Raw genomic sequence first — 57,671 nt, 5'->3', positions numbered from 1 at the left:
AGAGACCCTTAGAGGAGGCATACAAAAAAAGCGTGTATATGTTGAAGTATGAGACCCGGCCGGGATGTGAAGCATTTTTGCAGGGGATTCATAAAGAATCCAACACTGACAATATTGACTTCTTTCATATGGTCCAAGCGTATAATGCTATTAGAAATTGGTTCTCCGACAAAGATTATAATGATAATAATAAACTCTTGGCGACGTTACTAGCTAAGTCTACTGAAGAACGCTCTGTAAAGCTTATTTGGTATGATTTAAGTGACGAATGCCTTAACAACGATTATGCCATTGATGTTTTTTCCCGTATCAATATTGGTAAAATACCTCTGACCAATGCTGAGTTGGTTAAGGCTTTGTTTTTACAGCGAAGTCATTTTCACAATGATCAAGCAAGATTGAAGCAGTTACAGATTGCGACGGAATGGGATATTATTGAAAAGCGGTTGCAGGAACCAGCATTCTGGTATTTCATAAGTAATTCAAGTAAACACTACCAAACACGAATTGAATACATCTTCGATTTAATGAAAGGGAAAAAGTCTAATGACGAGACATTTTTCACTTTCCATAAGTTCCATGAAGATTTCAAGTCTGGCACGGCTAATATTGAGCATCTGTGGCAAGGGGTAAAGCGTTATTTCCTGAGCTTTGATGAATGGTTCCAGGACAGAGAGCTATACCATTTGATAGGCTTTTTGGTTGATTGCGGTGAGAAAGTTGCGGAGTTAAAATCTGAGTCGGAGCGAGAGAATTCAACGAAAACAGAGTTCAAAAAATATTTGAAAGATCGTATTCGTCTCCAGGTCAGGTGCCAGTTAGATGAGCTTTACTATGATGAGCCTGTCATTAAAAAATTGCTTCTGCTGTTCAATATTCAAACTTTATTGTCAACGAGGGAAGCAGATATACGTTTTCCTTTTGACCGCTATAAGCAAGAAAAATGGGATATTGAGCACATTCGGTCCCAGACAGATTCTGCCCCTGTTGGGGTTGCTCGCAGGGTGTGGTTAAAGGACATTGAGGTTTACTTCAGTGGTAGTCGGTTTAAAGGGGATTCTTTAGAAAGAGAACAAGAATTTGCTGCCATAGCCACTGAACTCTTGACCTTGGAACATATCGATAATGAATTTGACAGGCTTTATAATGAGGTAGTTAGTTACTTTGGCCAAGATGAAGTGTCCTGGGGAGATGAGCTAGGCAACTTGGCACTGCTGGACTCTTCAACCAACCGCAGTTACAAAAATGCCTTGTTTCCAATTAAACGCGCCCGCATCATAGATAATGATAAGCGCGGAGTTTTTGTCCCCATTTGTACCAAGAACGTCTTTTTAAAATATTATAGCCAGTCTGTAACTGAACTTGTTCATTGGTCAGAATCTGATGCTAAATATTATCAGGAAGCAATAGGTCAAACGTTGAAAGACTATTTGCCTGACCAAGGAGAGAAGAGTGAGTAATATAAAAATCGATTCGCGTTCGGGTGAACGACTCAGTTTTTTCCAGTTGTTTGAACAAAGATATATGCAGGTAGAAATCCCTATAATCCAACGGGATTATGCCCAAGGCCGGATAGACGTTGCAGAGGTTAGAGATACCTTTTTACAAGCATTACATGGCTATTTGGAAAAAGGTCTACCTTTTCAGGATTTGGACTTCGTTTATGGTAGCGTGATTAGCAATGATACTGGACGGCATCGTTTCATCCCCTTGGATGGTCAGCAACGATTGACCACCTTGTTCTTACTACACTGGTATCTTGCTCAAATTGCAGATCAGCAAGAATCCTTTCGACGGGTATTAAGTACGGACGGGAATTCCCATTTTACCTATGAAACTCGCAGCAGTTCGAGAGAGTTTTGCAATGCATTGGTTGGCAATGATATAGATTTCTGTGCTTTGTTGCTGGAGTCTGGTACTGAGTGTCTGAGTAAGACGATTAAAGACAGGTCATGGTTCTATTTATCGTGGGAGAGTGACCCTACTATTAGTTCAATGCTGACGATGCTGGATGCGATTCACCTCCAATTTTCTGGAAATGTAGATTACTTTGATAAGCTTACCGACAAAGATAAACCGATAATTACATTTAGATTTCTTAACCTTGCTGAATTCAACCTCACGGATGATTTGTATATCAAAATGAATGCCCGAGGCAAGCCGCTGACAGAATTTGAAAATTTTAAGGCAAGGCTGGAAAAAACCATTAAATCATTCACCGGAGATTGGCCGGAATATAGACTAAGTTTCAAAGATACGCCTGTGTCTGGCTATGAATATTTCATTCATAAAATTGATACGGATTGGGCTGATCTGTTCTGGTGCTATCGAAATGTTGTAACCAAAGATAATTCTTTTGATGATGAGTTAATGAACTATATTGCCATATGTACAGCCAACTTTCTGTTACTGCAAGAAGCAGAGGATAGTTATAGCTTACAAAAGCAATTGTTTGGTTCGGGTGGTAAAGTTAACTCATTATCCTTTATGGAGTATGAACAGTATGGATATTTGTCACAGACGCTAATAGCTGAATTGATTATGCAACTGGATCTGTTACGAGGTCATGCTAGTTCATGCCCGGGTTTGTCCATATATCTGAACAATAACAGATATTATGATGAAGAATCTATTTTCAAAAAAATCATTACCAATAACTCAAGTTTTTCGGAAAAGGTGAGGTTTCATGCTTTTTACGCTGGTGTAGCGAATGGCAAGATAGGGGAGGAGTTAGCATCCTGGATGCGAGTTGTATTCAACCTCACGGAAAACACTATTTTCAATACTATAGATGATTATCATAAAGCATTGCTGTCTATCAATGAATTGTCCCAACGTGATGACACTGTGCTGAATTTACTCATCCAGGATGTAATGATAAAAGGTTTTCTCGCCGTTCAAGTATCTGAAGAAAAACTGAAAGCTCATCTTTTGATAAAATCTTATGAGTGGAAGGAGGCTATTCTTGCACTTGAAAACCACGAATATTTCAGGGGGCAAATAGGTTTCGCATTGAAGTTCAGCGGTATTTCTGACTACTTTAACAGTCGCGGAAACGTTGATTGGGATGATGTGAAGGAAAACTATTTTACACGATTCAAACACTATGCAGATACTAGTTCGGCAGTATTTAGTGCAATAGGCGAAAGCTCGGAAGTATTAGATTTTGCATGGGAGCGTGCTGTGCTTTCAAAAGGTGACTATCTTACCTCGACAACAGCGGATAGATTCAACCTTCTTAGTTCACGTACAAATAAGAATAACGTCGACCGCGATCATTCCTGGCGTCGTCTATTACGGCAAGACTCAAATATTCTTTGGAATGCACGGCAACAACATGTTAAAGCCGTGTTGGATGATCCGGATTTTGATATGGGTGATTTAAGGGGTGGATTAGAGAGGATTTGTGCTAAGGCATTAAGTGAGCAGCCATTTAACTGGCGTACTATCTTGATTGAGAAGTCAGAGTTATTTAGCCTTTCTAATCAGGGGTTTATTGTATTGAATACTCACGAGAGCGTATTGTTACATGAGTCTCAGCGAAATCACTATCAAAGTGAACTTTATTCCAAGTACTTAGAGTTGGAATTAAAAGAGAGAAAACTGAATACAGCTCCTTTCAAGCACAAGTTCTACAATAGCGTACGTAGTGGGGAAGATATATCATTTCTACATTTAAGTGGTTTTTCTCTTCATGGGCAACGGGTTGAGTTGGAAATATTCTTCAGAGACAACCAATATAACATATTGTGCTACCGAAATGATGAGACAGTACCATTCTCAGATGAACTGCAGAGTGCTATGGAATCTTGTGGATTTATTGTTCTAGCTGATTCGAAGGATTACAATCCTGAAGACTGGCAATGTAGTGATGATAATTATGTGTACTACTGTGAAGAGCCTGATCGCGCATTAGCAATAATATCCAACCTTTGCACTCGGCTAAGTGATCTAGCCCGCGAGCAATTGTCATAGCATTAAGTGAGGTTGCTGTATGTGAATACATGCAGTAACCTGAAACCACCGTGTGGTCAGATACAACGTGACACACGGTGAGTTTCAGCTATGTGCTGATTCTGTGCTCAGCGTTATCCAAGTCTATCTATTTACTGCCAATTACAGTAAAGTAGAAGGACAACTACAGCAAAGTTTCGCAATACACTGCTATGTAACTCATTGATCCTGCGTAGAATTTAAAATCCCTCGGCGTTCGCGCTGTGTGGGTTCAAGTCCCACTCCGGGTACCATGGGAAAGAACAGAATAATCAAAGCAATAAGCAGTGTCGTGAAACCACCTACGGGTGGTTTTTTTGTGCCTGTTTTTTACGAACCACCGTTACCTTGCGTCAAGTCACCCGCCAGATACGTAAATTGTCCTCTACACACTCACTATTGCCAGTCATTCTATCGACGAATCGGTGCGTTAAACATAAAGCTCCCTCGGGCAGGGTTGTTAATAAACCCATCGCGGGCGGGATTATAGTTGTGGTCCTGGAAACTATTCATCAGGATGGGATCGCCAAAGCTATCCTGTATCGCCAAATGTCTGTGGATTCGGTTTCGTGCCCTGAGCGTGAAAGCGAAATCATCCGTTCCGCCAATGATGATGACGCCATTACCGGCTCGGAGTGCCGCGCTTAACTCTTGCTCTCTGACGGCCTGGTTTTGTAACGCGCTGGCTGTGGCAGACGATGACGCCAGCAGCAGTAATATGAGCACGGTGCATGAAAATACCGATGGCAGTTTCATGATTAATACCTGTTAAATGTATGGCTATTAAAGTATAGCTTTATGGTGTCATCTCAACTGAAAAGAAAACCAAACCAACTTTAAACCTGCTGCCCATACTGATTCAGAGGGGCCGGGAGAGTAGTGCCGCGCAGTTAAGAACTATAATAAAAACAGTCGACAGGTGATGGCTTCTGTTTACAGACAGTACAGATACAGGGGGCGGTCATGCGCGTCTCATTTTCTCCGCTAGTTGCGTTCACCGCTTTGCTCGTTTTTAGCTGCACAGTATGCCCGGCGGAAAAGAGAGGGGCATTTTTGCCGGATGTTGGGACCGCGGATCCTATTGCGTTTGCACAGCAGTCATTTAATAACATGGCCTCTTATCAGGTGATGATGCGATCCTCATCTGCACAGGGTGAGAATAAAATCATTCGCTACAGCTATCAGAAACCCGGCTATGTACGAATGGATTTTACCCAGCCGCATTCAGGCGCGGTGCTTATCTTTAATACTGTCAGCGGTAAAGTGACGTTATGGCCATTGGGTGTGGGTACGTTGCCCATTTTGCACCTGTCGCCAACCAATTCATTGATCCAGGATGAGCGCGGTCATCGGGTGGATCGCTCTGATATCGGCGTGTTGTTGGGCAATATTCGCTATCTGCAACGTGGGGGAACAACGACGGTTGTCGCTAAGGAGCGCCTTGCGGGGCGGGAGGCGACGCTCGTGTCCGTGGTTGGACAGGGAAGACTGGCCGTTGATGGCGTTCACCGTTACGACGTCTGGCTGGATAATTACCACGGACTCCCTGCCAAAGTGATCAGCTATGCCCCAGATGGGCAGCGATTAGAAACCGTTCTTCTGGAAGCGATGGTTATCAACATCCATTTTCCCACTCATTTCTTTACGCCTTGAGGGAGCCTGTATTGTGGCTGAGTATCAGTTTTCCACCGTCTGGCGGGTTGAGGCCTCAATCCAGGAGGTATGGGATATTTTTTCCCATCCGGACCAGTGGCCGGAATGGTGGGGAAGTCTGGAACGCATCGTTGAGCTAAAGAAAGGCGATCTACAGGGGATTGGGGCGCTGCATCGTTATACCTGGAAAGGGGCGCTTCCTTATCGCTTAACCTTTGACATCAACGTATTGAACATTCTGCCTTGCTCTCTGCTTGAAGGACAAGCCAGTGGCGCGGTGGAAGGGCGAGGCGTGTGGTCTTTTTCTGCAAGTGGTGCAGAAACTATTGTCAGGTATGACTGGAATGTGCGTACCACGATCCGCTGGATGAATTATCTTGCCCCGCTGGCAGCGCCTGTATTTCGCTGGAATCACAATACGGTCATGCGCGAGGGGGCAAGAGGGTTAGCCCGCAAACTGGCTACGCATGTGTATATATACTGAACTCGTTCCCACTGCTGTACTTTTTTGCCTGTAAATGGCTTAATAGCGACCTTGTAGTCTCTCATTTCATTCACAGTTAACAGGTCTGTTATTGATGAATAGCCTCCATCGGCTCGCCTTATTATGCCAGCCTCTGTCTGCTGTGATGATCGCATGCGGCTTCCCATTTAGCCGTAGCTCAACTCTTACAACATGGACAGACAGCAATGCAACGTCGACAGTTTCTCAAAAATAGCGTTCTCCTTTCCGCCGCCGGTTTAGTCGGTCCTGCCGTCATTAGTCAGACGGTCCGTGCCGCTGAGCCATCCGTTGCGCCAGTCGCTCGTCGACGTTTTGTCTTATCTCAAACGTATAAACTCAATCCTCCTAAGGGATCGAGCGGCGTGGTGAAACTGTGGATCCCGCTGCCGGTAGATACCGCATTTCAACAAATGACGGCGCTTGCCTTTAGCGGAAACTTTAAGCAAGCATACGTCACTACCAATAATACCTATGGTGCGAAAACGCTGTTTGCTACCTGGCCTGACTCGCAGGGCGAATTGTTGATTAACGTTGATATCGACATTGAAACCGCCGACTGGGAACCTCTGAAGCAGGATGCGCTGAAAACCTGGCAGGCACCCGAGCAGATTATTTACCCGCTGGATGTAAAACCGTATCTGTTGCCAACAGCACATACCCCAGTTGATGGGCTTGTTCTGGAAACTGCGCGTAAAATCACCGGTAATGAGCAGGATCCGCTGAAAAAAGCGCGCCTGATTTACGAATGGGTCAGCAGCCATATGGAGCGCGATAACGACGTCATTGGCTGCGGCACGGGGGATGTGGCGGAGATCTTAAAAAGCGGTAAGCTCAAAGGAAAATGCACCGACATGAGCTCCGTTTTTGTGGCTCTGGCGCGGGCCAGCGGTATTCCGGCGCGCGAACTGTTTGGCATCCGTCTGGGCAAAGCCAATAAACTCGAACGTTACTCGAAAAGCGCTTTTGGCAAAGCAGACGGTGCAGGCGTCGCCGATGTGAGCGGTGGACAACATTGCCGAGCCGAATTCTATCTTGCTGGTTACGGTTGGTTACCGTGCGATCCCGCTGACGTGACCAAAATGCGTCTGGCAGAGAAAAAATCGCATCAGGACGCCGATGTCCAGGCGGTAAACACTTACCTGTTTGGTAACTGGGAAATGAACTGGGTTGGATTCAACTACGGGCGTGATTTCGAGTTGTATCCGGCAACGGAGCAGGGAGCCATGAACAACTTTGGCTATCCTTACGCTGAAGTCGATGGCGACCCGATCAATTTCTATGATCCTAAAGCGTTCTCCTACAGCTATGTCGCCACAGAACAACGCTAAAGGGGCGGGACTCACCCTGTTGACGGCCGCTGCGGCTGCCGTCACCGCGGGCTTGTGCTGTATTGGACCGCTGCTCTACCTGCTGTTTGGTATTTCTGCGGCAAGCTTTGCTGTTTTCACCCGGTTTGAGTTTTTGCGAATGCCTTTGATGCTGCTGTCCCTGGGCTTATTGCTGCGGGTCTTCTGGCGGCTCTATTTTTCCAAACGGTTGTGGTGCTCCGGATGGCTAACGCTTAAGCAGGCGCGCATTCTCTACTGGTGTGCACTGGCGTTGATTTTGCCAGTGTTATTTTACCCAACGCTCGTCGCCTGGTTTTATGAGGTATTTGAATGAAGATCTTCACGTTAGTTGTATGTTTGCTGCTGCCGGTGTGGGCTCAGGCGACCAATCAAAAAGTGGTGCTGGATATACAAAATATGACCTGCTCGCTATGCGTTATTTCAGTCAATCAGGCGCTGCGTGAAACCGACGGCGTGATAAAAGCAAAATCCTCCCTAAAAACCCGGCAGGCGGAAGCGATCGTGCCAGAAGGTTTCCCAACCGATACTTTACTAAATGCTGTAGCGAAAACGGGCTATACCGCAACGCTCAACCGCATTGAGCAACAGTAAACCACCTGCGGGTGGTTTTATTGTGTTTTCCCGGTATGATGCCCGGCGGCTTAGTGTTCTCTTTTGTGCGTTAACTACCGGAATTCCCCTCGTTTCCTGTTAACCTGAACAGGCGGCAACTGATGCCGCATATGCCCATTTGTATCTGTTATCCCTCCAGCCATGTAGGATGATCACAGGCAAGATTTTTTGACTAAGGAAAAGCGTTATGAAAACGGGACCATTAAACGAGAGCGAACTGGAATGGCTGGATGATGTATTGACTAAGTACAATACGGACAAGGCTATTCTGGATGTATCAGAACTGGATGGTTTACTGACGGCGGTGCTGAGTTCTCCGTATGAAATTGAACCGGAGCAGTGGCTGGTCGCTATTTGGGGCGGCGCGCAGTATGTTCCTCGCTGGTCCTCCGAAAAAGAAATGACGCGTTTCATGAACCTGGCGTTTCAACATATGGCGGATACGGTCGACCGTCTGGATGAATATCCTGAGCAGTTTGAGCCGCTGTTTGGTTTACGTGAAATTGACGAACATGAACTGACTATCGTTGAAGAGTGGTGCTTCGGCTATATGCGAGGCGTTGCTTTGTCAGACTGGTCCGCGTTACCAGACACGTTAAAACCTGCGCTTGAGGCTATTGCGCTGCACGGTACGGAAGAGAACTTTGCGGTGGTTGAGAAGCTGACGCCAGAAGCGTTTGAAGAGAGCGTGGATGCCATTCGCCTGGCGGCGCTGGATCTGCATGCTTACTGGATGGCGCATCCCCAGGAAACGCCGGTCAAGGTACCGGTAAAAGTGGATGCCAAAGTAGGGCGTAATGACCCTTGTCCGTGTGGTAGCGGCAAGAAATATAAGCAGTGCTGTTTGCATTAACAGAAAGGGGCGAAAGCCCCTTTTGTTTTAACCCACTTCCGGTAGTAGTCCTGCAGCAATAGAAAACTGTACTGCTATCACCACAATGCCGCACAAAAATACCAGCGCCAGCGCCGGAGCTCCGCCCGCCACACGGTAGGTAGCCTGCGGATTTTGTTTTCTGCTCTGCCAGACCAGCATCGAGGGAATGAGCAGCGCCAGCACCGCCAGGGCAACGCCTGCATACCCCAGCGCCATGACGAAACCACGCGGATAGAACAGTGCAAATGCCAGCGGTGGCAGGAAGGTCACCACGCCAGTTTGTACTCTTCCCGCAGCGGTATTACGGCGTTGGAAGAGGTCGGCCAGGTAGTCAAATAATCCCAGCGCCACGCCGAGGAAAGAGGTCGCCAAAGCGAGGTCGGCAAACAGATGCACCGCCAGCTCGACGTGCGGCGAAGCCACGACTTCACGCAATGCCTGCAATAAACCGTTTAAGCCAGCGTGGTTGGCTAACAGCCCCATGAACGTGGACGAGTTAATACTGCCAAGCGTGGCCAGTTGCCAGAAGATATAAGCGACCAGCGGAATGGCGCTACCGGTGATAAACACCCAACGCAATTTACGGATGTTGCCATTCATATAGCTGACGATACTGGGGACGCTACCGTGAAAACCGAACGAAGTGAAGATAACCGGGATTGCGGACAATGCCAGTCCCTGCTGAAGCGGTAGCGTAAGCAGGTTTACTTTATGGATATGCGGCATCAACAGAGCCAGCATCGCCACCAGGAAGATTATCTTGGCGCTGAATAACAAACGGTTGAACAGATCGACCAGCGAGGTTCCTACGCAAACCACACCACCGGCAACAAAGGTGAACAGCAGCACGCCTGTTGTCGGTGATAGAGTTGTTCCGGTCCAGTCGCTGATGCTGGAAGCCAGCAATTCACCCGCGCCACTGATATACGCCGCCGTCAGCGCGTACATTAAAAACATCATGCTAAAACCCGTTACCCATTGTCCGTAACGACCAAGATAACGTTTTGCCAGCGTACCCAGCCCGGTATCAGCCGGTACGTGTTGATACACTTCAAGCAGCAACAGCGCGGTGTAGCACATCAACGCCCAAAGACTCACTAACAACACCAGCGTGACGCTAAACCCCACGCCTGCCGCAGCCAGCGGCATTGCCAACATACCGGCACCAATCGTGGTTCCCGCCACGATAAAAATACTACCCAGGGTTCTGTTTTTCACGCTTTCCTCTGTCCCAGAGATAATCAACGGTTATATCTGCGGCGCAGGTTAAGGCAAAACGCTATTTTCGTCAAATCACCGTTACAATGTATGTACATTAATCTTTACGATATTTCTCGCCTTAAGATGTATGACAAATGACATTTATCTGCGACTAAACCTGCGTTAGCGCAAAGCAGCGCCGTGCGGTTCACATTAGGCTACGGACTTTATTGAGGAGGTAGTATGGAATCTATTCACGGTCACGAAGTGCTCAACATGATGATTGAATCTGGCGAGCAGTATTCGAATGCCAGCCTTGAGGCGGCGATTACGGCACGGTTTGGCGAGCAGGCGCGTTTTCACACCTGTTCTGCTGCGGATATGACGGCAGCCGAGCTGGTGGCGTTTTTAGCGGCGAAGGGAAAGTTTATTGCACAAGAAGACGGCTTCTCTACGCACGAAAGCAAGATCTGCCGTCACTAATTGTCACGGGTAATGATGGCGGGTTGCCTTCATTACCCAGAGACATTAATTCTGTGTATCAAGCGTAGCCAGTTCTTTATCGATGAAATAAAGACCTTCGCCACTTTTCCCTGCCAGTGATAACTTATCAATAACAGATTTAAATAATTTCTCTTCTTCATGCTGCTCGGCAACATACCATTGCAGGAAATTAAACGTCGGGTAATCCTGGTGAGTCATTGCCGCGTGTGCCAGCTCATTAATTTTCTGGGTGATCAGTTGCTCGTGTTCGTAAGTGACACGGAACAATTCGTCCAGAGACGCATATTCAGCAAAAGGGGAAGAGACGGTATTAATACACGGCAAGCTGCCGGTATCGGTCAGGTAGTCAAACAGACGCTGCATATGCGTCATCTCTTCCTGGGCGTGACGGCGCAAAAACGCAGCGGCACCTTCGAAGCTGTGATAGCTGCACCACGCGCTCATCTGTTGGTAGAGCAGAGAAGAATATAATTCAAGGTTCATCTGCTCATTCAGTTGGTCGATCATTTCTGTTTTCAGCATGGTTCTGCTCCACAAACGTTATTATATATTGACGTGGCGCCACTATAATTTGTTATTTAATTATTTGCAAAAGGTAAAATAATAAATTTATTTATTAAAAATGCGAATGGGAATAAAACGCATTAACGCTACTGGTCGGAGAATAAATAACGAGAAGGCAGAAGACCAGCAATAATGTGCTGGTCGAAAATATTAATAATTAAAGGAAGTGGATGGTGATACCGCTGCGCCGTGACACTGCCAGGCGAGGGTTATTTTGGTATTTAAACACAAAGAACCGGCGTACAGGCTACAGGTTGACACCGGCTGACCAAACGCCATTGCGCTGGCATAACCCAGGCGCTGACACTCTTTGGTGGCTGTCCCCTGGGTAACGTAGTCATCGGTACGCGCCGACTGTAACATGGCCTGGTTGTAGGTCAGGCGAACCACGCCGGTGATGGCGCTGGCTTCGCTGACCTGCGCCTGTTTAGTTATAGTGCATCCTGTCAGCACGAGCGGCAAAAGGGCAAGGATAAAGGTCTTCATGTGATCGCTCTGAAAGTTCGGAGATAGGCTATCATGGCATACGTGTTGACGTATCAATGGCTTGAATAACCTGAAAATCACCTGCGATTAATCGCAACGACGTCAATTTCTTGAGGCCATTCTCAGCTTTCGAAGGAAAAATGTGAGCACTTCATTATTTTATAAAACAAAATTTCATTAAATTTGAAAGTGAGTTTGCAAAATAGTAATGTGGCCTGAATGTTATGACTTTCTGCGGGTCCCCGCAGCGCATTCAGGAGATTACAGAATGAAAATTGCATTGATGATGGAAAACAGCCAGGCAAGCAAAAACGCCATCATTCATAACGAGCTTAAAGCCGTCGCGGATGAGAAAGGTTTTCCAGTGTACAACGTCGGGATGAGCGACGAAAATGACCATCATCTGACCTACATCCATTTAGGGATTATGGCCAGCATCCTGCTCAATTCCAAAGCCGTGGATTTTGTTGTCACGGGTTGCGGTACGGGTCAGGGGGCAATGATGTCGCTGAATATTCATCCGGGCGTGGTGTGTGGTTACTGTCTTGATCCGGCTGACGCGTTCTTATTCTCTCAGATCAACAACGGTAACGCGCTTTCTCTGGCATTCGCCAAAGGTTTTGGTTGGGGCGCTGAGTTAAATGTGCGCTATATGTTTGAAAAAGCGTTCACTGGTCGTAACGGCGAAGGTTATCCGCCTGAGCGTAAAGAGCCACAGGTGCGTAACGCCGGTATTCTGAACCAGGTGAAAGCGGCGGTGGTAAAAGAAAACTATCTGGATACGCTACGCGCTATCGATCCTGAGCTGGTGAAAACCGCCGTATCGGGTCCGCGCTTCCAGCAGTGTTTCTTTGACAACTGCCAGGACAAAGCGATCGAAGCGTTTGTTCGCGAGATAATTGGCTAAACCTGTTGGCCCGGCGGTGTTCACCTGTCGGGCTATCTGTTCTTATCAGACACCGCGCTTCCAGCATCACGGGCAAGTCGCAGCGTATCCACCATGCCGACCAGGCAAATAATGGCAATAGCGACAAAGGCCAGCCGGAAACTGATTCCTGGAATATTCCCCAATGTCAGCCACTTACTCACCTCATCGCCGATACGGATCCCGATAGCGGCCAATGAAATGCCTAAGCCTACCGCTAATTGTGTTGCCGTACTGAACAACGTATTGGCGTAGCTCATTTGTGACGCGGGGACATCCGCAAAAGCAAGCGTGCTGACGCCGGTAAACTGAATTGAGCGGAATACGCCGCCCAGATACAACACCAGCAAAATAACCCACACGGGAGTCTGTGGCGTAATTAATGCGCAGGCCAGCAGCGCCAGGACGTTAAGCGCACCATTGATTAACAGCAGTCTCTTAAAGCCGAGCCAGCGTATTAACGGCGTAGTGGCAGGTTTTATCGTCAGATTGCCTACAAACACCGCCAGTACCAGCGAGCCTGCATGAAAAGCATTCATGCCAAAACCGACCTGGAACATTAACGGCAGCAGAAATGGCACCGCGCTGATAGAAGCGCGAAACAGCGACCCGCCGTACATGGTGACGCGAAAAGTTGGGACGCTCATGGCATCAAGACGAATCATCGGCCAGGTAGCACGACGAAAATGATGCAGGGCAAACAGGAAGGTCACTGTCCCTAGCGCCAGAAGCCCGGCGGTTAGCCAGCCCTGCGGCTGCCGGGTTCCCAGTAACTCCATGGCATACACCAGACTTACCATCGCAACAGAGGTCGCGATAAAACCCGCTATATCAAACGGACGACGCTCGTCGTCATGAATATCCGGGATAAACCTTAGCGCCAGCGCGATCGCCAGTATTCCCAGCGGTACGTTAATAAAGAAGATCCAACGCCAGTTGGCATAGCTGGTAATGAATCCCCCAAGGGGAGGTCCAATGATAGGTGCGACCAATGCGGGCCAGGTCAGGGTGGCAATAGCGGTGATCAACTGATGTTTAGGCGTGGTGCGCAGTACCGCAAGACGGCCAACAGGAACCATTAATGCGCCACCGACGCCCTGCAAGATTCGCATGGCGACAAAACCCTCAAGGCTTTCGGACAAACCGCATAAAACCGACGCGAGGGTGAAAATCGCCAGCGCCAGGGTAAACACCTTTCTTGCACCGAAGCGATCCGCAATCCAGCCGCTGGCGGGGATAAGCACCGCAAGGGTTATCAGGTAGGCGCTGATGCCAATGTTCAGGTCTACCGCCTGCACACCAAAACTTTTAGCCATATCAGGCAGGGCGGTGGCAATCACCGTGCCGTCAATAAATTCCATAAAGAAAGCCCCGGCAACAAGTAATGCCGCCGGTGAAAGACCGCGTTTGTTCTCGACCGCTAACTGTTCACTCATGTTGTGCTTGCCATCTCAAAAGAAACTGACTGGAACTATTTTTATTTCCAACGCATTCGTTATGCGTGGGCGGCTATCGTTTCGAGCGCTGAATGGGTACTATGACGACCTTTCAATAAGGAGCTCACCATGTCCCAAACACTGAATGCCGATCAGGAACTGCTCTCGGACGTTGTTGCCTGTCAGCTGGTTATCAAGCAAATTCTGGATGTTCTTGATGTTATTGCCCCAGTAGAAGTTCGGGAAAAAATGTCCAGCCAGCTGAAAAGCATCGATTTTTCCAGCCATCCTGCAGGTGCCGATCCGGTCACTATGCGCGCAATACAAAAAGCGGTTGCCTTGATCGAGCTGAAATTCACGCCGCAGAATGAATCCCACTAAAATAAACCGTTGTTTCAGGTTTTAGAAAGGTTTTTTTGCGCCTCGCAGAATGGAGGCGCGTGCATAGGGAAAATCAGAGGTTGGCCGGATAAGGCGCATCACATTACTATCCGGCATTAACGCTTTGAAAACTGAAGATTAGTGATGCTGGTAATTCACGACGTTGAGCAAGTGCTTATCGGTTTGCGCCATGCACAGCCCCGCGCGTTTGGCGCTGCGGACTTCGTCAAGTATCGTCTGTAACAGCACGCCATCCTGCTGCTGCTCTTTTTCCAGGTCGTGAAGAAAATCGATGGTTGGCGCATCGTTTAACGCTTCTGCTTCATTGGTTAAACGTGAGAGCCTACTCGAGCGCTGTTGATATTCATCCAGCGTTTTCTGAAACAATTCTTCAAGGGAAGTCAGTTCATCACCCGGAACATCAATGGCCTTGACGATGGGGTTAGCCCCGGCACTTTTCATAAAATTGAACATCCGCATCATTTGAGTCACGTTACCTTGTGCCTGAGTGCGAAGAAACGTGGCGGTACCCGTCAGGCTATGCTCGTAGCACCATTCGCTCAGATGCAGGTAAAGATTCGATGCGTAGAACTCGAGGTTCATTTGCGTGTTGAGTTTATGAACAATTCCAACTGCAGCCATATCAATATCCTTATTTCCAGAAAGGGGAATGTACGTTACTAACGCCAGTACAGCGGGCTGCCGCTGCACTTCACCTCTACGTACAATTAAAACTGTTAGCAGAATAAATCCGTTCCGCCGGTCCTTTAGTGATCACGAATTATATTCGCTCCCGATCGAGATTCAGCATAACGCTTGCTATGACATAAGAAAATCCTTAAATCCGTGTATTTATGTTTTTTTACATATTGTCATAACAGTACTTGTGCTTCTGCCGTTTTGGCATATAGGTGATATGAATATAACGAATTGATATTTATGCCATTAAACACACTCTTCAATAATGAAATGGTGTTTTAAATCACAAAATTAATTTCCACAATAAGGTATTGTCTGGCACCTGATGATTATCTGCTCATGTTGTGAAGCAATTTCACGATTGGGCTGAATCTGTACTAATTATCTGATGACTAATTTTTTGCGCCAGATCAGTTTTAATCAAATTAAGAAAATTAACGGCCTGAACTATTCGTCATTAATTGTGTTGTGAATTTGGATAACGCGAGGAGTTACATATGAAGAAGGTTGCGGTGCTGCTGGCACCTGGTTTTGAAGAGGCGGAGGCGATTGTTACCATTGATATTCTGCGTCGTCTGAATATCGAAGTCGAAACGCTGGCCTGTGCAGAGTCACGTGCAGTGGTGAGTTATCATGACGTACCGATGGTGACAGACAGTACGCTGGCCGCGCGCCAGGCATATCTCTACGACGCCATCGTGCTGCCCGGCGGGCCGCAGGGCAGCGTTAATCTTGCTGCCAGTGAGACGGTCATCCAGTTTGTCGCCCGACATGATCAGGCGGGGAAACTCATTTGTCCGGTGTGTTCTGCGGCTGCGCGCGTGCTGGGCGGCAACGGCCTGCTGAAAGGACGTCGCTACGTGTGCTCGGGAGATCTGTGGCAAAACGTCACGGATGGGGAATATATTGATGCGCCGGTAGTTGAAGATGGCAATCTGATTAGCGGCAAAGGGCTGGGGCATATTTTTGATTTTGCATTAACACTTTCGGCACGTCTGCTGGGAGATGACATTCCGGTCCGCGATCACGCTGACCATATTTATTATCGATGGTAATCATTTTCCCGAATGCTTCGGTATTCGGGAACAAGGATTCGTTGGCTGACGTTATGGACTAATCTGCTATTTCTCTTTTTTCCCGTCGACAAAATCGCGTTTTTTTATGTCATTTCCCGCTGAATTTATGTACGCAATTACTGTAATTCTGTGGTGTGATGCCGCTCTCTTATGGAGAATCAATTTCCCGCTAAAAATACTCTCAGCACTGGCATTGATCTTATCAATAAAAGGTAATGCCTTGTTTTACGTCCGAATTACAAAAAATCGTCTGATTTTACCCTACATAAAAGAACGTTAAAGCTGGAGTTAACCATGCACAAATTCACTAAAGCGTTGGCTGCCATCGGTCTGGCTGCCATTATGTCACAATCCGCTATCGCTGAATCCATGAAGCTCGGTTTCCTGGTCAAACAGCCGGAAGAACCGTGGTTCCAGACTGAATGGAAATTTGCCGATAAAGCCGGTAAAGACCTTGGTTTTGAGGTGATTAAAATTGCCGTCCCGGATGGTGAGAAAACCCTCAATGCCATCGACAGCCTGGCTGCAAGTGGAGCAAAAGGGTTTGTGATTTGTACGCCGGACCCCAAACTCGGGCCTGCCATTATGGCTAAGGCGCGAGGCTACGATATGAAAGTCATTGCCGTCGATGACCAGTTTGCCAACGCCAAAGGTAAGCCGATGGATACCGTGCCGCTGGTGATGATGGCTGCAACCAAAATTGGTGAGCGCCAGGGCCAGGAGCTGTATAAGGAGATGCAAAAGCGCGGTTGGGATGTGAAATCCAGCGCCGTCATGGCCATTACCGCCAACGAACTTGATACCGCGCGTCGCCGTACGTCAGGTTCAATGGAAGCGCTTAAAGCCGCAGGCTTCCCGGAAAAACAGATCTACCAGGTTCCAACAAAATCAAATGATATCCCCGGTGCATTCGATGCCGCTAACTCCATGCTGGTTCAACATCCTGAAGTCAAACACTGGCTGATTGTCGGCATGAACGACAACACCGTGCTGGGCGGCGTACGTGCGACTGAAGGGCAGGGCTTCAAAGCGCCAAACGTAATTGGTATCGGTATTAATGGCGTTGATGCCGTGAGTGAACTGTCCAAAGGCGAAGCGACCGGGTTCTACGGCTCACTGCTGCCAAGCCCGGACGTTCACGGCTACAAATCAAGTGAAATGCTTTACAACTGGGTAACGAAAGGTGCAGAGCCACCGGCGTTTACTGAAGTGACGGATGTGGTGCTGATTACCCGCGATAACTTCAAAGAAGAGCTGGCGAAGAAAGGCTTAGGCGGTAAGTAACATAAATGCCGGATGCGACGTCAAAGCGTCTTATCCGGCCTACGAATCGCGTCCTCAGAAGGCCGGATGAGGCAAAGCCGCCATCCGGCTTAAAGATCTGACTCACGGAGACGTTATGCAACAGTCTACCCCGTATCTCTCATTCCGCGGCATTGGCAAAACATTCCCGGGCGTTAAAGCGCTTACGGATATCAGTTTCGACTGTTACGCCGGTCAGGTGCATGCGCTGATGGGCGAAAATGGCGCCGGAAAATCAACACTCTTAAAAATTCTCAGCGGTAACTATGCGCCAACGACGGGATCTTTGACGATCCGCGGACAGGAAGTTTCGTTTGCAGACACCACGGCCGCGCTCAACGCCGGTGTCGCCATTATTTACCAGGAGCTGCATCTCGTCCCGGAAATGACCGTTGCCGAGAATATTTATTTAGGCCAGTTGCCGCACAAAGGCGGGATTGTAAATCGCTCGCTGCTGAACTATGAAGCGGGGCTACAGCTTAAGCATCTGGGCATGGATATCGATCCCGACACGCCATTGAAATATCTCTCCATCGGTCAATGGCAGATGGTGGAGATAGCAAAAGCGCTGGCGCGTAATGCCAAAATTATCGCGTTTGATGAACCGACCAGCTCCCTGTCTGCACGCGAAATTGAGAATCTGTTTCGCGTCATCCGTGAGCTGCGCAACGAAGGACGCATCATCCTGTACGTATCGCACCGTATGGAGGAAATTTTTGCTCTCAGCGATGCCATCACCGTGTTTAAAGATGGGCATTACGTCACAACGTTCACGGATATGCAGCAGGTCGATCACGATGCGTTGGTGCAGGCGATGGTTGGACGCGACCTCGGTGATATTTATGGATGGAAATCCAGACCGTATGGCGCAGAGCGGCTGCGTTTGCATGAGGTCAAAGCTCCCGGTGTGCGTACGCCGATCAGTTTATCGGTACGCAGCGGTGAAATTGTCGGATTGTTTGGCCTGGTAGGCGCCGGGCGTAGCGAATTGATGAAAGGACTGTTTGGCGGCACACGCATCACGGCAGGCCAGGTGTTTATTGATGAGCAGCCTATTGATATTCGTAAACCGAGCCATGCCATTGAAGCGGGAATGATGCTGTGCCCGGAGGACCGCAAAGCGGAAGGGATCATTCCGGTCCATTCGGTGCGTAACAACATCAACATTAGCGCCCGTCGTAAACATGTTCTGGGCGGATGCGTGATCAACAACGGCTGGGAAGAGACCAATGCCGATCACCATATTCGCTCACTCAATATTAAAACGCCGGGCGCGGAGCAGCTGATTATGAACCTCTCCGGCGGTAATCAGCAGAAGGCTATCCTTGGCCGTTGGTTATCGGAAGAGATGAAGGTGATTTTGCTGGACGAACCTACACGCGGCATTGATGTAGGTGCCAAGCATGAAATTTATAACGTGATTTATGCCCTCGCAGCGCGCGGCGTGGCCGTGCTGTTTGCTTCCAGTGACCTGCCAGAAGTGCTCGGTGTCGCCGATCGTATCGTGGTGATGAGAGAGGGCGAAATTGCCGGTGAGTTGCTTCATGAACAGGCGGATGAGCGCCAGGCCTTGAGCCTTGCTATGCCTAAAGTCAGCCAGGCTGTAGCCTGAATAAGGAGAGAATGATGTCTTCCGTTTCTACATCGGGTTCTGGCGCAGCAAAATCGGCGCTAAATCTTGGTCGCATTTGGGATCAGTACGGGATGCTGGTGGTGTTCGCCGTGCTGTTCCTGGTTTGTTCCCTCTTTGTGCCAAACTTTGCCACTTTCATCAATATGAAAGGGCTGGGGCTGGCGGTATCGATGTCGGGTATGGTCGCGTGTGGGATGCTGTTTTGCCTGGCATCCGGTGACTTCGACCTGTCCGTCGCGTCCGTGATTGCCTGCGCCGGGGTCACGACTGCCGTGGTCATTAACATGACTGAAAGCCTGTGGATTGGCGTGGCTGCCGGGCTGCTGCTCGGTATTCTCTGTGGTCTGGTTAATGGGTTTGTGATTGCGCGTTTAAAAATTAACGCCCTGATCACCACCCTTGCGACGATGCAGATTGTACGTGGTCTGGCCTATATTATTTCCGACGGTAAGGCGGTGGGGATTGAAGATGAGCGCTTCTTTACCCTCGGCTACGCGAACTGGTTTGGTCTGCCGGCACCTATCTGGATCACGGTTGTCTGTTTTATCGTCTTCGGTTTACTGCTGAATAAAACTACGTTTGGTCGCAACACGCTGGCTATTGGGGGCAATGAAGAGGCGGCACGTCTGGCTGGGGTTCCGGTCGTTCGTACCAAGATTATTATCTTTATTTTGTCTGGGCTGGTATCCGCCATTGCCGGGATCATCCTCGCATCACGTATGACCAGCGGCCAACCAATGACCTCAATCGGCTATGAGCTGATCGTGATTTCCGCCTGCGTGTTAGGGGGCGTTTCGCTCAAAGGCGGCATCGGAAAAATCTCATATGTAGTGGCCGGGGTGTTAATTCTGGGAACGGTTGAGAATGCGATGAACCTGCTGAACATCTCTCCGTTCGCCCAGTATGTCGTACGTGGTCTAATCCTGCTGGCGGCGGTGATCTTCGACCGTTACAAGCAAAAAGCGAAGCGTACCGTTTGATGATTTAAACCCCAACTTTTTAGTCTAGCTTTAGCTCATCGCCAGCCGCTACCCGGCTGGCGATTGTTTTTGCAAATGGCGAGCATGGTCACACTGTCTATACTTATATCCGTCGTACATCATATATACGGCGCGATCCGCGCGGCGTACAGACCATGATGAGGAGGATAACCGGGTGACAGCATCACTGATCATACCCCCTGAACAATCTGCAAACTGTGCTTATTTTTTTGATCTCGATGGGACATTGGCTGAGATCAAACCTTTTCCAGACCAGGTCGTCGTCCCTAAGACAATCCTGCAGTTATTACATCAGCTGGCTACACGTAATGCGGGGGCGCTGGCATTGATTTCAGGGCGCTCGATGGCTGAGCTTGATGCGCTTACCACTCCCTTACGTTTTCCGCTCGCCGGAGTGCATGGGGCAGAGCGCCGTGATATCAATGGCCAAACTCATATAGTGCGCCTGGCTGAGGCAATAGAGCGCGAAGCAGGAGAGTTATTACAAACAGCGCTGGCGACGATGCCGGGTACAACGCTTGAAGCAAAAGGAATGGCTTTCGCGCTGCATTACCGCCAGGCCCCGGAACATGAAGCGGCGCTAATTAATCTGGCTGAGCGTATCACGCACAGATGGCCGCAACTGGCTTTACAGCATGGAAAATGCGTTGTGGAGATAAAACCAAAGGGGACCAATAAAGGCGATGCAATTGCCGCATTTATGCAGGAAGCCCCTTTTGCCGGTCGGATCCCCGTTTTTTTCGGAGACGATCTGACGGACGAAACCGGGTTTGGCGTGGTTAATCGCGCTGGCGGGATTTCCGTGAAGGTGGGCAACGGAGCGACGCAGGCGACATGGCGTCTGGATGGCGTGAGTGATGTCTGGCACTGGCTGGAACAAAATAACTCTTCGCAGCAAGAATCGAAAGCAACGAATAACAGAAGAGGTGGCTATGAGTCGTTTAGTCGTAGTATCTAATCGTATCGCCTCACCAGATGACAAAGGGAGCGCAGGTGGGCTTGCTGTCGGCGTGCTGGGCGCGTTGAAGGCTGCTGGTGGCCTGTGGTTTGGCTGGAGTGGCGATACGGGTAATGAGGACAAACCATTAAAAAAAGTCACGCGTGGCAATATTACCTGGGCTTCGTTTAATTTGAGTGAGCAGGACTACGAAGAGTATTACTGCCAGTTTTCAAATGCTGTTCTATGGCCTGCGTTTCATTATCGTCTGGACCTGGTACAGTTTCAGCGTCCTGCATGGGAAGGCTATCAGCGGGTGAATGCCTTACTGGTAGATAAACTGCTGCCGCTGCTTAGCGATGACGACATCATCTGGATTCATGATTACCATCTGCTGCCGTTTGCCAGCGAACTGCGTAAACGCGGTGTGAATAACCGTATCGGCTTTTTCCTGCATATTCCATTTCCGACGCCGGAAATTTTTAATGCGCTACCTCCACATCAGGCGCTACTTGAGCAGATGTGCGATTTTGATTTGCTCGGTTTCCAGACCGAAAACGACCGTCAGGCTTTTCTGGATTGCCTGGCAGCCCAGACGCAGGTATCCACGCAGAGCGATAATCACCACCGGGCATGGGGAAAAGCGTTTTGCACCCAGGTGTATCCTATTGGTATTGAGCCAGATGAGATCGCCCGGCAGGCCTCCGGACCTTTGCCGCCGAAGCTGGCGCAACTGAAAGCGGAACTCAAAAATGTGCAGAATATATTTTCAGTTGAGCGTCTGGATTACTCTAAAGGGTTGCCAGAGCGATTTCAGGCCTATGAGGCTCTGCTGGAACACTATCCGCAGCACCACGGTAAAATTCGCTACACGCAGATAGCGCCAACGTCGCGTGAAGAGGTACAGGCCTACCAGGATATTCGTCACCAACTGGAGACTGAAGCGGGGAGGATTAACGGTAAATATGGCCAACTGGGCTGGACGCCGCTCTATTATCTGAATCAGTACTTTGATCGTAAATTGCTGATGAAGATCTTCCGCTACTCTGATGTAGGACTGGTGACCCCGCTGCGCGATGGTATGAACCTGGTGGCGAAAGAGTTCGTGGCCGCGCAGGATCCTGCCAACCCTGGCGTGCTGGTGTTATCACAATTTGCCGGGGCCGCAAACGAGCTAACTGCCGCCCTTATTGTTAATCCTTACGATCGCGATGAAGTCGCTGGCGCATTAAACCAGGCGCTGACGATGCCGCTTGCCGAGCGTATCTCTCGCCACGCTGAGATGCTCGAGACTATCATTAAAAACGATATCGACAACTGGCAGGCGATGTTCATTTGCGATCTGGAAAAAGTCATTCCGCGCCAGAGTAAACAGCCATTGCCAGACAACGTTTCATCCTGCTCTAAGCTGGCGTAACGCTCAGAAAGTGAAGATCAATCTCCAGCCAGTGGAACCAACAGAACATCCACCTGGCTGGCACCGATCACGCTTTTCGCTGAGCAGGACGCGCGTGAAAAGAAACTGTGGTTATGGTTGCCATAAATGACCAGATCGACCGCGTGCTTCCGGCATACGTCCAGAATATGTTCATTCAGGGCCCCATAGGTAATAAAGGTATGCTCAATGGGGTACTGTGCGTCTTTGCTGAGCTTGTCGATAAAATCCTGAGTCTCTTCTTGCATCACTTCTCGCAGGTCTTCAAGCATAGGCGCTGCAAACTGATTATACAGTTCTGGGTCTGAGACCAGGGTTATCAGGCTAATACGGGCATTAACAGGACGAGCGATTGATACCGCCCTGGCTAACAACTGCTGGCTTTCTGGGGTCGCGGCAACAGCCACAAGAATGTGTGTATAGCTCATAACTCGCTCCTTTTTTTCAAGAATTATGAGAGGATTTTTCAGCATTACTTAGCTTACTCCATACTGCAACGTTTCCATTCCGGATAGTGTGAATGTCATCATGGTTATTCATTAATTATTCTTATAAATAGAATAATTGCTTCATATAACTTCTAAATACGTTCAGCTTCCTTAAGTAAAACTCACTGCTAATGAAAACAATGTGTTAATAAAAAATAAACATATTTTAACATTTGAGCGGTTATCACAGCCTGGTATTAATTAATCACCCTTAATATTTAACTCTTTGTTTATAAAGCGTTTAATCAAAATGATGTTTTACATTAAATATGTGATCAAGCTCGCTATTTCACGACGTGATATTAACGTTCGTGAACAAAATACTATTCGCTTTTAATGCAAGAATATTCGTACGCCAGGAATTGAAATGGAGAATATGGGGTTAAAAAATATGCAAAGTAAAAGCTGTGCTGATGGATTTATGTTAAGTGTTTAGCTGGTTTATGTGATCTGCGTCACATATTCTTCAAATTCGCAGCATAGCTACGTTGTATGTGTAACTTGTGGCGGGTAGAGTTGCGTCGAATTAGGAAAAATCTTAGACAATTGTAAGAATTGATGTGAGCTTGTAAGGAACGCGGCCTTCTGAAAAGGGAATGTTTAGACAACGCGTAAGTGCCGTCACGCTGCTATGTATTTGACCTTTTGCTTTTTTTTTTACCGGGCCTTCCCGGCGACATCACGGGGTGCGGTTTCACCGCATGAAAACAATGTTGGTTATTATGGATGCAAATAATGCATACATCCGAGTTGCTGAAACACATTTATGACATCAATCTGTCATATTTATTGCTTGCACAACGTTTGATCGTTCAGGACAAAGCATCTGCGATGTTTCGCCTTGGTATCAGCGAAGAGATGGCGGACACGTTGGCAACATTAACACTTCCTCAAATGGTCAAACTGGCTGAAACAAACCAACTGGTATGTCATTTCCGCTTCGACGATCACCAGACGGTTACTCGCCTGACGCAAGACTCCCGCGTTGACGATCTTCAGCAAATTCATACCGGTATCATGCTTTCAACGCGGCTGTTAAGCGACATCGATGATGCAGCGCGCAAGAAAAGGGCTTGATGATGAGCGAAAAAAGCATTGTTCAGGAAGCGCGTGATATCCAGCTAGCGATGGAATTAATCACATTGGGCGCCCGTTTGCAAATGCTGGAAAGCGAAACGCAATTAAGCCGTGGCCGACTTATCAAGTTGTACAAAGAATTACGCGGTAGTCCTCCGCCAAAAGGGATGCTGCCTTTTTCCACCGACTGGTTTATGACGTGGGAACAAAACATTCATGCTTCGATGTTTTGCAACGCCTGGCAATTCCTGCTCAAAACCGGTTTGTGCAGCGGCGTGGATGCCGTAATCAAAGCGTATCGTTTATACCTTGAGCAGTGTCCGCAGCCGGAAGAGGGGCCGCTGCTGGCGCTAACTCGCGCATGGACGCTGGTACGTTTTGTCGACAGCGGATTGCTGGAGTTATCCCAATGCAATTGCTGCGGTGGGAATTTTATCACCCACGCACACCAACCCGCAGGTAGCTTTGCCTGCAGTTTATGCCAACCGCCATCACGGGCCGTAAAAAGACGTAAACTTTCCCAGAATGCTGCCGATATTATTCCACAACTGCTGGATGAACAGATCGAACAGGCTGTTTAACTGATACGGTGTGGACAAACACTCCAGCAGCGGTAAGCGATTACCGCTGCTTTTTTTTGTCCTGACCTTAAGTTAACTGCCCGACTGCGCATCCTGTCATAGTCAATTGCGAAAGGATGATGTCGTGCTTATCTTATTAGGTTACCTGGTTGTTATTGGTACAGTTTTCGGCGGGTATATGATGACCGGCGGACACCTTGGGGCACTCTATCAACCGGCTGAGCTGGTGATTATCGGTGGCGCGGGTATTGGGGCATTCATCGTCGGCAATAACGGAAAAGCCATTAAGGGGACGATGAAAGCGATCCCGATGCTTTTTCGTCGTTCAAAATATACCAAAGCGATGTATATGGATCTGCTGGCGCTGCTGTATCGCCTGATGGCCAAGTCACGTCAGCAGGGCATGTTCTCGCTTGAACGCGACATTGAAAACCCTAAAGAGAGTGAAATCTTCGCCAGCTATCCGCGCATTCTTGCGGATGCCGTAATGCTTGATTTCATTGTCGATTATCTGCGTTTGATCATCAGCGGCAACATGAACACGTTTGAAATTGAAGCGCTGATGGACGAAGAAATTGAGACTCACGAAAGTGAGGCCGAAGTCCCGGCTAACAGTCTGGCGATGGTGGGTGATTCATTACCGGCGTTCGGGATCGTGGCGGCGGTCATGGGGGTTGTTCATGCGCTGGCTTCTGCCGATCGTCCGGCGGCTGAACTGGGTTCGCTGATTGCTCATGCGATGGTAGGGACATTCCTCGGTATTTTACTGGCCTATGGATTTATTTCTCCGCTTGCCAGCGTTCTGCGGCAGAAAAGCGCTGAAACCACCAAAATGATGCAGTGTGTGAAGATAACACTGCTCTCCAATCTGAATGGTTACGCGCCGCCAATTGCCGTCGAATTTGGTCGTAAGACTCTGTATTCCAGCGAACGTCCATCGTTTATCGAGCTGGAAGAGCATGTGCGTGCGGTAAGAAATCCAACTGCGCAGCAGACGACCGAGGACGCATGAAAAATCAGGCCCATCCCATTATCGTTGTAAAGCGACGCAAACATAAAGGTCACGGTGGTGGGGCGCATGGTTCGTGGAAAATCGCCTACGCCGATTTTATGACCGCGATGATGGCCTTCTTTCTGGTGATGTGGCTCATTTCCATCTCCAGCCCTAAAGAATTGATCCAGATTGCCGAATATTTCCGTACGCCGCTGGCTACCGCGGTGACTGGGGGAAATCGAATTTCGAATAGCCAAAGTCCAATTCCAGGCGGTGGGGACGACTACACCCAGCAGCAGGGAGAAGTGAACAAGCAGCCGAATATCGACGATCTGAGAAAACGCATGGAACAAAGCCGGTTGAGCAAACTTCGCGGCGATCTCGATCAGTTGATTGAATCTGACCCTAAACTGCGTGCGCTGCGCCCGCACTTGAAAATTGATTTAGTGCAGGAAGGACTACGGATACAGATTATCGACAGTCAGAACCGCCCGATGTTTAAAACCGGTAGCGCTGAGGTTGAGCCGTATATGCGCGACATCCTGCGAGCCATCGCGCCAGTGCTTAACGGCATTCCTAACCGAATCAGCCTTTCCGGCCATACGGATGATTACCCTTACGCCAATGGTGAAAAAGGGTATAGCAACTGGGAGTTGTCCGCCGATCGCGCTAACGCGTCGCGTCGCGAACTGGTTAGCGGCGGTCTGGATGATGGAAAAGTATTACGAGTGGTCGGTATGGCCGCCACGATGCGTCTGAGCGATCGCGGTCCCGAAGACGCAATCAACCGCCGTATTAGCCTGCTGGTTCTTAATAAGCAGGCGGAAGAGGCCATTTTGCATGAAAACGCTGAAAGCCAGAATGAGCCGGTAAGTGTCTTACAACAGCCAGCGGAACTTCCGCCGGCAAGCGTTCCCACATCGCCACCAGCCAATCCGAGGTGATAGCGTGAGCATGGATATAAGCGATTTTTATCAAACATTTTTTGATGAAGCTGACGAACTGTTGGCTGATATGGAGCAACACCTGCTTGATTTGGTTCCTGAAGCCCCGGATTCCGAACAGCTGAATGCGATTTTTCGTGCCGCGCACTCGATAAAAGGCGGGGCGGGCACCTTCGGCTTTACCATTTTGCAGGAAACGACCCATCTGATGGAAAACCTGTTGGATGAAGCGCGGCGTGGCGAAATGCAGCTTAATGCCGACATTATCAACCTGTTTTTGGAAACGAAAGATATTATGCAGGAACAGCTCGACGCCTATAAAAACTCAGAGGAGCCGGATGCCGCTAGCTTTGAGTACATTTGTAATGCGTTACGACAGTTAGCGCTCGAAGCGAAAGGTGAAACCGCACCGGCAGTCGTCAACACCGCAAAATTGAGCGTTGTTGACAGCGCTGCAATGCAGGAAGAGGCGGTTGCCATTTCTGAATCCGCCAGTGAGGGGAGCAAGAAACGCATTATTCTCTCGCGCCTGAAAGCCAGTGAAGTCGATTTACTGGAAGAGGAACTGGGGAATCTGGCGACCTTAACCGATGTGGTGAAAGGAAGCGACACGCTGTCGGCAACGCTTGATGGCAATCTCGCAGAAGATGACATCATTGCAGTGCTTTGTTTTGTGATTGAAGCTGACCAGATTGAATTTGAAACCGTCAGCGCAGCGCCCGTAACCGTTGAAACTGAAGCCGAGGCCGAAGCCGAAGCGGTAGCCGTTGTCGCGAAGCCGCAGCCGGCCGCCGTTGCGCCAGTGGTGAAAGCCGCCGCCAGTGAAGCGCCACACGGACGCGCGGAACGTGACAAACCCGCCCGCGCCAGCGAGTCGACCAGCATCCGCGTAGCGGTTGAGAAGGTCGATCAGCTCATTAACCTGGTTGGTGAGTTGGTGATCACCCAGTCAATGTTGGCACAACGCTCAAACGAACTGGATCCCGTTAATCACGGCGATCTGATCACCAGTATGGGTCAGTTACAACGTAACGCCCGCGATTTGCAAGAGTCGGTGATGTCGATTCGTATGATGCCGATGGAGTACGTGTTCAGCCGTTTCCCACGCCTGGTCCGCGACCTGGCCGGTAAATTGGGTAAACAGGTTGAGCTGACGCAGGTGGGGAGTTCAACAGAACTCGATAAAAGCCTGATTGAACGCATCATCGATCCGTTGACGCATCTGGTGCGTAACAGCCTGGACCACGGCATTGAACTGCCGGAAAAACGCATGGAAGCGGGGAAAAGCCCGGTCGGTAACCTGACGCTTTCCGCAGAGCACCAGGGCGGGAATATCTGTATTGAAGTGACCGATGATGGCGCTGGTCTGAACCGCGAACGCATCCTCGCCAAAGCGATCTCTCAGGGGATGCCGATCCACGAAAACATGAGCGATGACGAAGTGGGTATGCTGATCTTCGCGCCAGGCTTTTCGACCGCCGAACAGGTGACGGATGTCTCCGGACGCGGCGTGGGTATGGATGTAGTGAAGCGAAATATCCAGGAGATGGGCGGCCATGTTGAGATCCAGTCCAGACAGGGACAAGGAACAACGATTCGAATTCTGCTGCCGCTGACGCTGGCGATCCTCGACGGGATGTCGGTGCGCGTAGCGGATGAAGTCTTTATTCTGCCGCTGAATGCCGTTATGGAATCACTGCAACCGCGTGAAGAAGATCTGCATCCGCTGGCCGGAGGAGAGCGCGTTCTGGAAGTGCGCGGCGAGTATTTACCGCTGGTTGAGTTGTGGAAAGTCTTCGAAGTTGAAGGCGCAAAAACTGAAGCGACTCAAGGGATTGTGGTGATTTTACAGAGTGCAGGGCGTCGCTACGCGCTGCTGGTCGATCAGTTAATTGGCCAACACCAGGTGGTGGTCAAAAACCTGGAAAGTAACTACCGCAAAGTGCCAGGCATTTCTGCAGCAACGATCCTCGGCGACGGCAGCGTCGCGCTGATTGTCGATGTCTCTGCATTGCAGGGATTGAACCGCGAACAACGTGTGGCGATCACAGCCGCCTGATTGAGTGAGAAGGGAATAATATGACCGGTATGAGTAATGTAACTAAACTGGCCGGCGAACCGTCAGGTCAGGAATTCCTCGTGTTTACGCTGGGGGATGAAGAGTACGGTATCGATATCCTGAAAGTGCAGGAAATCCGCGGCTATGATCAGGTGACGCGCATTGCTAACACGCCTGCGTTTATCAAAGGCGTTACGAACCTGCGCGGTGTGATTGTGCCGATTGTTGACCTGCGCGTGAAGTTTAGCCAGAGCGATGTGGATTACAACGAAAACACCGTGGTGATTGTGCTGAACCTGGGTCAGCGCGTAGTCGGGATTGTAGTAGATGGCGTCTCGGATGTGCTGTCGCTGACGACGGATCAAATCCGTCCGGCGCCGGAGTTTGCGGTAACGCTGTCGACGGAATACCTGACGGGACTGGGGGCGCTGGGTGACCGGATGCTGATTCTGGTCAACATTGAGAAGCTGCTAAACAGCGAAGAAATGGCGCTGCTGGATATTGCCGCTTCCCACGTCGCATAATCTTTAAACATGTTATCCGGCCTACAATGCTTGCTGTTGTAGGCCGGATAAGCGTAACGCATCCGGCAGATTTCCCTCTTATGCTTCCCGCTCAACCAGGTCCGGCTCTTCTTCCAGTAAACCTTCATCCTGTGCCAGCATCGCCGTTGCAATCCCGTTTCCTAATACGTTGATCGCAGAACGTCCCATATCCAGGAAGTGGTCAATCCCCATTAGTAACAGGATCCCGGCGACCGGAATATTAAAACTCGGAATGGTTGCCGCCAGCACCACCAGCGCTGAACGCGGCACGCCGGCAATCCCTTTGGACGCCAGCATCAGCGTCAGCATCAGGACGGTGATTTGGGCAAAGGAGAGGTGAATATTATAGGCCTGCGCGATAAACATAGAGGCAAATGAACAGTAGACCATCGAGCCGACCAGGTTAAACGAATAACCGATAGGCAGCACGAAAGACACGATGTTGGGTGAGCAACCAAATTTGGTTAATTGCTCCAGCGTTTTCGGATAAGCGGCTTCAGAGCTGCTGGTGGTGAATGCGACCAGGACCGGATCCTTCAGCATGCTCAGCAGGCGAAATACCTCTTTTTTCAGCATCACATAACCCACCGCCAGCAACGCCAGGCAGGTCAGCAAAATAGCCACATAGTAGCCGCCGATGAACGATGCATAGTTGAGCAGGATCCCCAGACCCTGGGTAGAGATAACGGAGGAAATGGCGGCAAAAATAGCCAGCGGTGCGACGTACATCACATAGCCAGTCACCTTCAGCATAATGTGGGAGACCACATCAAGCGCGGCAACCAGCGGGGCGTTGAATTTTTCACCAAGCGATGCTCCGCCAATACCGAAGAACATCGAGAACACCACAATTTGCAGGATCTCATTATTGGCCATCGCCTCGGCGATGCTGGTTGGAATGGTATGCGTCAGAAAACCTTTCAGGCTCATGCCGCCCACGGCCAGGCCGGTATCTGCGGCCTCCAGCGGGATCGCCAGGTTCAGTCCGCTGCCGGGTTGTTCAAGAGAAACCACAAACAGACCGACCAGGATAGAGAGTATGGAAGAACTGATAAACCAAATCATTGCTTTCCCGCCTACGCGCCCGATGGTGGACGTTTCTCCCAGGCGCATAATTCCGACGGTCAGGGTACTGAATACTAAAGGCGCGATGACCATTTTAATCAGGCGCAAAAAGATATCGGTGAGAAGCGTAATATTATCGGCCCAGGCGGTCACAACGCCGGGGGAGGCATAAGAGTGGATCACCGCACCCGACAGGATCCCCGCCAGCATGAAGATCACGATAAACAACGTGAGTTTGTTTGCATTTGCCACTAAAAAGCCCTCAGTAAGGATTTAACATTTATTGATCGGTTACTCATTTTTTATACTTATTAAGTGGTAACGAAGTATTCATCATATAAATTGAATTAAAGCGCCAGTCGATACAACTTTTTTTAATTTTTTATCCATTTTGTTGTGGTATTTACGATGAGTATGTGTGATCTCAATCACACATAATTGAGTGTTTCGGCCATTCTGAGCATGCTGACCGATGAAAATAAATGTTATTCACATGATAATTATGGTGTTTTTATGTGAATGACTTGTGGTTGCCGTACACCCGTTTTGCCGCCCTCCCGCCAGGCTGCACGCCCCTTGAGGATTTCCTTTTCGCAAACGTAAAGTTATCTCAGCGACTGCCGATAACGTTGATAACTCGTTTTCAGGAAGGTGCCTTATGTTTAACCGTATCCGCGTTGTCACAATGCTGATGATGGTGCTGGGGGTTTTCGCACTGCTACAGCTTGTTTCCGGTGGTCTGTTGTTTTCCTCATTGCAGCAGAATCAGCAAAGTTTTGTTATCTCTAACGATCTACGACAGCAGCAAAGTGAACTCACCTCAACATGGGATCTGATGCTGCAAACACGAATCAATTTAAGCCGTTCTTCTGCACGTATGATGATGGATGCGTCAAACCAGCAAAGCAGCGCGAAAAACGATCTGCTGAAGAATGCCAAAGCATCGCTGGCGCAGGCTGAAACGCATTACGCAAAATTTAAAAACATGACACCGTTGCCGGAGATGGCAGAGGCCAGCGGCAACGTTGAGGAGAAATATCAGCAATACCATGCGGCCTTAGCAGAGCTGGTTCAGTTTCTGGAAAATGGCAATATGGACGCCTATTTCGCGCAACCTACCCAGGGAATGCAAAACGCGCTCGGCGAGGCGTTGGGCAAATACGCCAGCGTTAGCGAAAAGCTTTACGTTCAGGCATTTGATCAAAGCGCGCGGGATTACCATTTCGCCCAATGGCAGCTTGGCGTACTGGCTGTCGTGCTGGTGCTGATTCTGGTAGTGGTGTGGTACGGCATCCGCCATACCCTGCTTAATCCTCTGTCTCGGGTCATTGCCCATATTCGCGAAATCGCCAGCGGTAACCTGACCGCCACCCTGGCCGTTAGTGGCCGTAACGAAATCGGCGAGTTGGCCAGTACCGTTGATCATATGCAGCGTTCGCTGACAGAAACCGTCACCCTGGTGCGTGAAGGCTCTGATGCGATTTATTCCGGTACCAGTGAAATTGCCAGCGGGAACACTGACCTTTCATCTCGCACGGAACAGCAGGCGTCTGCGCTGGAAGAAACCGCAGCCAGCATGGAACAGTTGACCGCAACCGTTAAGCAAAATGCGGACAACGCGCGTCAGGCCTCGCAACTGGCGAAAAGCGCCTCCGACACTGCACAACATGGCGGCAAAGTGGTTGATAGCGTGGTGAATACCATGCACGAAATCGCCGATAGCTCGAAGAAAATCGCCGATATCATCAGCGTCATCGATGGCATTGCCTTTCAGACCAATATTCTCGCACTGAACGCAGCGGTTGAAGCCGCACGCGCCGGTGAGCAAGGCCGCGGCTTTGCTGTGGTTGCGGGCGAAGTGCGTAATCTGGCAAGCCGCAGTGCGCAGGCGGCGAAAGAGATTAAAGCGTTAATTGAAGATTCTGTTTCCCGAGTGGATACCGGTTCAGTACTGGTAGAAAGCGCAGGTGAAACAATGAACGACATCGTCAATGCCGTGACGCGGGTGACCGACATTATGGGCGAGATTGCCTCGGCCTCCGATGAGCAAAGCCGGGGGATTGATCAGGTTGCGCTCGCGGTCTCCGAAATGGATCGCGTTACGCAGCAGAACGCCTCGTTGGTCCAGGAATCGGCTGCAGCTGCCGCTGCACTGGAAGAACAGGCCAGCCGTCTGACGCAGTCGGTGTCGACCTTCCGTCTGGCGTCACGTCCGGCGTCGACAAAACCACGCGATACTCGATTACCTGCAGCGTCGAGCGCGTCATATCCGCGCCAGAGCATTGAACAAGATACGAATTGGGAAACATTTTGACTGGTAGTTAAACCGCGGCCAGTGCCGCCCGATGGGAGCGTTGATGTTTAATCGTATTCGAATTTCGACCACGCTGTTTTTGATTTTAATCCTCTGCGGTGTTTTGCAGATTGGCAGTAATGGCTTGTCCTTCTGGGCATTTCGGGACGGTTTTCAGAACCTGAATCAGGTCGAACGGAGTAATCAGCAACGCGCTGCGCTGGCCCAAACCCGCGCTGTGTTATTACAGGCCAGTACGGCCCTTAATAAGGCAGGGACGCTGACCGCCCTGAGCTATCCGCCAGAGGACATCAAAACGCTGATGACCCTCGCGCGCGATAGCCTGGCGCAGTCTGAATCGATGTTTAAACGCTTTATGGCGACGTCGGATCCGACGGAACAAGGCAAGGCGCTGTTTGGCGCAACGGAGAATAGTTTCAGTCAGTGGCACAGCGCGCTCGCGCATCAGGCCACCTGGCTTGAAAACAATCAGTTGTCAGATTTTCTGACCGCGCCGGTGCAGGCGGCTCAAGATGCTTTTGATGCGAATGTGAATGCCTGGCAGAGCAACATCGACAGCGTGTTGCAAACGGCAGGCGATCAGAGCCAGCGAAATTACCATATGTCGGGGGTGATTTTTGCCACCATGGTGGTACTGGCGGCACTGCTCACCAGCGGTGCGTTGTACTGGTCGCGCAAGATGATTGTTCAGCCGCTGGCGATTGTTGGCAGTCATTTCGACAGCATTGCCGCAGGTAATCTGGCCAGGCCAGTAGCGGTTTATGGGCGCAATGAGATCTCGGCTATTTTTGCCAGCCTGAAGAAGATGCAGCAGGCGTTACGTGAAACGGTCAGTGAGGTACGCCAGGGCAGCTCAGCCATGCATAGTGGCATTTCAGAAATCGCGATGGGCAATAACGATTTATCTTCGCGAACTGAACAGCAGGCGGCCGCATTGGCGCAAACGGCAGCCAGCATGGAACAACTCACCGCCACCGTCGGGCAGAATGCGGATAACGCGCGCCAGGCGTCAGGAATTGCCAAAAGTGCGGCCGACACCGCGCATAAAGGCGGTGAACAGACGTCCCGGGTGGCCAGCACCATGCATGAGATTTCCGCCAGCTCGCAGAAAATTGGCGACATCATCGGCGTGATTGACAGCATTGCCTTCCAGACCAATATCCTGGCGCTGAATGCCGCGGTAGAGGCTGCCCGCGCAGGTGAACAGGGGCGCGGTTTTGCCGTTGTCGCGGGTGAAGTGCGCAATCTGGCAAGTCGTAGCGCGCAGGCGGCGAAAGAAATTAAAGGACTCATTGAAGAGTCTGTCACCCGAGTGCATCAGGGCTCGCAGCTGGTTGATATGGCTGCACGCACCATGACGGAAATTGTCAGCTCGGTTACCCGGGTTAACGACATCATGGGCGAGATTGCCTCTGCTTCTGATGAACAGCGCAGAGGCATTGAGCAGGTGGCGCAGGCCGTCAGCCAGATGGATTCAGTGACGCAGCAAAACGCCGGGCTGGTGGAAGAAGCCGCATCCGCCACCGGACAACTCGCCACACAGGCCGATAATCTTTCCGCCTGCGTCGCATTTTTCAAGCTTGAAGAGCAAACCGTAACAAAACAAGAGTTGGCGCAGCCGCAGGTTGTGCCCGTTGTATCCTGAATGTGATTGAGAAGGCGCTATGACATCATCTCTGCCCACCGGGCAAACGTCATTATTGTTACAGATGACACAGCGCCTCGCGCTGTCTGACGCGCATTTTCGTCGGATATGTCAATTAATTTACCAGCGTGCGGGGATCGTACTGGCCGACCATAAGCGGGACATGGTTTATAACCGCCTGGTCCGTCGTTTACGTACCCTGGGACTGGATGACTTTGGTCGCTATCTCAGCATGCTGGAAGCTAACCAGAACAGTGCTGAGTGGCAGGCTTTTATTAACTCCCTGACCACCAACCTGACCGCGTTTTTTCGCGAAGGGCATCATTTTCCGGTGCTGTCAGATCATGCTCGTCGGCGCAACGGTGAATACCGGGTCTGGAGCGCAGCGGCGTCAACCGGTGAAGAGCCGTATAGCATTGCGATTACGCTCGCCGATACCCTGGGTATGGCACCGGGCCGCTGGCGTGTTTTTGCGAGCGACATTGATACCGAAGTGCTGGAAAAGGCCAGAAGCGGCATTTACCGTCTTGATGAGCTGAAGACGCTGTCACCCCAGCAGTTGCAGCGTTATTTCATGCGTGGCACCGGGCCGCATGAAGGTCTGGTACGCGTTCGGCAGGAACTGGCGGGGCATGTTGAATTTTCCAGTGTGAATTTACTGGATAAGCAGTACAACGTGCCTGGACCCTTCGATGCCATATTTTGTCGTAACGTGATGATCTATTTCGATAAAACGACGCAGCAGGATATTTTGCACCGTTTTGTTCCACTTCTTAAACCAGATGGGCTGCTGTTTGCAGGTCATTCAGAAAACTTTAGCAACCTCGTGCGCGAGTTTAGCCTGCGTGGACAGACCGTGTATGCGCATGCGCCAGGTAAGGATAAAGCATGAGTAAAATCAGGGTGTTGTCGGTTGATGATTCTGCATTGATGCGTCAAATCATGACCGAAATTATTAACAGCCACAGTGATATGGAAATGGTAGCGACGGCGCCTGATCCGTTGGTCGCGCGGGATTTAATCAAAAAATACAATCCCGACGTCCTGACGCTGGATGTGGAAATGCCGCGCATGGATGGCCTCGACTTTCTTGAAAAGTTGATGCGTCTGCGTCCGATGCCGGTGGTTATGGTCTCTTCACTCACGGGTAAAGGTTCAGAGGTCACGCTGCGGGCGCTGGAGCTGGGGGCGATTGATTTTGTCACCAAACCACAGTTGGGGATCCGTGAAGGGATGTTGGCCTACAGCGAAATGATCGCTGAGAAGATCCGCACCGCGTCGCGGGCAAAACTGGCGGCCCATAAGCCTATGGCGGCACCGGCGACCTTGAAAGCGGGGCCGTTACTCAGTTCGGAAAAACTGCTGGTGATTGGCGCGTCAACCGGAGGAACAGAGGCAATTCGCCATGTACTCCAGCCATTGCCGCTTTCAAGTCCCGGTATTCTTATTACCCAGCATATGCCGCCAGGGTTTACCCGTTCATTCGCCGAACGTCTGAACAAACTGTGTCAGATAACCGTGAAAGAGGCAGAAGACGGGGAGCGTGTGCTTCCGGGGCATGCGTATATCGCCCCAGGTGACAAGCATATGGAACTGGCGCGCAGCGGGGCGAACTACCAGATCAAAATTCATGATGGTCCGCCGGTTAACCGGCATCGACCATCAGTGGATGTGCTGTTCCATTCGGTGGCAAAACACGCGGGGCGTAATGCCGTGGGAGTGATCCTGACAGGTATGGGCAACGATGGTGCCGCCGGAATGTTAGCGATGAACCAGGCGGGTGCCTGGACCATTGCGCAAAACGAAGCAAGTTGTGTGGTGTTCGGCATGCCGCGCGAGGCCATCAATATGGGTGGCGTAAGCGAAGTGGTCGATCTTAGCCAGGTAAGCCAGCAAATGCTGGCGAAAATCAGTGCCGGACAGGCAATACGTATTTGAATCAGGAGTTTATTTTTTATGGCGGATAAAGAGCTTAAGTTTTTGGTTGTGGATGACTTTTCCACCATGCGTCGCATTGTACGTAACCTGCTCAAAGAGCTGGGTTTCAACAATGTTGAAGAAGCTGAAGACGGTGTGGACGCGCTGAATAAGCTGCAGGCTGGGGGATTTGGTTTTGTCATTTCCGACTGGAACATGCCGAACATGGATGGCCTCGAGCTGCTGAAAACCATTCGTGCAGATGGCGCAATGTCTGCCTTACCGGTGCTGATGGTGACGGCGGAAGCGAAGAAAGAGAACATCATTGCGGCAGCACAGGCTGGCGCCAGTGGCTATGTCGTGAAACCGTTCACGGCGGCAACGCTGGAAGAGAAACTCAATAAGATCTTTGAGAAACTGGGCATGTGAGGGTGTGACAATGATGATGCAACCACAAATTAAACCTGCTGACGAACACTCTGCAGGGGACATCATCGCGCGCATCGGCAGTTTGACCCGAATGCTGCGCGACAGCCTGCGTGAACTGGGGCTGGATCAGGCTATTGCCGAAGCGGCGGAAGCGATTCCCGATGCCCGCGATCGTCTCGATTACGTTGTGCAGATGACCGCACAGGCGGCAGAGCGCGCGCTGAACAGCGTGGAGGCTTCGCAGCCGCATCAGGACGCGATGGAAAAAGGGGCCAAAGACCTGACCAAACGCTGGGATGAATGGTTCGAAAATCCGATCGAGCTGTCCGACGCCCGTGAACTGGTCACCGATACCCGACAGTTCCTTGGGGATGTGCCAGGACATACCAGTTTTACTAACGCTCAACTGCTGGACATCATGATGGCGCAGGATTTCCAGGACCTCACCGGTCAGGTCATCAAACGCATGATGGATGTTATCCAGGAGATTGAACGTCAGTTGCTGATGGTTCTGTTGGAAAACATCCCGGAGCAGGGTGCTCGTCCAAAACGTGAAAACGAAAGCTTGCTTAACGGCCCGCAGGTTGATACTTCAAAAGCCGGCGTGGTGGCAAGTCAGGATCAGGTTGACGACCTGCTGGACAGCCTCGGTTTCTGATGAGTATTTGCCGGATGTGGGGCGTGACCTCTCATCCGGCTTACGCGCAATTCTGCTTAAAGCCATAAATCCCGTCTTTTTTACCGCTTACTCTTCCCATTGCTGGATGGACGTTCTGGCATCATTCTCGCCTATATCTCTATCCAGGGTCTGATGCGTGGCAGAAGAAAGCGACGACGACAAAACAGAAGCCCCCACCCCCCACCGACTTGAAAAAGCACGGGAAGAAGGGCAGATCCCCCGATCCAAAGAGCTGACCTCGCTGCTTATTTTGCTGGTGGGTGTGTGCATTATCTGGATTGGCGGGGAGTCGCTCGCCCGCAGGCTGGCCGGCATGCTGTCTGCCGGATTACGTTTTGACCACAGTATGGTCAACGACCCTAATCTGATCCTCAGCCAAATCATCCTGCTGATTAAAGACGCGATGATTGCGCTGTTACCGTTGATTACCGGCGTTGTTCTGGTGGCATTAATCTCCCCGGTGATGCTCGGCGGCTTGATCTTCAGCGGTAAATCTCTGCAGCCCAAGTTCTCTAAGCTGAATCCGCTGCCGGGCATTAAACGCATGTTCTCTGCGCAAACCGGGGCAGAACTACTTAAAGCGATACTGAAGTCCACGCTGGTAGGCAGCGTGGCTGGGTTTTATCTCTGGCATAACTGGCCAGCGATGATGCGACTGATGGCGGAATCTCCGATTACGGCGATGGGCAACGCCCTGGATTTAGTGGGTATGTGCGCGCTGTTGGTGGTGCTTGGCGTCATTCCGATGGTGGGGTTCGACGTCTTTTTCCAGATTTACAGCCACCTGAAAAAACTGCGTATGTCGCGTCAGGATATCCGGGACGAATTTAAGCAAAGCGAAGGTGACCCGCACGTTAAGGGAAAAATACGTCAAATGCAGCGTGCGGCCGCACAGCGTCGCATGATGGCGGATGTGCCGAAAGCGGACGTTATTGTTACTAACCCCACGCACTATTCGGTGGCGTTGAAGTATGACGAGAACAAAATGAGCGCGCCGAAAGTTGTCGCCAAAGGCGCGGGGCTGGTGGCGCTGCGCATTCGTGAGATTGGTGCCGAGCATCGTGTCCCTACGTTAGAAGCGCCGCCGTTGGCGCGTGCGTTATATCGCCATGCTGAGATTGGTCAGCAAATACCGGGTCAATTATATGCCGCCGTTGCCGAAGTACTGGCATGGGTATGGCAGCTAAAACGCTGGCGTCTCGCCGGCGGCAAGCGTCCACCACAACCTGAAAACCTTCCGGTGCCTGAAGCACTGGATTTTTTGAACGAGAAGACTACTGATGGCTAATCTGGTCGCGATGCTGCGTCTGCCCAGCAACCTGAAATCCACGCAATGGCAAATCCTTGCCGGACCGATCCTCATCCTGCTGATCTTGTCGATGATGGTGCTGCCGCTGCCGGCTTTCGTCCTCGATTTGCTGTTCACATTTAACATCGCGCTGTCGATCATGGTGCTGCTGGTGGCGATGTTCACCCAGCGTACGCTGGAGTTTGCCGCATTCCCTACGATTTTGCTGTTTACCACATTATTACGCCTCGCCCTGAACGTCGCGTCGACGCGTATCATTTTAATGGAAGGTCATACCGGCGCGGCGGCGGCGGGGAAGGTGGTTGAAGCCTTTGGTCACTTCCTGGTGGGGGGTAACTTTGCGATCGGCATCGTGGTCTTCGTTATTCTCGTCATCATTAACTTTATGGTAATCACCAAAGGTGCAGGGCGAATCGCTGAGGTTGGCGCGCGTTTTGTGCTGGATGGTATGCCCGGCAAGCAGATGGCGATTGATGCGGATTTGAATGCCGGTCTGATTGGCGAGGATGAAGCCAAAAAACGGCGCTCGGAAGTGACCCAGGAAGCGGATTTCTACGGCTCTATGGACGGTGCGAGTAAATTCGTACGTGGAGATGCCATCGCCGGTATTCTGATCATGGTTATCAACGTGGTCGGCGGCCTGTTAGTTGGGGTGTTGCAGCATGGTATGAGCATGGGCAGCGCTGCGGAAAGTTATACCCTGCTGACCATCGGTGACGGGCTGGTGGCACAAATTCCTGCTCTGGTTATCTCCACCGCGGCGGGGGTTATCGTGACCCGCGTGAGTACCGACCAGGACGTAGGCGAACAGATGGTGACCCAACTGTTCAGTAATCCCAGCGTTATGCTGCTCAGCGCGGCGGTGCTTGGGCTTTTGGGTCTGGTTCCGGGCATGCCGAACCTGGTGTTTCTGATGTTTACCGCTGCGTTACTGGGTCTGGCCTGGTGGATGCGCGGTCGTGAGCAAAAAGCGCCAGATGAACCGCAGCCGGTGAAAATGCCGGAAAACAACTCCGTGGTGGAAGCGACGTGGAATGACGTACAGCTGGAAGACTCCCTGGGAATGGAGGTCGGTTATCGCCTGATCCCGATGGTGGACTTTCAGCAGGATGGCGAGTTGCTGGGGCGAATTCGCAGTATTCGTAAGAAATTTGCCCAGGATATGGGCTTCCTGCCGCCGGTGGTGCATATCCGTGACAATATGGATCTGCAGCCGGCCCGCTATCGAATTTTGATGAAAGGGGTGGAAATTGGCAGTGGTGACGCCTATCCGGGACGCTGGCTGGCCATTAACCCGGGTACCGCCGCCGGGTCGCTGCCGGGTGAGAAAACGGTCGATCCGGCTTTCGGACTGGACGCTATCTGGATTGAAAGTGCATTGAAGGAACAGGCGCAGATTCAGGGCTTTACGGTAGTTGAAGCGAGTACCGTTGTCGCGACGCATCTTAACCACCTGATTGGGCAGTTCGCCGCTGAGCTATTTGGCCGTCAGGAGGCACAGCAGTTACTGGACCGTGTCTCGCAGGAGATGCCAAAGCTGACGGAAGATTTGGTACCGGGCGTTGTGACGCTCACCACACTGCATAAAGTGTTGCAGAACTTACTGGATGAGAAAGTACCGATTCGCGATATGCGCACCATTCTTGAAACGCTGGCAGAACATGCGCCGCTGCAAAATGATCCGCATGAGCTTACCGCGGTCGTCCGTGTTGCCTTAGGACGCGCTATCACTCAGCAGTGGTTCCCGGGTAATGAAGAGGTTCAGGTTATCGGCCTTGATACCCCGCTCGAGCGTTTGCTGCTGCAAGCGCTGCAGGGCGGCGGCGGCCTGGAGCCAGGGCTGGCAGACCGATTGCTGGCCCAGACTCAGGAAGCGCTGTCCCGGCAGGAAATGTTGGGCGCGCCGCCAGTCTTGCTGGTTAACCACGCGTTGCGTCCGTTACTGGCACGCTTTTTACGTCGCAGCATACCGCAGTTGGTGGTGTTATCGAACATGGAGCTTTCCGATAACCGCCATATCCGCATGACGGCGACTATTGGAGGTAAATAATGCGTAAGTTACTGTTGCTGTTGTTGTTTCCTCTGGCGGCACAGGCTGCCGGGGAAGGGGCGTGGCAGGCAAGCGGGATGGGGATCACCTTAAACCACCGCGGTCAGTCAGCCTCGTCCGCACCTCTGGTACCCAGCCAGCCGGTCTCGGGGTTGATGACGCTGGTGGCCTGGCGCTATGAACTTAATGGCCCAACGCCCGCGGGTTTACGGGTGCGTTTATGTTCTCAGTCTCGCTGTGTCGAGCTGGATGGGCAGAGTGGAACCACCAACGGATTCAATAATGTTCCCGCCATCGAACCGATGCATTTTGTCTGGGAAGTCCCCGGTGGTGGTCGTCTGATCCCTGCCTTACAGGTTCAGAGCAATCAGGTGATCGTGAACTATCGTTAACACCTTCCTTCAGTCATGCCAGCAGTAGAAACTGCTGGCTGCTTCGCACTTTTAGCCTGCCTCTTTGATTAAATAGAAACGCTGTTTTATAAAATAGGTGACATACGTTGCCGGACTCTTTGTGCTGTTGCCAGTTTGCGAACCCCCCTGGCAGAAATAGAAAGGTTTCACTTCCTGTTAGCTTTTACTGTGACCCGGTAAGGATGCCCAATGTCAAAGCGAGGATTGCGGGGCCTCCTAATAATGTGCAGGGGTAACGGCAATGAAGACACGTAAAATCGGACTGGTTAACTATTTTGCCTACGGTTCGGGAGATTTTTTAGGCGCAGGCACCACGGCGTTAACTGCGGCGTGGTTACTCTACTTCTACACCACGTTCTGTGGTCTGACGCCTATCGAAGCGACCTTTATTTTTGCCACAGCCAGGGTGCTGGATGCCGTCGTTAGCCCATTAATGGGTTTTTTGACCGATAACTTTGGCTCAACCTGGCTTGGCAAACGCTTTGGGCGGCGTAAGTTTTTTATTCTGTTGGGGATCCCCTGTGTCTTTAGCTACTCGCTGATGTGGGTCGGCGACATGGGATTCTGGTATTACCTGCTCACCTATCTGATTTTTGACGTGGTCTACACCATGATTCTGGTGCCTTACGAAACGCTGGTACCCGAAATGACCGATGACTTTAAACAGAAAACCAAATTCTCCGGCGCGCGTATTTCGATGGCGCAAATGTCAGCCATTCTGGCCTCATTCTTACCCGGCGTTCTGCTGACGCTATTTGGCAAAGATAACCCGGTGTCTTTCTTCTATGCCAGTCTGGTGTTCTCTGTGCTGTGCGCGCTGATGCTGACGTTCGTCTGGTTTTTTACCTGGGAGCGACCGCGAGAAGAGTGGACTGAAGCCGCCCTGCGAGCCGAAGAAGAGAAGAAAAGCCTGACCTTTGGCCAGAGTATGAACCGCTTGTTTGTTGAACTGAGTTCAACTCTACGCATCCGTATATTTCGCCAGCATTTAGGAATGTATCTTGGCGGCTATATTGCTCAGGACGTCTTTAACGCCGTCTTTACTTACTATGTGGTGTTTGTGCTGATGCAGGAAGCATCAATGGCATCTAACCTGCTGGGTACGATGGCTATCTTCCAGTTCATTGCTGTTATCGCCATGATCCCATTGTGCATTCGTTTCGGACCTGCGCCGTCTTATCGCATGGTGGTCGTCCTGTTTGGCCTCAGTTCACTCTCCTATGCGGGGCTGTATTACGCCGGACTCAGCGATGTTTATTCTCTGCTACTGCTGGTATCTGCCGTGGCGGGTCTGGGGCGTGGGGGGATCAATTACGTTCCCTGGAATACCTACACCTATATCGCGGACGTTGACGAAGTGATTACCGGTCAGCGTCGGGAAGGGATCTTCGCCGGGATTATGACGTTAACGCGCAAAGCGTCGCAGGCGGGCGCGGTGATGCTGGTGGGGATTGTCATGCAGTTGTCCGGTTTTGTCTCCGGCCAGAGCGCACAGCCCGCGGCGGTTAGCCATACCATCCTGTTAATTCTGAGCTGCGGAACGTTAATTGTTCTGGCGCTGGGTTTCCTGGTTTCCCTGCGCTTCAAACTGAACCTGCACACGCACAGCACCCTGCGTGAAGAGACCGCAAAAATGCGTGAGTCCGGGCGGCCTGTGCTGGAAGGACTTTCCGCTGAGGGACGCGCCACCGTAGAGATGCTGTCCGGCATGCCATATGAATCACTTTGGGGTAACAACAATATTGGTTACCTGAATCGTAATAAACCAGCGGCACCCAAACTGGAAAAAGGCGCCGCATTGAATTCGACATTGACAGAGGTTAAGTAAATGATTGTTTACCCGGTTAAACACAGCCCATTGTTGCGCCAACCAGAACATTTTATTGCCAGGGATGAATTAAAAGCGTTGATCAAAAAGGTGACGCATAACCTGGTCAATATTCATGACGAAACCGGTGAGTTCTTACTGCGTCTGGACGACGGACGCGTGATTGATACCAAAGGCTGGGCAGGATGGGAGTGGACGCACGGCGTCGGATTGTATGGTATGTATCAGTATTATCAGCAAACCGGCGATGAAACGATGCGCGATATCATCGACAGTTGGTTTGCCGATCGTTTTGCCGAAGGCGCAACCACCAAAAACGTTAACACCATGGCGCCGTTTTTAACGCTGGCGTATCGCTATGAAGAGACGCGTAATCCAGCGTACCTTCCGTGGCTCGACAGTTGGGCAGAGTGGGCAATGCATGAGATGCCGCGTACAGACTATGGCGGTATGCAGCACATTACGCTGGCGGAAGAGAATCATCAGCAGATGTGGGATGACACATTGATGATGACGGTTTTACCGCTGGCGAAAATTGGCAAGTTGCTTAATCGTCCCGACTATATTGAAGAAGCAACCTATCAGTTCCTGCTGCACGTGCAAAACCTGATGGATAAAGAAACGGGGCTGTGGTTCCACGGCTGGAGCTATGAAGGACAACATAACTTCGCCAACGCTCGCTGGGCGCGCGGCAACAGCTGGTTAACTATCGTCATTCCGGATTTCCTCGAATTGCTTGATTTGCCACAGAATAATGCAGTGCATCGCTATCTGGTACAGGTTCTGAATGCGCAAATCGCCGCGCTGGCGAAGTGCCAGGATGAAAGCGGATTGTGGCATACCTTGCTGGACGACCCACAGTCGTATCTGGAAGCGTCGGCAACCGCCGGCTTCGCCTATGGGATCCTCAAAGCGGTTCGTAAACGCTATGTTGGGCAAAACTATGCGTCGGTAGCCGAAAAAGCCATCAGAGGTATTGTGCAACATATTTCAGCCGAAGGTGAACTGCTGCACACCTCGTTTGGAACCGGAATGGGTCACAATCTCGATTTTTACCGCAACATCCCACGGACCTCCATGCCTTACGGACAAGCGATGGCGATGCTGTGCCTTACCGAATACTTGCGTAAGTATTTTTGATATCGGCGTCCGATGGCGCAGCTGCTATCGGACCTGATTGTTCCGGTATCTCTGTTTGCGCGGCGTTGTCCTGCGGCGCAAACAGATGATCCATGATTTGACGCATAACCGGCGCGGCGGTGACGCCATCGCTGCCGCCGTTTTCGAGAATTAACGCTACGGCGACTTTCGGATTTTTATACGGCGCAAATGCGGTATAGAACACATGGTCGCGCAGGCGCACGGGGATCATTTTCGCATCGTAGGTTTGATTTTCTTTCAGGCTAAAGACCTGGGATGTGCCACTTTTCGCCGCAATGCCGTAAGGTGCGGTGTGAAAGAACTTATAGCCCGTGCCGTTTGGTTCATTCGCCATGCCGAACATCGCCTGACGCACCAGTCCCCAATAAGGTGACGAGGCAGACGCGATTTGCGACGGTGCTTCGGAAGCCTGATACGGCGTAATAGTTTTTCCGCTCTCTTCATCAAGTAGCAGGTGAGGAGCGATAACTTTGCCATTGTTAATCAGCGCGACCATGGCTTTTACCATCTGAATAGGCGTGGCAATCCAGTAGCCCTGACCGATGCCAACCGAAATGGTATCTCCCTGATACCAGGATTTTTTATGCACTTTCTGCTTCCATTCGCGACTTGGGAGCAGGCCGTTATACTCCTCATCAAGATCGATACCAGTCGGTTTGCCATAGCCAAACTGGCTGAGCATGCTGTTAATCCGGTCGATCCCCATCATAAACGCCACCTGATAAAAGAACGTGTCCGCAGACTCTTCAATCGCTTTGGTGACATCCAGCATACCGTGGCCCGTTTTTTTCCAGTCGCGGTAATGTCGTTCTGTGCCGGGAAGCGTCCAGGTGGGAGCGCCGAAGAAACTGGTCTGCGGCGTGATCACGCCGTCCAGTAAAGCTGACATCGCCATGTACGGTTTGACCGTGGAGGCGGGAGGATACAGCCCCTGGGTGACGCGGTTGATCAATGGCAGGTCTTTATCCTGCAGCAGTTTGTTATAGTCCTGATAGCTGATGCCTTTGACAAACGGGTTCGGGTCATAGCTGGGATTAGAGACCATTGCCAGCACGGAGCCGTCGTGCGGATCCTCAACCAAAACAGCAGCCCGCTGGCCCGCTAACAGGCTCTCAATGTATTGCTGCAAATGTAGGTCCAGCGTCAGATGGATATCTTTTCCGGCAACGGGTGGCACATCCTTGATCAGGCGCACGATGCGTCCGTGGTTATCCACTTCCACCTCCTGATAACCGGTTTTCCCATGCAGCTCATTTTCGTAATAATGCTCGATCCCCTGCTTACCGATGTTGTGATCGGCGGCATAATTCTCTGCCAGGCCTTTCTTATCCAGCGCTTTAAGGTCGCTATCGTTGATTTTTGAAACATAGCCAAGGACATGCGCCAGCGCGGCGCCATAAGGGTACTGGCGGTCTTCATAGCTGTTGATAGTGACGCCGCTGAAATGAAACTGGTTAACCGAGAAACGGGCGATTTCCACATCGGTCAGCGCATTTTTCAGCACGACAGGGCGATAGCGACTGCTGGCTTTCAGCTCATGGCGAAACTGGTCAATGTCATCAGGAGTGAGGTCAACGATGGGCGTGAGCTGCCTGATCAGCGCGTTCATATCGCTGATTTTGTACGGCGTAACGGAAATATCGTACCAGGTCACGTTGCGCACCAGCGGAATGCCGTTGCGATCGTAAATCATGCCACGCGTTGGGGCGACGGGCAGCATTTTGATGTCGTTTGCATTCGACCGGGTGGTGTAATACTGGTGCTGACAAATTTGTAAGTTGTAGAGATTGTAAATCAGGATGCCAAAACAGATGACTACAAGGCCGAAGGCCACCAATACACGCCGTTGGAAGAGTTTTTCTTCCGCCTCAAAATCTCTGAATGTCATTGACCCGTACCCGATTAATTTGCCGCCTAATGATACGGAGGCTTAAACGGGATGACAGGCAAAAAATGTTCCATATCTCTACGGAAATGTGTCATTCCTTGTGGGTTGTAACAAATTACAGTGCACGTAGCCGTTTATCGTAGGCTGGATAGCGGTCACGGGAAATAAAAAAGCCCGCGACATAGCGCGGGCTTTCACCGTACTGGAGATGATTACATACGTTCTACGGTTTCGATACCCAGCGTATCCAGACCCAGCTTCAGGGTTTTCGCCGTCAGCTGTGCCAGTTTCAGTCGGCTGTTACGAATCTCTTCGTTTTCGGCACTGAGGATAGGGCAGTGCTCGTAGAAGCCGGAGAACAGACCGGCAACGTCGTACAGGTAAGCACACATCACGTGCGGCGTACCTTCACGTGCAACGACGGTCAGCGTTTCTTCAAACTGCAGCAGACGCGCAGCCAGTTGGGCTTCGCGATCTTCGCTGATAATCACCTGCGCATTTGCCAGCGCGCTTTCGTCGATATCTGCTTTACGGAACACGGACAGTACGCGGGTATAGGCGTACTGCATATAGGGTGCGGTGTTACCTTCGAACGCCAGCATGTTGTCCCAGTCGAAGATGTAGTCGGTAGTACGGTTTTTGGACAGGTCCGCATATTTCACCGCGCCGATACCGACCGCATTTGCCAGTTTTTCCAGCTCGTCGGCAGGCATGTCCGGATTCTTCTCAGCGACCAGACGACGTGCGCGCTCCAGCGCTTCATCCAGCAGATCGGCCAGTTTCACCGTGCCGCCCGCGCGGGTTTTGAACGGCTTGCCGTCTTTGCCCAGCATCATACCGAACATGTGGTGTTCCAGCGGTACGGAGTCCGGCACATAACCGGCCTTACGCACGATGGTCCAGGCCTGCATTAAGTGCTGATGCTGACGGGAGTCGATGTAATAAAGTACGCGATCGGCATGCAGCGTTTCATAACGATACTTGGCGCAGGCGATGTCGGTTGTGGTGTAGAGATAGCCGCCATCTTTCTTCTGAATGATTACGCCCATCGGTTCGCCTTCCTTGTTCTTATACTCATCAAGGAATACGACGGTAGCGCCTTCGCTTTCAACAGCCAGGCCTTTAGCTTTGAGATCGGCCACGATGCCAGGCAGCATTGGGTTGTACAGGCTTTCGCCCATTACATCGTCACGGGTCAGGGTAACGTTGAGGCGATCGTAGGTTAACTGGTTTTGCGACATGGTAATGTCGACCAGTTTGCGCCACATCTCACGGAAGTATTCATCGCCGCCTTGCAGCTTCACGACATAACTACGAGCGCGTTCTGCGAAGGCTTCATCTTCATCGTAGTGTTTTTTCGCATCACGATAGAAACCTTCCAGGTCAGCCAGCGCCATCTCTCCGGCATTCTCCTGCTGCTGTTTTTCCAGCCACGCGATAAGCATACCGAACTGAGTACCCCAGTCGCCGACGTGGTTGGCGCGGATAACCTTGTGGCCGAGGAACTCCAGCGTACGCACCGCAGCATCACCGATGATGGTGGAACGCAGGTGACCAACGTGCATCTCTTTCGCTACGTTAGGTGCGGAATAATCAACAACAACGGTTTGTTTCGCCGGTTGAGTGACGCCCAGACGATCGGAGGCCAGCGCCTGCTGAACGTGCTGCGCCAGAAATGCCGGATCGAGGAAAATATTGATAAAGCCCGGGCCGGCAATTTCAACTTTGCTGGCGATCCCGTTGAGATCCAGATGAGTCAGCACCTGCTCAGCCAGTTGTCGCGGCGCCATACCCAGTTTTTTAGCGACAGCCATCATGCCATTAGCCTGATAGTCGCCGAACTGTACTTTTGCTGACTGACGAACCTGTGGTTCGCAATCTGCAGGCGCGCCTGCAGCAATCATGGCCTGACTGACTTTTTCTGAGAGAAGAGCCTGAATATTCACCGGAATACCTTACATTTATGAAGCGGGGAAAAATTCACCGCACCAGTTTAAGAATTAAGGGCGGGAGTATACTGCAAATGCCCGTTGCCGTCAGCACTGCGAGTCGCGTGCGCAGTCTAAAATTCAGTCAATGCAATGACGTTTTAGTCTTCATGTTACGTTCGAAGAAAACAGCGGTTGGATGGCGCAGCGCAACAGAGTAAATTAGCAGCTTTGAACATAGATATGAGCTTTTAATATGGCGAACTGGCAGACCGTTGCAGAACTACAGGATATTTCTGCAGATTTACCGCATTTCACGCAGGCATTAACGGAACTTTCCACCCGTCTTGGGCTGGATATTTCAGGGCTGGAAGCCGACCACATTTCCTTGCGTTGCCACCAAAATACCACCGCAGAGCGCTGGCGTCGTGGCTTTGAACAGTGCGGTGAATTGCTGTCAGAAAACATGATTAACGGCAGACCTATTTGTCTTTTTAAACTGTATGAGCCGGTTTGTGTGCAACATTGGCAATTTTCAATCGTTGAACTGCCGTGGCCGGGCGAAAAACGCTATCCGCATGAAGGCTGGGAACATATTGAAATTGTTCTGCCGGGTGAGGCACAAACGCTGAACGCCAGAGCGCTGGCGCTGCTTTCTGATCACGGTTTGAGCCAGCCGGGTATATTTGTAAAAACCAGTTCGCCAAAAGGCGAGCGCGAACGTTTACCGAATCCGACGCTGGCGGTCAGCGATGGCAGCGTGACGATAAAATTTCATCCGTGGTCGATTGAAACCATAGTGGCAAGCGAACGTCAGGAGTGAGCATGGCTTTACTGGAAATCTGCTGTTACAGCATGGAGTGCGCGCGTACGGCGCAGCAAAACGGCGCGGATCGCATTGAGCTTTGCGCAGCACCTAAAGAAGGCGGCTTAACGCCGTCTCTGGGCGTCCTGCGTTCTGTTCGCCAGCATGTTTCGATTCCCGTCAATCCCATTATACGACCGCGTGGAGGCGACTTTTGCTATACCGACGGTGAATTCGCTGCAATGCTGGATGATATCGCGATGGTCCGGGAACTGGGGTTCTCAGGGCTGGTAACTGGCATTTTAAATGCGGATGGCGATGTCGATATGCCGCGCATGGAGAAAATAATGATCGCCGCCGGTTCACTGCAAGTCACTTTTCATCGTGCCTTTGATATGTGTGCTAACCCACTCAATGCGCTAAAAAAATTAGCTGATTTGGGCATCGCCAGAGTGCTGACTTCCGGGCAAAAATCAGATGCGGCGCAAGGTTTAACAAAAATAATGGAACTTATTGCGCAGGCGGATGCTCCAATCATTATGGCCGGAGCGGGGGTTCGCGCCTCGAATTTGTCCCTGTTCCTTAATGCTGGAGTGCAGGAAGTCCACAGTTCTGCCGGAGTATGGCTGGCTTCACCAATGCGTTATCGCAATTCGGGGTTGTCGATGTCTTCGGATACGCAGGCGGATGAATATTCACGCTATGCGGTAGACGGGGCGGCGGTTGCGGAAATGAAAGCAATCATTGCACACCATCAGGCCAGCTGATTTTTACCGTTGCATCATGTCGCCCAATATGATGCTTGCTCGTACCAGGCCCCTGCCAATTCAACAGGGGCCTTTTTTTATCCTTCATATTTCAAGCCGCAGCAGCGTTGGCCGCCTTGCTGCAACTTGAACTATTTTGGAGAAACGGTGCTATACGTAACGGTCATCCGGCAATCCATCACGGCTTACGCGCAATCAATACCGCGCGTAATGGGGCGGGGTAGCCTTCCACCGTTTTGCTGTGGTCGTTCGGGTCGAGGAAGTCGGCCAGCGACTCGGTTATCATCCATTCGGTGCGGCGCTGTTCTTCGGTAGTGGTGACGCAGACATCGGCGATACGCACATCAACAAAACCGCATTTTTCCAGCCAGTTTTTTAGCGCCAGCGCAGACGGAATAAAGTAGACATTACGCATCTGCGCGTAGCGGTCGCCCGGAACCAGTACGGTATTTTCATCACCTTCGACGACCAGCGTTTCCAGCACCAGTTCACCATCTTTAACCAGTTGATCCTTCAACTGCCACAGGTGTTCCAGCGGTGAACGTCGGTGATAAAGCACTCCCATGGAGAATACGGTATCAAAGGCGTTGAGCGCTGGAAGCTGTTCAATGCCCAGCGGCAGCAGATGAGCGCGCTGGTCATTGCCCAGCAGTTTACGCACCGCCTCAAACTGGCATAGAAACAGTTGCGTAGGATCGATACCAACCGCCAGATGCGCCCCCGCGCCAATCATGCGCCACATGTGATAACCACTGCCGCAGCCGACATCAAGAATGGTACGGCCAGTGAGGTCAGACAAGTGCGGCAGAACGCGATCCCACTTCCAGTCCGATCGCCACTCGGTGTCAATATTGACGCCGTACAGCGAGTACGGTCCTTTACGCCATGGCATCAGGTTACGCATCAGAGTGTCGATACGTTTGAGTTGACCTTCGCTGAGCGGCTCTTTGCTTTCTGCTGTAACGCTATGAAGTAAGTCCAGGCGATGCGGCGTTAGCTCGGGCAGAAACTCGACGGCGTTTGACCACTGCTTAAACAAGCCGTGCTGATCGCGCTGCCAGGTAGCGATTTGCGCCGGAAGCGTTTCCAGCCAATGGGAGAGATGGTTTTTGGCAATCAGCTGATAAAAGTTACCAAAGTCGATCATGCGCTTACCCCAGCTTTCAGCGCCACCAGAGAACCAAAGTTGAAACACTGGAACCACAATTCGCTGTGCTCGAAACCAGCCTGATGCAGTCGCGCTTTGTGCGTTTCGACCGAGTCGGTCAGCATCACGTTCTCCAGCATGCTGCGCTTCTGGCTGATTTCCAGTTCGCTATAGCCATTTGCCCGTTTGAAGTCGTGGTGCATGTTGAACAGCAGCTCGCCAACGTTAGCGTCTTCGAAACTGAATTTTTCAGAAAGAACCAGCGCGCCGCCGGGATTCAGCCCCTGATAAATCTTATCCAACAACGCCTGGCGCTCAGGTGGCTCAAGGAATTGCAGGGTAAAATTCAGCACCACCATCGAGGCGTTTTCGATAGTAATGTTGCGAATATCGCCTTCGACAACCTCAACCGGGGTCGGTGCCTTATAGGCGTCAATATGACGACGGCAGCGCTCAACCATCGCCGGAGAGTTATCGACAGCAATAATTTTGCAATTCTCGTGATGAATATTGCGACGCACCGAGAGCGTCGCCGCGCCCAGAGAGCAGCCCAGATCGTAGACCTGCGTGTTGGGTTGTACGAAACGTTCGGCCAGCATACCAATCATAGAAATGATATTGGAATAACCAGGAACGGAACGCTGGATCATATCCGGGAAGACTTCAGCTACCCGTTCATCAAAGGTCCAGTCACCCAGACTGGCGATAGGCGCAGAAAAAAGCGTGTCGCGGTGAGACATAACGTAAAAATCCGGGAAAAATAAAGTGGCGTATTGTGCGCTAATGCAGGGAGAAAACCAACTCCCAGGGCATATACCAAAGATTCGCCAGCACCATTAGCAACAGCGAACACCAGGTTGCGCTCATGCCTGAACGGCGCCAGCGGAAGAGCCGGTGGTGGAATCCGTAATAATGCATCAGTCGTCCGGCAATCAACATCAGCCCGCAAATATGCACCATCCACGTCTCTGCGCCGTTCATTTCCATAAATAACAGCAACACTAACGCGACGGGAATATATTCCACCGCATTACCGTGAATGCGGATAGCGCTTTGCAGTTCGCTAAAACCTCCGTCGCCATAGGCAACGCGGTATTGCATGCGCAGGCGAACGACGTCAAAGGAGAACTTTATTAACAATAACGCACCCAATACGGCATAAAGCGCGCTTACCATACAAACTCCCTTTAAAATGGCAGATGGCACTGTCTATGATAGGTGGCAATTTCAGAAAAGAGAAGATTGCTGTGGAATAGACGGTGCTGATCCGATCTCTGGCAGGACGTTACGTAAATCTGCCCATAGCGTGTCTACAAGCTCCGGGGCCTGTGCGATGTCCGGCGTATGCAAAAAAAGATACGGCGTCGTGGTGTGTTCCCATCGCGACAGCTTAGTCAGCCAGACGGCAAAAAGCTCGCTATTTTGTGCCATATCATCGCTGCCGATAAAGCGTACCATCGGATGGTTTGCCGTCACTACTGCATGTACCGGCACCTTTGGCTTCTTGCGCTGGGCGTCACGTATCGCTTCAGTATGCGGGATTGCGGCATGCACCGGGCGGCTGTCCAGAATTACCCGGTTTACGCCACGCTCGTGTAAGCCCCGATTAAATAGCAGCTCGGCTTCGCCCTTGGCAAAGAAGTCTGGATGGCGAACTTCCACACCATAGGTAAAGGCTTTGGGGAGCGCATCGAGAAACTGCCACAGGGCAGGCAGGTCACGCGGACCAAAAGTCGCGGGTAATTGCAGCCAGTATTGTCCAATACGCGATTCCAGCGGCGACATGCGCGTGAAAAACTCCTGTACCAGGTCATCGCAATTACGCAGCGCGGCCTGATGCGAAATGGTGGCCGGAAACTTAAAACAAAATCGAAATGCATCGGTGGTCTGTGCATGCCAGCGGGCAACAATGTCCGCTTTTGGCAGCGCGTACAGCGTGGTGTTGCCCTCCACACAGTTAAAGTGGCGGGCATACTCTTCAAGGTTTGAGATCCCCAGACGCACCCATTTAGGATGCGACCACTGGGGTAAACCGATATAAATCATAGCGCTTGCAGGATCTCGTCCACGCTGCGTACGCGTGCGATACGCGGGAAAATATGCGTCATGCTGCCCCGGTGTTGATCGGCGCTGGCGGCGCTACAGGCGTCTTCTGCAACAACCAGATTAAAACCCAGCTCCCACGCATTTCGCGCCGTCGACTCTACGCCAATGTTTGTGGAGATGCCGCACAAGACGATAGTATCAATGCCCCGACGACGCAGCTGTAGTTCCAGATCGGTACCGTAAAACGCGCCCCACTGGCGTTTGGTGACTTCGAGATCGCTGGCGCATTTTCCCAGAGCCGTCGGGTAATCCCACCAGTTTTCGGGCAACGCTTTTGCCGGAGTCTGAGCATCTACCGGTTGTTTCAGCGCTTCGGCGTAATCGTCAGACCAGCCGACGCGCACCATTACTACCGGGGAACCGTGGGCACGGAATTTTTCCGCCAACTGCGCGGCGCGGGTAACCACATCATGTGCCGTATGAGGCCCGCCAGCGAAAGACAGGATCCCTTCCTGTAAGTCAATCACGACAAGGGCGGTTGTTTTTGCGTTCAGTTCCAGCATGGTCACTCCAGTAAAAAATAGATTTCCGTTACACCTTAATCGCGAATCAGTGTGAAAGGGGCGACAATTTTTGTTATTTTTTGTGAGATTACGCAATGCCCGTCCAGGAAACAGGCGTACAGTCAGTACCGGACTGAGAGTCTATCCCAGTAGGCTCTTATCGTGCGGCAGAATTTCCAGTATAATAGCCGCCTTTTTTCATTCAGTTGTGACATTCAGCTAAAGCTGCGACTTCGTCACCTGCGAGACAGGTGACAATCCGCCTGCGGCAAAGTTAAGGGATATCTCATGCGTACAGAATATTGCGGACAGCTACGTCTGTCCCACGAGGGGCAGCAGGTGACTCTGTGTGGTTGGGTCAACCGTCGTCGTGATCTTGGTAGCCTGATCTTTATCGATATGCGCGACCGCGAAGGTATCGTGCAGGTATTTTTCGATCCGGACCGTGCGGACGCGTTAAAGCTGGCCTCCGAACTGCGTAATGAGTTCTGCATCCAGGTTACGGGCACCGTGCGTGCGCGTGACGCGAAAAACGTCAACGCCGATATGGCGACGGGCGAAATTGAAGTACTGGCCTCCGATCTGACCATCATCAACCGTTCAGACTCGCTGCCGCTTGACTCAAACCACGTCAACACCGAAGAAGCGCGCCTGAAGTATCGCTATTTGGATCTGCGTCGTCCTGAAATGGCGCAACGCCTGAAAACGCGTGCCAAAATTACCAGCCTGGTGCGTCGTTTTATGGACGACCACGGCTTCCTCGACATCGAAACGCCGATGCTGACCAAAGCGACGCCGGAAGGCGCACGCGATTACCTGGTACCTTCTCGCGTACATAAAGGTAAGTTTTACGCGCTGCCGCAGTCTCCTCAGCTGTTTAAACAGCTGCTGATGATGTCGGGTTTTGACCGCTATTATCAGATCGTAAAATGCTTCCGTGATGAAGACTTACGTGCTGACCGTCAGCCTGAATTTACCCAGATCGACGTTGAGACTTCCTTCATGACCGCACCGCAGGTGCGTGAAGTGATGGAAGCACTGGTACGCAATCTGTGGCTTGAAGTTAAAGGTGTGGATCTGGGTGATTTCCCGATCATGACTTTTGCCGAAGCCGAGCGTCGTTACGGTTCCGATAAACCAGACCTGCGTAACCCGATGGAGCTGGTTGACGTTGCCGATCTGGTTAAAGGCGTTGAGTTCGCGGTGTTCTCTGGTCCGGCGAACGATCCGAAAGGCCGCGTGGCTGCCCTGCGTGTACCGGGCGGTGCTGCACTGAGCCGTAAGCAAATTGACGATTACGGTAACTTTATCAAGATTTACGGCGCGAAAGGTCTGGCTTACATCAAAGTCACCGAGCGTGCGAAAGGCCTGGAAGGTATCACCAGCCCGGTTGCTAAGTTCCTGAACGCAGAAATCGTGGAAGCGATTCTGGCGCGTACCGGTGCGCAAGACGGCGACATGATTTTCTTCGGTGCCGACAACAAGAAAGTCGTTGCCGACGCGATGGGCGCGCTGCGTCTGAAACTGGGTAAAGACCTGAGCATTACTGACGAAGCCAAATGGGCGCCGCTTTGGGTTATCGACTTCCCGATGTTTGAAGACGATGGTGAAGGCGGTCTGACCGCAATGCACCACCCGTTCACCGCGCCGAAAGATATGACTGCCGCTGAGCTGAAAGCTGCGCCGGAAGAGGCGGTTGCCAACGCGTACGATATGGTCATCAATGGTTATGAAGTGGGCGGTGGTTCCGTGCGTATTCACAACGGTGATATGCAGCAGACCGTATTCGGTATTCTGGGCATTAACGAGCAAGAGCAGCGCGAGAAATTCGGCTTCCTGCTGGATGCGCTAAAATACGGTACACCGCCGCATGCGGGCCTGGCGTTTGGTCTGGATCGTCTGACTATGCTGCTGACCGGTACTGACAACATTCGTGACGTTATTGCTTTCCCGAAAACCACGGCCGCGGCGTGTCTGATGACTGAAGCGCCGAGCTTTGCCAACGAAGCAGCGCTGGCGGAACTGAGCATTCAGGTTGTTAAGAAGGCCGAGAATAACTGATATGACATACAAACAGCCTGTCTCGGTGTTAGTCGTGATTTATGCAAAGGACACCGGGAGAGTGCTGATGTTACAGCGACGCGACGATCCTGATTTCTGGCAGTCGGTCACCGGCAGCCTTGAAGAGGGTGAAACCGCGTCGCAAGCCGCGATGCGCGAAGTAAAGGAAGAGGTCGCCATTGATGTTGCGTCTGAGCAACTGACCTTAATTGACTGTCAGCGCACGGTGGAGTTCGAGATTTTTAGCCATTTACGTCATCGCTATGCGCCGGGAGTTGAGCGTAATACTGAATCCTGGTTTTGCCTGGCACTTCCCTCAGAACGAGAGATCGTGTTCACCGAACATCTGACCTATCGTTGGGTTAATGCGGCTGAAGCCGCTCAGTTAACCAAGTCGTGGAGTAACCGGCAGGCGATTGAAGAGTTTGTAATTAACGTCGCCTGAAAAGGCGCGCTTTTTGGAGATATTATTTATGGCAGGTCATAGTAAATGGGCCAACACCAGACATCGTAAAGCAGCGCAGGATGCTAAACGCGGTAAAATTTTCACCAAAATCATTCGTGAGCTGGTGACGGCGGCTAAACTCGGCGGCGGCGATCCGGATGCTAACCCGCGTCTGCGTGCAGCGGTTGATAAAGCGCTGGCTAACAACATGACCCGTGACACCCTGAACCGTGCAATCGCGCGCGGCGTGGGCGGTGATGAAGATTCCAACATGGAAACCATCATCTATGAAGGTTACGGTCCTGGCGGTACAGCCGTTATGATTGAATGTCTGTCTGACAACCGTAACCGTACCGTTGCGGAAGTGCGTCACGCATTCACGAAAACGGGCGGTAACCTCGGTACTGACGGTTCCGTAGCTTACCTGTTCAGCAAAAAAGGCGTGATCTCCTTTGAACAAGGCGACGAAGACGCCATCATGGAAGCTGCGCTGGAAGCAGGCGCTGAAGACGTTGTGACCTTCGACGACGGCGCGATTGATGTTTACACCGCGTGGGAAGAGATGGGCAAAGTGCGTGATGCGCTGGAAGCGGCAGGTCTGAAAGCGGACGCGGCTGAAGTGTCGATGATTCCATCCACCAAAGCGGATATGGATGCAGAAACAGCGCCGAAGCTGATGCGTCTGATCGATATGCTGGAAGACTGCGACGACGTGCAGGAAGTTTACCACAACGGTGAAATCTCTGACGAGGTGGCAGCGACCTTAGAATGAGGTGGCTGTGCCGTAACCTGACTGGAGGTGCGTGATGACTATTATTCTCGGCATTGACCCGGGGTCGCGCATCACCGGTTATGGCGTAATCCGTCAGGTCGGCAGACAGCTGACCTACCTCGGCAGCGGTTGTATTCGTACCAAAGTCGACGATCTTCCGTCCCGTCTGAAGTTGATTTATGCAGGCGTGACGGAAATCATCACCCAGTTTCAACCGGACTATTTTGCCATTGAGCAGGTCTTTATGGCGAAGAACGCCGACTCGGCGCTAAAGCTGGGGCAGGCGCGTGGCGTGGCAATCGTTGCGGCGACCAATCAGGATCTTCCGGTCTTTGAATACGCGGCCCGCCAGGTAAAACAGACCGTGGTGGGTATCGGTAGCGCGGAAAAAAGCCAGGTTCAGCATATGGTGCGCACGCTGCTAAAACTTCCGGCAAACCCGCAGGCAGATGCCGCGGATGCGCTGGCGATTGCCATTACCCACTGTCACGTCAGCCAGAACGCCATGCAAATGAGCGAGTCGAGGCTGAATCTGGCGCGAGGTCGGTTACGTTAGTGACAAATGAGGCTGGATATCTATCCAGCCTTTTTTTATGATAGCGCATTACCTTTTAGCCCTTAACGCAGGAGCGTCATGTGATAGGCAGACTCAGAGGCATCATTCTTGAAAAACAACCCCCGCTGGTTCTTCTGGAGACGGGCGGGGTAGGCTATGAAGTGCATATGCCGATGACCTGTTTCTACGAGTTGCCGGAAGCCGGGCAGGAAGCGATTATCTTCACCCATTTTGTGGTGCGTGAAGACGCTCAGTTGTTGTATGGCTTTAACAACAAGCAAGAACGTACGCTGTTTAAAGAGTTAATTAAAACCAACGGCGTGGGGCCGAAGCTGGCGCTGGCAATCCTCTCTGGTATGTCTGCACAGCAGTTCGTTAATGCCGTTGAGCGTGAAGAACTTGGCGCGCTGGTGAAATTACCGGGCATTGGTAAGAAAACCGCAGAACGTTTGATTGTTGAAATGAAAGACCGCTTTAAAGGTCTGCATGGCGACCTCTTTACCCCGGCAGCGGATCTGGTCCTGACCTCTCCGGCTAGTCCGACAACGGACGACGCCGAGCAGGAAGCGGTTGCTGCGCTGGTGGCGTTGGGCTATAAACCACAGGAAGCCAGCCGCATGGTGAGCAAGA

General features: G+C 51.2%; 56 protein-coding genes (2 of these 56 running past the window's edge). 41 read left to right on the top strand and 15 right to left on the bottom strand.

What is annotated here, in order from left to right:
- Together LA337_13945 and LA337_13940 are read left to right on the top strand one after the other, a co-directional pair.
- Nucleotides 1-1,460 carry the 3' portion of a DUF262 domain-containing protein gene (locus LA337_13945; GenBank protein UBI14294.1) on the top strand. Its footprint begins 298 nt before the window's first position, so only the last 1,460 of its 1,758 coding nucleotides appear in the window; its start codon lies off the left edge, out of view; its stop codon occupies nucleotides 1,458-1,460.
- Nucleotides 1,453-3,975, top strand: a complete 2,523-nt coding sequence (locus LA337_13940) for a DUF262 domain-containing protein (protein UBI14293.1) — start codon at nucleotides 1,453-1,455, stop codon at nucleotides 3,973-3,975. Before LA337_13945 ends, LA337_13940 begins: the two co-directional genes overlap by 8 nt.
- 429 nt (nucleotides 3,976-4,404) lie before the next feature.
- Here the strand turns inward: LA337_13940 and LA337_13935 are convergent, their stop codons facing one another.
- Nucleotides 4,405-4,749: a hypothetical protein gene (locus LA337_13935; protein ID UBI14292.1), complete on the bottom strand. Its 345-nt coding sequence runs from the start codon at nucleotides 4,747-4,749 to the stop codon at nucleotides 4,405-4,407.
- A 207-nt stretch (nucleotides 4,750-4,956) separates the two neighbouring features.
- Between LA337_13935 and LA337_13930 the strand changes: the two genes are divergently transcribed.
- The 6 genes from LA337_13930 (at nucleotide 4,957) to LA337_13905 (ending at nucleotide 8,965) form a co-directional block, all read left to right on the top strand.
- Nucleotides 4,957-5,646 carry a DUF1571 domain-containing protein gene (locus LA337_13930; GenBank protein UBI14291.1) on the top strand — a complete coding sequence of 230 codons (690 nt, stop codon included), beginning with the start codon at nucleotides 4,957-4,959 and terminating at the stop codon, nucleotides 5,644-5,646.
- Between the two features lie 13 nt (nucleotides 5,647-5,659).
- Nucleotides 5,660-6,130 (top strand): SRPBCC family protein, encoded by a 471-nt coding sequence (locus LA337_13925; GenBank protein UBI14290.1) that lies wholly within the window; start codon nucleotides 5,660-5,662, stop codon nucleotides 6,128-6,130.
- 206 nt (nucleotides 6,131-6,336) lie between these two features.
- Complete coding sequence (locus LA337_13920; GenBank protein UBI14289.1) at nucleotides 6,337-7,479, top strand: transglutaminase domain-containing protein; 1,143 nt, start codon at nucleotides 6,337-6,339, stop codon at nucleotides 7,477-7,479.
- Nucleotides 7,457-7,813, top strand: a complete 357-nt coding sequence (locus LA337_13915; GenBank protein UBI14288.1) for a hypothetical protein — start codon at nucleotides 7,457-7,459, stop codon at nucleotides 7,811-7,813. Before LA337_13920 ends, LA337_13915 begins: the two co-directional genes overlap by 23 nt.
- A complete protein-coding gene (locus LA337_13910) occupies nucleotides 7,810-8,091 on the top strand; it encodes a heavy-metal-associated domain-containing protein (GenBank protein ID UBI14287.1) in 282 nt (93 codons plus the stop codon). The genes LA337_13915 and LA337_13910 overlap by 4 nt, the downstream gene beginning before the upstream one ends.
- Nucleotides 8,092-8,299: 208 nt before the next feature.
- Complete coding sequence (locus LA337_13905; protein UBI14286.1) at nucleotides 8,300-8,965, top strand: YecA family protein; 666 nt, start codon at nucleotides 8,300-8,302, stop codon at nucleotides 8,963-8,965.
- A gap of 27 nt (nucleotides 8,966-8,992) precedes the next feature.
- Here the strand turns inward: LA337_13905 and tyrP are convergent, their stop codons facing one another.
- Nucleotides 8,993-10,204 (bottom strand): tyrosine transporter TyrP, encoded by a 1,212-nt coding sequence (gene tyrP / locus LA337_13900; protein UBI14285.1) that lies wholly within the window; start codon nucleotides 10,202-10,204, stop codon nucleotides 8,993-8,995.
- A gap of 225 nt (nucleotides 10,205-10,429) precedes the next feature.
- On the opposite strand from tyrP, the gene LA337_13895 reads away from it, so the two are divergent.
- Nucleotides 10,430-10,669 carry a YecH family protein gene (locus tag LA337_13895; GenBank protein UBI14284.1) on the top strand — a complete coding sequence of 80 codons (240 nt, stop codon included), beginning with the start codon at nucleotides 10,430-10,432 and terminating at the stop codon, nucleotides 10,667-10,669.
- 45 nt (nucleotides 10,670-10,714) lie between these two features.
- Here the strand turns inward: LA337_13895 and ftnA are convergent, their stop codons facing one another.
- The gene (ftnA, locus tag LA337_13890; GenBank protein UBI14283.1) at nucleotides 10,715-11,212 is read right to left on the bottom strand and encodes a non-heme ferritin; all 498 of its coding nucleotides are present in this window, start codon (nucleotides 11,210-11,212) and stop codon (nucleotides 10,715-10,717) included.
- A 192-nt stretch (nucleotides 11,213-11,404) separates the two neighbouring features.
- Complete coding sequence (locus LA337_13885; protein UBI14282.1) at nucleotides 11,405-11,740, bottom strand: YecR-like lipofamily protein; 336 nt, start codon at nucleotides 11,738-11,740, stop codon at nucleotides 11,405-11,407.
- A 268-nt stretch (nucleotides 11,741-12,008) separates the two neighbouring features.
- Between LA337_13885 and LA337_13880 the strand changes: the two genes are divergently transcribed.
- The gene (locus LA337_13880; GenBank protein ID UBI14281.1) at nucleotides 12,009-12,647 is read left to right on the top strand and encodes an RpiB/LacA/LacB family sugar-phosphate isomerase; all 639 of its coding nucleotides are present in this window, start codon (nucleotides 12,009-12,011) and stop codon (nucleotides 12,645-12,647) included.
- A 32-nt stretch (nucleotides 12,648-12,679) separates the two neighbouring features.
- Here LA337_13880 and LA337_13875 read toward each other — a convergent pair whose 3' ends face one another.
- Nucleotides 12,680-14,101 carry an MFS transporter gene (locus tag LA337_13875; protein UBI14280.1) on the bottom strand — a complete coding sequence of 474 codons (1,422 nt, stop codon included), beginning with the start codon at nucleotides 14,099-14,101 and terminating at the stop codon, nucleotides 12,680-12,682.
- 129 nt (nucleotides 14,102-14,230) lie between these two features.
- Here LA337_13875 and LA337_13870 point away from each other — a divergent pair, with 129 nt between their 5' ends.
- Complete coding sequence (locus LA337_13870) at nucleotides 14,231-14,482, top strand: DUF2766 domain-containing protein (GenBank protein ID UBI14279.1); 252 nt, start codon at nucleotides 14,231-14,233, stop codon at nucleotides 14,480-14,482.
- Nucleotides 14,483-14,620: 138 nt separating this feature from the next.
- On the opposite strand, the gene LA337_13865 is transcribed toward LA337_13870, so the two are convergent.
- A complete protein-coding gene (locus LA337_13865) occupies nucleotides 14,621-15,124 on the bottom strand; it encodes a non-heme ferritin-like protein (GenBank protein UBI14278.1) in 504 nt (167 codons plus the stop codon).
- A gap of 554 nt (nucleotides 15,125-15,678) precedes the next feature.
- On the opposite strand from LA337_13865, the gene LA337_13860 reads away from it, so the two are divergent.
- From LA337_13860 to otsA, 6 genes are all read left to right on the top strand, one after another.
- A complete protein-coding gene (locus LA337_13860; protein UBI14277.1) occupies nucleotides 15,679-16,236 on the top strand; it encodes a DJ-1/PfpI family protein in 558 nt (185 codons plus the stop codon).
- 315 nt (nucleotides 16,237-16,551) lie between these two features.
- Nucleotides 16,552-17,541, top strand: a complete 990-nt coding sequence (locus tag LA337_13855; protein UBI14276.1) for an arabinose ABC transporter substrate-binding protein — start codon at nucleotides 16,552-16,554, stop codon at nucleotides 17,539-17,541.
- 115 nt (nucleotides 17,542-17,656) lie between these two features.
- Nucleotides 17,657-19,171 carry an arabinose ABC transporter ATP-binding protein AraG gene (gene araG, locus LA337_13850; protein UBI14275.1) on the top strand — a complete coding sequence of 505 codons (1,515 nt, stop codon included), beginning with the start codon at nucleotides 17,657-17,659 and terminating at the stop codon, nucleotides 19,169-19,171.
- Between the two features lie 14 nt (nucleotides 19,172-19,185).
- A complete protein-coding gene (araH, locus tag LA337_13845; GenBank protein UBI18472.1) occupies nucleotides 19,186-20,172 on the top strand; it encodes an L-arabinose ABC transporter permease AraH in 987 nt (328 codons plus the stop codon).
- Between the two features lie 175 nt (nucleotides 20,173-20,347).
- Complete coding sequence (gene otsB, locus LA337_13840; protein UBI14274.1) at nucleotides 20,348-21,151, top strand: trehalose-phosphatase; 804 nt, start codon at nucleotides 20,348-20,350, stop codon at nucleotides 21,149-21,151.
- Entirely contained in the window at nucleotides 21,126-22,547 is a 1,422-nt protein-coding gene (otsA, locus tag LA337_13835; protein ID UBI14273.1) for an alpha,alpha-trehalose-phosphate synthase, read from the top strand. Before otsB ends, otsA begins: the two co-directional genes overlap by 26 nt.
- Before the next feature lie 17 nt (nucleotides 22,548-22,564).
- On the opposite strand, the gene uspC is transcribed toward otsA, so the two are convergent.
- The gene (gene uspC / locus LA337_13830; GenBank protein UBI14272.1) at nucleotides 22,565-22,993 is read right to left on the bottom strand and encodes a universal stress protein UspC; all 429 of its coding nucleotides are present in this window, start codon (nucleotides 22,991-22,993) and stop codon (nucleotides 22,565-22,567) included.
- A gap of 795 nt (nucleotides 22,994-23,788) precedes the next feature.
- Between uspC and flhD the strand changes: the two genes are divergently transcribed.
- The 6 genes from flhD (at nucleotide 23,789) to cheW (ending at nucleotide 29,232) form a co-directional block, all read left to right on the top strand.
- A complete protein-coding gene (gene flhD, locus LA337_13825; protein UBI14271.1) occupies nucleotides 23,789-24,130 on the top strand; it encodes a flagellar transcriptional regulator FlhD in 342 nt (113 codons plus the stop codon).
- Nucleotides 24,127-24,711 (top strand): flagellar transcriptional regulator FlhC, encoded by a 585-nt coding sequence (flhC, locus tag LA337_13820; protein ID UBI14270.1) that lies wholly within the window; start codon nucleotides 24,127-24,129, stop codon nucleotides 24,709-24,711. The genes flhD and flhC overlap by 4 nt, the downstream gene beginning before the upstream one ends.
- A gap of 124 nt (nucleotides 24,712-24,835) precedes the next feature.
- Entirely contained in the window at nucleotides 24,836-25,723 is an 888-nt protein-coding gene (gene motA / locus LA337_13815; GenBank protein UBI14269.1) for a flagellar motor stator protein MotA, read from the top strand.
- Entirely contained in the window at nucleotides 25,720-26,649 is a 930-nt protein-coding gene (gene motB, locus LA337_13810; GenBank protein ID UBI14268.1) for a flagellar motor protein MotB, read from the top strand. The genes motA and motB overlap by 4 nt, the downstream gene beginning before the upstream one ends.
- Nucleotides 26,650-26,653: 4 nt before the next feature.
- Nucleotides 26,654-28,708 carry a chemotaxis protein CheA gene (cheA, locus tag LA337_13805; protein ID UBI14267.1) on the top strand — a complete coding sequence of 685 codons (2,055 nt, stop codon included), beginning with the start codon at nucleotides 26,654-26,656 and terminating at the stop codon, nucleotides 28,706-28,708.
- Between the two features lie 20 nt (nucleotides 28,709-28,728).
- Nucleotides 28,729-29,232: a chemotaxis protein CheW gene (gene cheW, locus LA337_13800; protein ID UBI14266.1), complete on the top strand. Its 504-nt coding sequence runs from the start codon at nucleotides 28,729-28,731 to the stop codon at nucleotides 29,230-29,232.
- Between the two features lie 78 nt (nucleotides 29,233-29,310).
- Here cheW and LA337_13795 read toward each other — a convergent pair whose 3' ends face one another.
- Nucleotides 29,311-30,570 carry a dicarboxylate/amino acid:cation symporter gene (locus tag LA337_13795; GenBank protein ID UBI14265.1) on the bottom strand — a complete coding sequence of 420 codons (1,260 nt, stop codon included), beginning with the start codon at nucleotides 30,568-30,570 and terminating at the stop codon, nucleotides 29,311-29,313.
- 406 nt (nucleotides 30,571-30,976) lie between these two features.
- Between LA337_13795 and tar the strand changes: the two genes are divergently transcribed.
- The 11 genes from tar to LA337_13740 all read left to right on the top strand — a co-directional run bounded on the left by tar (nucleotide 30,977) and on the right by LA337_13740 (nucleotide 44,042).
- Entirely contained in the window at nucleotides 30,977-32,632 is a 1,656-nt protein-coding gene (tar, locus tag LA337_13790) for a methyl-accepting chemotaxis protein II (GenBank protein UBI14264.1), read from the top strand.
- A gap of 43 nt (nucleotides 32,633-32,675) precedes the next feature.
- The gene (tap, locus tag LA337_13785) at nucleotides 32,676-34,277 is read left to right on the top strand and encodes a methyl-accepting chemotaxis protein IV (GenBank protein ID UBI14263.1); all 1,602 of its coding nucleotides are present in this window, start codon (nucleotides 32,676-32,678) and stop codon (nucleotides 34,275-34,277) included.
- A 19-nt stretch (nucleotides 34,278-34,296) separates the two neighbouring features.
- Nucleotides 34,297-35,169, top strand: a complete 873-nt coding sequence (gene cheR / locus LA337_13780; protein ID UBI14262.1) for a protein-glutamate O-methyltransferase CheR — start codon at nucleotides 34,297-34,299, stop codon at nucleotides 35,167-35,169.
- The gene (locus tag LA337_13775) at nucleotides 35,166-36,215 is read left to right on the top strand and encodes a chemotaxis response regulator protein-glutamate methylesterase (GenBank protein UBI14261.1); all 1,050 of its coding nucleotides are present in this window, start codon (nucleotides 35,166-35,168) and stop codon (nucleotides 36,213-36,215) included. Before cheR ends, LA337_13775 begins: the two co-directional genes overlap by 4 nt.
- 18 nt (nucleotides 36,216-36,233) lie before the next feature.
- Nucleotides 36,234-36,623, top strand: coding sequence for a chemotaxis response regulator CheY (gene cheY / locus LA337_13770; GenBank protein UBI14260.1), 390 nt, complete (start codon nucleotides 36,234-36,236; stop codon nucleotides 36,621-36,623).
- A 13-nt stretch (nucleotides 36,624-36,636) separates the two neighbouring features.
- Nucleotides 36,637-37,281, top strand: a complete 645-nt coding sequence (cheZ, locus tag LA337_13765; GenBank protein ID UBI18471.1) for a protein phosphatase CheZ — start codon at nucleotides 36,637-36,639, stop codon at nucleotides 37,279-37,281.
- 157 nt (nucleotides 37,282-37,438) lie between these two features.
- On the top strand, nucleotides 37,439-38,590 hold the full coding sequence (gene flhB, locus LA337_13760) for a flagellar type III secretion system protein FlhB (protein UBI14259.1): 1,152 nt from the start codon (nucleotides 37,439-37,441) through the stop codon (nucleotides 38,588-38,590).
- On the top strand, nucleotides 38,583-40,661 hold the full coding sequence (gene flhA / locus LA337_13755) for a flagellar biosynthesis protein FlhA (GenBank protein UBI14258.1): 2,079 nt from the start codon (nucleotides 38,583-38,585) through the stop codon (nucleotides 40,659-40,661). Before flhB ends, flhA begins: the two co-directional genes overlap by 8 nt.
- Complete coding sequence (gene flhe, locus LA337_13750) at nucleotides 40,661-41,053, top strand: flagellar protein FlhE (GenBank protein UBI14257.1); 393 nt, start codon at nucleotides 40,661-40,663, stop codon at nucleotides 41,051-41,053. The genes flhA and flhe overlap by 1 nt, the downstream gene beginning before the upstream one ends.
- A 262-nt stretch (nucleotides 41,054-41,315) precedes the next feature.
- Entirely contained in the window at nucleotides 41,316-42,902 is a 1,587-nt protein-coding gene (locus tag LA337_13745; protein ID UBI14256.1) for an MFS transporter, read from the top strand.
- Nucleotides 42,903-44,042 (top strand): glycoside hydrolase family 105 protein, encoded by a 1,140-nt coding sequence (locus LA337_13740; protein ID UBI14255.1) that lies wholly within the window; start codon nucleotides 42,903-42,905, stop codon nucleotides 44,040-44,042. It abuts the gene before it with no gap.
- On the opposite strand, the gene mrdA is transcribed toward LA337_13740, so the two are convergent.
- Nucleotides 44,014-45,951 carry a penicillin-binding protein 2 gene (gene mrdA, locus LA337_13735; protein ID UBI14254.1) on the bottom strand — a complete coding sequence of 646 codons (1,938 nt, stop codon included), beginning with the start codon at nucleotides 45,949-45,951 and terminating at the stop codon, nucleotides 44,014-44,016. The genes LA337_13740 and mrdA overlap by 29 nt on opposite strands.
- 212 nt (nucleotides 45,952-46,163) lie before the next feature.
- Nucleotides 46,164-47,897, bottom strand: coding sequence for an arginine--tRNA ligase (argS, locus tag LA337_13730; protein ID UBI14253.1), 1,734 nt, complete (start codon nucleotides 47,895-47,897; stop codon nucleotides 46,164-46,166).
- A gap of 238 nt (nucleotides 47,898-48,135) precedes the next feature.
- On the opposite strand from argS, the gene LA337_13725 reads away from it, so the two are divergent.
- Together LA337_13725 and cutC are read left to right on the top strand one after the other, a co-directional pair.
- A complete protein-coding gene (locus LA337_13725) occupies nucleotides 48,136-48,702 on the top strand; it encodes a VOC family protein (protein UBI14252.1) in 567 nt (188 codons plus the stop codon).
- Between the two features lie 2 nt (nucleotides 48,703-48,704).
- The gene (gene cutC / locus LA337_13720) at nucleotides 48,705-49,451 is read left to right on the top strand and encodes a copper homeostasis protein CutC (protein UBI14251.1); all 747 of its coding nucleotides are present in this window, start codon (nucleotides 48,705-48,707) and stop codon (nucleotides 49,449-49,451) included.
- A gap of 178 nt (nucleotides 49,452-49,629) precedes the next feature.
- Here cutC and cmoB read toward each other — a convergent pair whose 3' ends face one another.
- Genes cmoB through LA337_13695 form a run of 5 tightly spaced genes read right to left on the bottom strand, consistent with a single transcriptional unit; the run spans nucleotide 49,630 to nucleotide 53,207 of the window.
- Complete coding sequence (gene cmoB, locus LA337_13715) at nucleotides 49,630-50,598, bottom strand: tRNA 5-methoxyuridine(34)/uridine 5-oxyacetic acid(34) synthase CmoB (GenBank protein UBI14250.1); 969 nt, start codon at nucleotides 50,596-50,598, stop codon at nucleotides 49,630-49,632.
- The gene (gene cmoA, locus LA337_13710; GenBank protein ID UBI14249.1) at nucleotides 50,595-51,338 is read right to left on the bottom strand and encodes a carboxy-S-adenosyl-L-methionine synthase CmoA; all 744 of its coding nucleotides are present in this window, start codon (nucleotides 51,336-51,338) and stop codon (nucleotides 50,595-50,597) included. The genes cmoB and cmoA overlap by 4 nt, the downstream gene beginning before the upstream one ends.
- Nucleotides 51,339-51,378: 40 nt before the next feature.
- The gene (locus tag LA337_13705) at nucleotides 51,379-51,774 is read right to left on the bottom strand and encodes an MAPEG family protein (GenBank protein UBI14248.1); all 396 of its coding nucleotides are present in this window, start codon (nucleotides 51,772-51,774) and stop codon (nucleotides 51,379-51,381) included.
- A 51-nt stretch (nucleotides 51,775-51,825) separates the two neighbouring features.
- Nucleotides 51,826-52,644, bottom strand: coding sequence for a DUF72 domain-containing protein (locus tag LA337_13700; protein UBI14247.1), 819 nt, complete (start codon nucleotides 52,642-52,644; stop codon nucleotides 51,826-51,828).
- Nucleotides 52,641-53,207 carry a hydrolase gene (locus LA337_13695; protein ID UBI14246.1) on the bottom strand — a complete coding sequence of 189 codons (567 nt, stop codon included), beginning with the start codon at nucleotides 53,205-53,207 and terminating at the stop codon, nucleotides 52,641-52,643. The genes LA337_13700 and LA337_13695 overlap by 4 nt, the downstream gene beginning before the upstream one ends.
- 288 nt (nucleotides 53,208-53,495) lie before the next feature.
- On the opposite strand from LA337_13695, the gene aspS reads away from it, so the two are divergent.
- The 5 genes from aspS to ruvA all read left to right on the top strand — a co-directional run.
- Nucleotides 53,496-55,268, top strand: coding sequence for an aspartate--tRNA ligase (gene aspS / locus LA337_13690; protein ID UBI14245.1), 1,773 nt, complete (start codon nucleotides 53,496-53,498; stop codon nucleotides 55,266-55,268).
- Nucleotide 55,269: 1 nt separating this feature from the next.
- Complete coding sequence (gene nudB, locus LA337_13685; protein ID UBI14244.1) at nucleotides 55,270-55,713, top strand: dihydroneopterin triphosphate diphosphatase; 444 nt, start codon at nucleotides 55,270-55,272, stop codon at nucleotides 55,711-55,713.
- Nucleotides 55,714-55,741: 28 nt separating this feature from the next.
- Entirely contained in the window at nucleotides 55,742-56,485 is a 744-nt protein-coding gene (locus LA337_13680; protein UBI14243.1) for a YebC/PmpR family DNA-binding transcriptional regulator, read from the top strand.
- Nucleotides 56,486-56,519: 34 nt separating this feature from the next.
- On the top strand, nucleotides 56,520-57,041 hold the full coding sequence (gene ruvC / locus LA337_13675; protein ID UBI14242.1) for a crossover junction endodeoxyribonuclease RuvC: 522 nt from the start codon (nucleotides 56,520-56,522) through the stop codon (nucleotides 57,039-57,041).
- 80 nt (nucleotides 57,042-57,121) lie between these two features.
- On the top strand, nucleotides 57,122-57,671 hold the 5' portion of the coding sequence (ruvA, locus tag LA337_13670; GenBank protein ID UBI14241.1) for a Holliday junction branch migration protein RuvA. The gene runs 62 nt beyond the window's last position; the window shows 550 of its 612 coding nt (coding positions 1-550); its start codon is at nucleotides 57,122-57,124; its stop codon lies beyond the right edge, outside the window.

Source organism: Citrobacter europaeus (assembly GCA_020099315.1).
Lineage (GTDB): Bacteria > Pseudomonadota > Gammaproteobacteria > Enterobacterales > Enterobacteriaceae > Citrobacter > Citrobacter europaeus.
This window is presented reverse-complemented; position numbering and strand designations above follow the sequence as displayed.

Coding starts and splice junctions, on each gene's coding strand:
- LA337_13935 (UBI14292.1), bottom strand. CDS start 4,749: ATGAAACTGCCATCGGTATTTTCATGCACCGTGCTCATATTACTGCTG.
- LA337_13930 (UBI14291.1), top strand. CDS start 4,957: ATGCGCGTCTCATTTTCTCCGCTAGTTGCGTTCACCGCTTTGCTCGTT.
- LA337_13920 (UBI14289.1), top strand. CDS start 6,337: ATGCAACGTCGACAGTTTCTCAAAAATAGCGTTCTCCTTTCCGCCGCC.
- LA337_13915 (UBI14288.1), top strand. CDS start 7,457: ATGTCGCCACAGAACAACGCTAAAGGGGCGGGACTCACCCTGTTGACG.
- LA337_13910 (UBI14287.1), top strand. CDS start 7,810: ATGAAGATCTTCACGTTAGTTGTATGTTTGCTGCTGCCGGTGTGGGCT.
- LA337_13905 (UBI14286.1), top strand. CDS start 8,300: ATGAAAACGGGACCATTAAACGAGAGCGAACTGGAATGGCTGGATGAT.
- LA337_13895 (UBI14284.1), top strand. CDS start 10,430: ATGGAATCTATTCACGGTCACGAAGTGCTCAACATGATGATTGAATCT.
- ftnA (UBI14283.1), bottom strand. CDS start 11,212: ATGCTGAAAACAGAAATGATCGACCAACTGAATGAGCAGATGAACCTT.
- LA337_13885 (UBI14282.1), bottom strand. CDS start 11,740: ATGAAGACCTTTATCCTTGCCCTTTTGCCGCTCGTGCTGACAGGATGC.
- LA337_13880 (UBI14281.1), top strand. CDS start 12,009: ATGAAAATTGCATTGATGATGGAAAACAGCCAGGCAAGCAAAAACGCC.
- LA337_13875 (UBI14280.1), bottom strand. CDS start 14,101: ATGAGTGAACAGTTAGCGGTCGAGAACAAACGCGGTCTTTCACCGGCG.
- LA337_13870 (UBI14279.1), top strand. CDS start 14,231: ATGTCCCAAACACTGAATGCCGATCAGGAACTGCTCTCGGACGTTGTT.
- LA337_13865 (UBI14278.1), bottom strand. CDS start 15,124: ATGGCTGCAGTTGGAATTGTTCATAAACTCAACACGCAAATGAACCTC.
- LA337_13860 (UBI14277.1), top strand. CDS start 15,679: ATGAAGAAGGTTGCGGTGCTGCTGGCACCTGGTTTTGAAGAGGCGGAG.
- LA337_13855 (UBI14276.1), top strand. CDS start 16,552: ATGCACAAATTCACTAAAGCGTTGGCTGCCATCGGTCTGGCTGCCATT.
- araG (UBI14275.1), top strand. CDS start 17,657: ATGCAACAGTCTACCCCGTATCTCTCATTCCGCGGCATTGGCAAAACA.
- araH (UBI18472.1), top strand. CDS start 19,186: ATGTCTTCCGTTTCTACATCGGGTTCTGGCGCAGCAAAATCGGCGCTA.
- otsA (UBI14273.1), top strand. CDS start 21,126: ATGAGTCGTTTAGTCGTAGTATCTAATCGTATCGCCTCACCAGATGAC.
- uspC (UBI14272.1), bottom strand. CDS start 22,993: ATGAGCTATACACACATTCTTGTGGCTGTTGCCGCGACCCCAGAAAGC.
- flhD (UBI14271.1), top strand. CDS start 23,789: ATGCATACATCCGAGTTGCTGAAACACATTTATGACATCAATCTGTCA.
- motB (UBI14268.1), top strand. CDS start 25,720: ATGAAAAATCAGGCCCATCCCATTATCGTTGTAAAGCGACGCAAACAT.
- cheW (UBI14266.1), top strand. CDS start 28,729: ATGACCGGTATGAGTAATGTAACTAAACTGGCCGGCGAACCGTCAGGT.
- tar (UBI14264.1), top strand. CDS start 30,977: ATGTTTAACCGTATCCGCGTTGTCACAATGCTGATGATGGTGCTGGGG.
- tap (UBI14263.1), top strand. CDS start 32,676: ATGTTTAATCGTATTCGAATTTCGACCACGCTGTTTTTGATTTTAATC.
- cheR (UBI14262.1), top strand. CDS start 34,297: ATGACATCATCTCTGCCCACCGGGCAAACGTCATTATTGTTACAGATG.
- LA337_13775 (UBI14261.1), top strand. CDS start 35,166: ATGAGTAAAATCAGGGTGTTGTCGGTTGATGATTCTGCATTGATGCGT.
- cheY (UBI14260.1), top strand. CDS start 36,234: ATGGCGGATAAAGAGCTTAAGTTTTTGGTTGTGGATGACTTTTCCACC.
- cheZ (UBI18471.1), top strand. CDS start 36,637: ATGATGCAACCACAAATTAAACCTGCTGACGAACACTCTGCAGGGGAC.
- flhA (UBI14258.1), top strand. CDS start 38,583: ATGGCTAATCTGGTCGCGATGCTGCGTCTGCCCAGCAACCTGAAATCC.
- flhe (UBI14257.1), top strand. CDS start 40,661: ATGCGTAAGTTACTGTTGCTGTTGTTGTTTCCTCTGGCGGCACAGGCT.
- LA337_13745 (UBI14256.1), top strand. CDS start 41,316: ATGAAGACACGTAAAATCGGACTGGTTAACTATTTTGCCTACGGTTCG.
- LA337_13740 (UBI14255.1), top strand. CDS start 42,903: ATGATTGTTTACCCGGTTAAACACAGCCCATTGTTGCGCCAACCAGAA.
- mrdA (UBI14254.1), bottom strand. CDS start 45,951: ATGACATTCAGAGATTTTGAGGCGGAAGAAAAACTCTTCCAACGGCGT.
- LA337_13725 (UBI14252.1), top strand. CDS start 48,136: ATGGCGAACTGGCAGACCGTTGCAGAACTACAGGATATTTCTGCAGAT.
- cutC (UBI14251.1), top strand. CDS start 48,705: ATGGCTTTACTGGAAATCTGCTGTTACAGCATGGAGTGCGCGCGTACG.
- cmoB (UBI14250.1), bottom strand. CDS start 50,598: ATGATCGACTTTGGTAACTTTTATCAGCTGATTGCCAAAAACCATCTC.
- cmoA (UBI14249.1), bottom strand. CDS start 51,338: ATGTCTCACCGCGACACGCTTTTTTCTGCGCCTATCGCCAGTCTGGGT.
- LA337_13705 (UBI14248.1), bottom strand. CDS start 51,774: ATGGTAAGCGCGCTTTATGCCGTATTGGGTGCGTTATTGTTAATAAAG.
- LA337_13700 (UBI14247.1), bottom strand. CDS start 52,644: ATGATTTATATCGGTTTACCCCAGTGGTCGCATCCTAAATGGGTGCGT.
- LA337_13695 (UBI14246.1), bottom strand. CDS start 53,207: ATGCTGGAACTGAACGCAAAAACAACCGCCCTTGTCGTGATTGACTTA.
- aspS (UBI14245.1), top strand. CDS start 53,496: ATGCGTACAGAATATTGCGGACAGCTACGTCTGTCCCACGAGGGGCAG.
- nudB (UBI14244.1), top strand. CDS start 55,270: ATGACATACAAACAGCCTGTCTCGGTGTTAGTCGTGATTTATGCAAAG.
- LA337_13680 (UBI14243.1), top strand. CDS start 55,742: ATGGCAGGTCATAGTAAATGGGCCAACACCAGACATCGTAAAGCAGCG.
- ruvC (UBI14242.1), top strand. CDS start 56,520: ATGACTATTATTCTCGGCATTGACCCGGGGTCGCGCATCACCGGTTAT.